The following is a 57,671-nucleotide window of genomic DNA, read 5'->3' as shown; positions in this document are numbered from 1 at the left end:
TGATTTTTGCTTTTTTCATTTGTTTTGTAGTTAAATTATTAATTTAGTTTTAAGTGATAACGATAAAATTTACCTCATAATTTAGTGTCATCCTGAGCGGAGTCGAAGGCTTTATGGTTTGAAGGCTTCGACTCCGCTCAGCCAGACATTATTTGAATTAACTCTTAATGTCTAAATACAAAGCTACAATTCTAATTTTCTGATAAAACGGACATTTCTGACTATTTTAGGGGCATTTGGGACAAGATTATGTTAGTTGTTAGTTGTGATGGACTTACTATACTGCTGTCAATCGTGAGAAACTAAAAATATCTATAAGCAACTCTGAGCATTTGGAATTTGGAGCTTTAAATATTGGAATTTAAAATATAGTTCTTAATCAAAAACAAATCCTCAAAACCCAATCTGTTATAAATAGCTTTTCCCATTGCAGAGGCTTGCAAATGTGCAGTTTCAGCATTTAAATCGACGGAAATATTCATTGCAAATTTCATGATTTCCTCGGCGTAGCCTTTTCTGCGCATTTCGGGAATTACACCCACACCATGAATACCCATGTCATTTCCGGTTTGATAAAGCATAAAAGTTCCAATTGGTTTTTCTTCAAACTTAACCAAATAGAAATGCACGTTTTGATAATCCTGAATTAAAATTTCTTTGCAGATGACGTAACCAAAGGCATTCGGGTAAACATCGGCCCAGATTTTGGCATCTTCTTCGTTAGTAACTTTTTTGAAAGTCAGCTGGTTTTGAAGCGTGAATTTTTGTTTCAGTTTTAAAAACATACCTACTTGCTCGTTTTTGATCTCAAAACTATTTTGTTCTAAAAGTTCATTCGAGTTACTTCCAAAAATATCCCAATACGGAATTACCAAACCTGAATTATTTTTTTCAATTTGAATAATGTTTGTAAGATCTGTTGAGGTAATATCTTGCTTAGACCATAATTTATTGGGCCAGCCTGAATTTTCTATTTTGCAGTATTCGATTGAATCATTTTTGTGGAAGGCAAGGAAAGGAGTTCCAACTGTTTTCCAAAACCCGGTTAGATTGTCAATATTATCTTTGATGAGGTTTATGTTTTTCATTTTTGAATATCGAATTTTAATAATAGAGCCAAGATAAATTTAGCCGTTTTGAAAAACCTTTACATATGTTGATTTATAAATCTTTTTCAAGATTTTTTCGGATTCGGCTTAACTGAGTTGGTGTGATGCCTAAATGTGAAGCTATATGTAGTAACGGAATACGGTCAGCAATGTCAGGATGTTTCTCAAGTAAGTTGACATATCTTTCGGTGGCGTTTTGCATAACTAATGCAACTTCTCTTTGTTCTTTTTCTATAATCCAGTTTTTTTCTAAATGTGCGATATAGAAGTTTTTGAGATCATCGTTTTGGTTAATCAGCTCAATGTATTTTTTATAATTGATATTGATTAAAACACAGTCTTCCAAAGCTTCAAGGGTAAAATTAGAAGGTGTCTGCAGCATCAATGAAACTTTGGAACCGGCAAACACATTTTCGGGAAAGAGGTTTTTGTTGTAGAAATTTCCCTGTTGGTCTGTAATGAATGCTCTCAGAATCCCTTTTGCTATAAAATGCAGGTTTTTAGCAATTTCTCCGTTTTGTAATAGTGTTTCGCCTTTTTTTAATGTTTGGAATTCTGCAATTTTTTCAATCAGTTTCCAGGATTTTTCAGAAATAGGGGAGTAACTTTCAATAGCTAGTTTTAGGTTGTTGAGGTATGTTTGGTTGTTGAAAGGCATTTTTTTTTTAGCTTTTATGGAAGACTAAAAATAGATAAGTTTTTTGTTTGATGCAAGCTGTGTGATAGCTCTCGCAAAGGCGCAATTTTTTTTAAGTCTTTCTTAAGAATAAACTGCAATATTTCTTATAAAAATCGGTATACTAGCCCTGATAGAAGTGAAAATCCTTTTGTGGCGGGGTTCGCCACAAAAGATTGTAGCGGATAGCAGGAAACAGCTCCTAAAAAAAAACGCTATGAAACCAAAAGTCCCACAGCGTTTAAGAATTTTATCAGAATGTATTTTACTCGTAACAAGTATAATCTATCTTGATGGTTTTGGCTTCGTTGTCTTTTGTGAAATTAAAGGTATCAACCAAATTGTAATCATCTAAATGAAATGTTCCCCATAGCTTGTAATTATCATTTTGATCTGCACGTTCAGCTTCGGAGTAATATTTGTCGAAGGTTCTGTCATCCTTTTTCTCTATTTTGGATTTTCTGAATTGAAGAACTTCCTTGTCCTGATAGGAGGTATAGGTATGAATAAACGGAAATTTGTTATTTGCACCGCCACAGTTATGTGTCCATACAACATTATTGATGTAATACGAAATGCAGTTGTTTTCGAATTTTTCTTCCACAAAAGTATTCATGTATGAAAACTTGTCATCAATCATAAGTGTATATGATTTTTGCAGTAGTTTGCCGTTTTCAAGCCAAAATACTCTGGTTTCATTGGCATCTCCAACATTCTCCGTAAATATCATTTTGTTATCATCATAATTGATTGTAGAGGCAGTCTGATCCTCTTTTATGATTTTTATGAGCATGCCGTCTTTGTAGACGAGTTCTTTTTTGCTTTTGTTCTTTCCTTCGCGATCATAATAGGTTATGGATGTTGGGAATCCTTCGTTATTGAAAGAAATACTTTTTAAAGGGATTCGGACTCCTTTCTTTTTAAGGAAATAGGAATCCAGCGTTTTTAATTTTGCAGCTCCCTGCTGAAAAACAGGTATATTGTCTGCTCCAATATCAGGAAAAGGCAAGGAGTAACCGCCTAGAAGCTCTTTCATGACCTCTTTGGATTTTGGAGTAATCTTATTTTTACCTTGTAATGAAGCAACTTCTTTTTTATACTTTTTGGTATTAACAACGTACGATGATTCTTTTTTTGATTTCAACTGGTCCGCTACAAACTCGGTAGCCATTCTTGTTCCTTCCTTAACCTGAACTTTATCATCAATTTTTCCGCTCCAGTAAGCAAAAGCCTGAAAAGATTGCCCGTCTCCGGTAATATCGAGTGTTTGTTTGTTTTCGAAAAGGACGTAAGTGTATTTGGTAATGTTTATGATTTCAAGGTTTTCTTTTGGAAAATTGCGTTTCAATTCTGCTTTTTCAGAATTGTCATCGCTGCCTGCATATACTGTATTTCCTTGTGAAGAATATTCGTTTACATCGACTAAAAAAACATATTTTTTCCCTTTTTGTATTTGTAAAGTATCCGGTATGATCTTTTCAGCTTTTACTTCTATAGTTACTGCCTCTTCCTGAACTGCTGTAGTTTTAGCTTTAGATACGGGCTTTTTTTTACCTTTTTTTTGAGAATATCCCTGAAATGATAGTGTGAGAATGAGAAGGATGCTTAATAAATGTTTCATTTTTAATAAGTTGAATATTTTTTTATTTATAATTTCTTACAAATATAATTATTTTGAATATTAAAAAATAATCATTTTCTTATAATTTAACCAAAATTCACCATTTATTGAAATTGGATTTGTAAAATTTTATATAAAACATTTTCTTGTTTTACCTTCGATGAAAAAAAATGCTATGAAACCAAAAGTCTAACAACGTTTAAAAATTTTATTCGTAATAGGTATAATCTATCTTGATGGTTTTGGCTTCTTTGTCTTCTATAAAATTATAAGTTTCGAGTAAATTAAAGTTATCTAAATAAAACGTCCCCCATAGTTTGTAATTATCATTTTGATCTGGGTGTTTAGCTTCGGAGTAATATTTTTCAAATGTTCGTTCTCCTTTTTTTTCTAATTTGGATTTTACGTAGTGAATAACTTCTCCATTTTGAAAGGATTTAGTAGTATGTTCGTAAGGAAAAAGTGTATTTTGACCACTGCAATCTTTTGACTCTAATGCAGTATTGATATACCGGGATATACAATTATTTTCAATTTTTTCTTCACTATAACTATTCATGTATGAAAATTTATCGTCCCTCATTAAAATATATCTCTTTTCTAAAATTTTGCCATTTTCGAGCCAGAAAATAAATATTGCATCAGTTTCGTTAACAATATCATAAATAATCATTTTATTGTCGTTGTAAGTAATGGGGGTAATTTGGTTTTCTCCATCTATGATTTTTGTAAGTAATCCATCATTGTAGACAAAAGTTCTTTTACTATTAACTTTTCCTTCATCATAATAAGTCGTGGAGGTTGGTAATCCTTCCCTATTAAAAGAAATACTTTTTAAAGGGATTCGGACTCCTTTCTTTTTAAGGAAATAAGAGTCCAGTGTTTTTAATTTTGCATTTTCCATCTGGCAAACAGGCAAATTGTTTGTTTCAATATCTACAAAAGGTAATGATTGACTGTTTAGCCAATGCTTCATAACTTCTTTTGATTCTGAAGTAATTTTGTTTTTGCTTAATAAAGCAGCCACTTCTTTTTTATACTTTCGGGTATTAACAACATACGATGATTCCTTTTTTGATTTCAACTGCTCGGCTACAAATTCGGTTGCCATTCTTGTTCCTTCCTTAACCTGAACTTTATCATCAATTTTTCCGCTCCAGTAAGCAAAAGCCTGAAAAGATTGCCCGTCTCCGGTAATATCGAGTGTTTGTTTGTTTTCGAAAAGGACGTAAGTGTATTTGGTAATGTTTATGATTTCAAGGTTTTCTTTTGGAAAATTGCGTTTCAATTCTGTTTTTTCAGATTCTTCGTCATTGTCTTGATAAACGGTGGTATATCCTTTTGAAGAATTTTCATTAGCATCGATTAAAAAAACATACTTTTTTCCTTTTTGTATGTGTAAGGTGTCCGGTATTATTTTTTCAGCTTTTGCCACCATTTCTGGAGTCAAAACCAAGTCAGGAACTGAAGTAGTTTTAGCTACGGGCTTTTTTTTACCTTTTTTTTGAGAATATCCCTGAAATGATAGTGTGAGAATGAGAAAGATGCTTAATAAATATTTCATTTTAATAAGTTGAATATTTTTTATTTGTAATCTCTTACAAATATAATTCTTTTGAATATTAAAAAATAATCATTTTTCTTATAATTTAATCGGTTATTTGATAATTTGTGAGAAATTTGCTCTTGTGAAATGTATGAAAAACATTCTGTTCCTTATATATCATAAAAAATCAAAAAACGCCATGAAACCAAAATGGTCCCACAGCGTTCTCCTCTCAAAAAATAAATAATTAACGGGTAATGTAACAGGTATTATTTCCAGCCACCGCCAAGAGCGCGGTACAAATCTGTATTGGCTGTAAGTTGTTGTCTTTTTATATCGGCAAGTTCTAGTTCACTTTGTAAAAGATTTGCTTGAGCTGTTAAAACTTCTAAGTATTCTGCCATACCATTTTGGAAAAGCAGGTTAGAGTTCTTAATCGCCTGTTGTAACGTTTTTACTTTCTCTTTCAGAAAAGTTTCCTGTTGCTGTAGTTTTTCCACTTTCACCAAAGCATCCGAAACTTCACTAACGGCAACTAAAACTTGTTGTCTAAAAGCTAAAACCGCTTTTTCTCTTTCTGCAACAGCAATATTATATTGTGTTCTTACTTTTTTGTTGTTCAGGATTGGCTGTGTTAAACCTCCAGCCACAGTTCCGAATAGAGAAGCTGGAATATTGAACCAGCTGCTCGTTTCGAAAGAGTTCAAACCGCCTTGAGCCGTAATTCTGAGAGCTGGGTATAAATCCGCTTTCGTGATACCGACATTTGCGTTTGCTGCTTTAAGTGCCAGTTCAGCACTTTTTACATCTGGTCTTCTGCTTACTAATGAAGACGGAATTCCAATTGAAGGATTGCTTTTAATTTCGATTGAATTTAAAAGAATAGTTCTTTGTTTTGAATTCGGAAAAGAACCAGTCAAAACACTTAAAGCATTTTCCTGAATTGCAATGTTTTGTTCCAATAACGGAATCAATTGCTCTGAGTTTAATTTTTGTGCTTCAGACTGTTGAATTGCTAAAGTAGTGACCTGACCTGCATCATATTTCAATTTAATGATTTTAGTCGTGCTGTCATTTAACTTTAAATTCTGCTGTGCAATTTTTAACTGCGCATCCAGCATCAATAAGTTGTAATATCCTCTTGAAACATTAGCGACAATATTGGTCTGCAAAGCTTTTTTTACTTCTTCAGATTGAAGATATCCTGCGTAAGCTCCTTTCTTTTGGTTTCTGATCTTTCCCCAAATATCAGCCTCCCAAGAAAGTGAAGCTCCAGCAGAATAGTCGTCAATATGTTTTTGCCCCAAAGCTTGATTCAAGTTCATTCCTGTAAAACTATTGTCGGAAGGATTGCTTGTGCTTGCGTTTACAAATAAATTTACCTGAGGAACATTTCCCCATTTTGATTGTGTAAAACGGTATTGCGCAATTTCAATATTTTTTTGTGCAATAAGCAGATCGTTATTTCGGGTAACCGCGCTGTCGATTAACTGAACAATATCTTTCTCTGTAAAGAAGTTTTTCCACTCAATATCGGCAATACTAGTGGTATCACTCGAAACCGATGCACTCCTGAAATTCTCAGGAAATGCATCTTTTGGAGTTTCAATATCCTTAGAGACTTTACAGGATATTAAAGTCGTGATCAGAATGGCGAAGGTCACGATTTTGGTTATATAATTTTTCATTGTCTTTTTATTAGATTTCTTTATCCGTTGGGTGTGATTTTTTTTAAACACATAGAAACATAGTTTTAGAGGGTTTAAAAAAGGCGTTTCACTTGTTTTAAATGCACATAGTTTTGCTATGTGTGGAAACTAGTTTCTTCTAATCTCTTTTTTCAACATAAAATATATTATCTATGTTTCTATGTGTTTATTATTTTCTCAACAGATTATATTTCTGTACAAGTATCTTTTCTGGTTTCAAGATCTCTTGAGAGTCTGTACGATATATATCCGATGCCAAATATGATGGCTACTAAAATGGTTGTGATATAGTTTTCCATATTTTATTTTTCTTCTTCATTATGAATTACAGCAATAGGTTTGCCGCTGAATTTTTCTTGTAAATGCTGGAATACAATAAATAATACTGGAATAATAAATAATCCTAGAATTACTCCTGAAAGCATTCCACCCGCTGCTCCAATACTAATCGAGTGATTTCCCTGAGCCGATGGTCCTTTGGCACTCATCATTGGTACAAGACCAACTACGAAAGCTAGAGAAGTCATGATAATTGGTCGCAGACGTAATTTTGCAGCTTCAATAGAAGCTTTTACCAAGGCTTGTCCTGATTTTCGTTTCTGAACCGCAAATTCCACAATCAAAATGGCATTTTTGGCGAGAAGTCCGATCAGCATGACAAGAGCAACTTGTACGTAAATGTTGTTTTCGATTCCAGTGAAACCAATAGCCACAAATACTCCAAAAATACCTGCAGGGATTGATAAGATTACAGCCAAAGGCAAAATGTAACTTTCGTACTGTGCAGCAAGTAGGAAATAAACGAATATCAAACACAGTAAAAATATAGTTGCAGATTGTCCTCCAGACGAAATCTCCTCACGAGTCTGGCCCGAGAATTCAAACCCGTAACCTGCAGGTAATTGTTGTGCGGCTACTTCTTCAATGGCTTTAATGGCATCTCCGGAACTAAATCCTGGTTTCGGAATGGCATTAATCGAAATTGAATTAAACAAATTGTATCTAGAAGCGGTTTCAGAACCATAAATACGAGATAGTTTTACTAAAGTATTTATAGGCACCATTTCGCCGTTTTTATTTTTAACGAAAACACGATCAATAGCTGTTGGATCGGCTCTGTCGGCGATATCGGCCTGAACTACAACTCGGTAATATTTACCAAAGCGGTTAAAGTCAGATGCCTGTGCGCTACCAAAATAAGCCTGCATGGTTTGTAAAATGTCTTTTACATTTACGCCTAATTGATTAGCTTTTTCGTCATTGATATCCAACTGTAATTGAGGATAATCTGCTTTGAAAGAAGTAAAGGCAACGGCAATTTCTGGACGTTTCATTAATTCGCCGATAAAATTCTGAGAGATTCCACTGAATTTATCCAGTTTTCCTCCCGTTTTATCCTGAAGAACCAAATCCAAAGCCTCAACATTACTAAATCCAGGAACCGTTGGGAAACTGAATACGAAGAAACTTCCTCCCGAAATTGAACCTAGTTTACCGCGAACCTGATTCATAATTTCGTCAATGTTTTTCACTTCTCCGCGATCTTCGTTTGGTTTCAATAAAACAAAAACTACTGCAGAAGATGGACTTGTTGAATTGGTCAATAAGTTGAAACCTGAGATCGCTGTTACGAATCTTGAAGCGTCTAAACCTCTTAAAGTATTCTCAGCTTCGGTCATTACTTTTTGAGTTCCGTCAAGTGAAGTTCCCGATGGAGTGTTTACAGCAATCGCAATAAATCCTTGATCTTCTGTCGGGATAAATCCAGCAGGAGTTGTTTTTACTAATAAAATAGTTGCAGCAGTAATAGCAGCCAATCCACCTAAACTCAACCATTTTTTTCTGATTAAGAATTTAATTCCGCCAACATAACGGTTGGTAAGCGATTCAAAACTGCTGTTAAAAGCACTAAAGAATTTTTCTTTAAATCCTTTTTTCTCGTAAGGTGCATCGTGATCGTGAGCTCCGTGATTATCTTTTAAAAATAATGCAGCAAGAGCTGGACTCAAGGTCAAGGCATTAACAGCCGAAATTACAATTGCAATTGCCATTGTAAAGGCAAACTGACGATAGAAAACCCCTGTTGAGCCTTCCATAAAACCAACCGGCAGGAATACAGCAGCCATTACCAGCGTAATCGAGATAATAGCACCCGTGATTTCGTGCATTGCTTCATGAGTTGCGATTTTTGGAGACAGATGTTTGTGCTCCATTTTCGCATGCACCGCTTCGACTACCACAATGGCATCATCGACCACAATACCAATCGCTAGAATTAAAGCGAAAAGCGTTAAAAGGTTGATCGAGAATCCGAATAACTGCATGAAGAAGAACGTTCCTAAAATTGCTACAGGTACAGCAATAGCCGGGATTAAAGTTGATCTAAAATCCTGAAGGAAAATAAATACCACAATAAAAACCAGAATAAAAGCTTCGACTAAAGTGTGCTCCACTTGTTCGATAGATTGGTCAAGAGAAACTTTTGTACTGTAAAATATATTGTGTTTTATGCCTTTTGGAAAATCTTTAGAAGCCTTTTCCATCATTTTATTGATCGCAATCTGAATGTCATTCGAGTTAGAACCCGCTAACTGAATCACCCCAATTACAATTCCTTTTTTACCATTCAAACGAGTTAAACTGTTGTAAGAGTAAGCTCCCAATTCAACTCTGGCTACATCTTTTAAACGAAGAACAGAACCGTCTGCGTTGGAACGAATAGCAATATTTTGATAATCTTCTGGTTTGGTAAGTTTACCTTTGTATTTAATAACGTATTCAAAAACTTCTTTGCTTCGCTCTCCAAATTTACCTGGAGCCGCTTCCAAACTCTTATCTTGAATCGCGCCCATTACTTCGCTTGGCGTAACATTATGAGTAGCCATTTGTGTTGGGTTTAACCAAACACGCATAGAGTAATCTTTTACACCTCCAAAAATACTGGCAGAACCTACACCCGGAATACGTTTCAATTCGGGAATTATATTGATTTGAGCATAGTTAGCAACAAAAGTCTGATCGTATTTTGCTTCATCTTCGGTATACATACCAATCGCCATGATGAAAGAATTTTGTTGTTTTGCCGTGATAACACCTTGCTGTACCACCTCGGCAGGTAATTGACTTGTCGCTTGTGCCACACGGTTCTGAACGTTTACCGCTGCCTGATCGGCATCTGTTCCCAGTTTAAAGAAAACAGTAATCGCTAATGTACCATCGTTACTGGCTGTAGAACTCATGTACGTCATGTTTTCTACACCATTTATAGATTCTTCCAAAGAAGGTGCCACAGAACGTAAAACCGTTTCTGCGTTAGCTCCAGGATATACCGCCGTAACCAAAACCGATGGAGGCGCAATATCTGGAAACTGTTGTAAAGGCAGTTTAGTTAAACCCAGTACCCCTAAGATCACCAATAGAATGGAGATTACAGTTGCCAGTACCGGTCTTTGTATAAATATTTTGAACATTTTATTTTAAAATTATTTTTTGTTAGTTACTTCGGCAACTTTAGCTGTTTTTTCAGGTTGAATTGCTTGTCCGTCCTGTAATTTGTCAATACCGCTTAACACGATTTGATCACCAGTTTTCACACCGTCTTTGATTAAATAATTCGTACCGTTTTTCCCCACAACGGTAATAGGCATTTTGGTTACTTTGTTGTCTTTTCCAACAGTAAACACAAATACTTTATCCTGCATTTCTACAGTAGCCGATTGTGGCACTAAAATCGCATCGTTGTGATTTAATCCTAAACGGATTCTTCCTGTGTTTCCAGAACGCAATGTTCCGTTTGTATTTGGGAAAGTCGCTCTAAGGGTGATAGCACCTGTAGTTTTATCAAATTGACCGTCTACCATATCAATTTTCCCTGTTTTTGGATAATCAGTATTATCAGCTAAGATCAAGTTAACTGGAGGTAATTTTTTGATTTTATCACCTAAAGAATTCCCAGCATATTTTGATTTAAAGTTGATGAAATCTGTTTCGCTCAAAGAGAAATAAGCAAAAACTTCATGAACATCAGACAAAGTTGTCAAAGCTTCAACATCTGAAGCCGAAACCAAACTTCCTTGTTTTTTAGGCAGTCTTCCGATATAACCGCTTACAGGAGCCGTTACGTTTGTGTATCCTAAATTAATTTTAGCAGAACCTACCATTGCTTTTGCCTGCTCAATATTAGCAGCAGCAATTTTTTGAGAAGCTTTAGCTGTTTTTAACTGATAATCAGAAACTACTTTGTTTTGTACAAGAGGAGTTAGTTTATCAACCTCTAAATTAGCGTTGATTAAAGCCGCTTCAGCTGCATGAAGACTTGCCAAAGCATTGTTTAACTGCTCACGGAACGGACGCTCATTGATTTTAAACAAAGTCTGTCCTTTGTTTACATAAGCACCTTCGTCAACAAAGATTCGGTCAAGATTACCGCTTACCTGTGGACGAATCTCCACGTCAACAGTTCCTTGTATAGAAGCAGGATATTCAGCGTCAGTAGTTGTATTTGCACTTGTAATGGCCAAAACGGGTAAAACCGGTGGAGGCGGAGCCGCTGGACCTTGATTTTTATCGGCACAGCTGCTTAAAACTAATGCCAGAATAAAACTGGTTATAATTACATTTTTCATTTTCATAGTGGTTTTAATTGGTTGAACATTTTCTCGGATTAATTCTTGGGGCATTCTGGCATTCTCGGGATTCATATTTAATTGAATTAAATTATCTAACGTTGTTAAGTAAATGTGCGCAAACTTTCAAACTTTAATCATTTTCAATTCTCTTCTTAAACCAGCATTAAAATATTTAACGGTGTTAAGTAAAAGTCTAAAAAAAGAGCTTTATTACCTCTATTAAATTTTCTAACAGTGTTAAGTGGAAGTTATAAAAAAAAGGATTCTATGTTATCCCGTTTAAATCATTTTACACTGTTAAGTAAAATTGAAAATTTTTTTATTGTATGGATTTGATGATACCACCAATGGCATCCTTCAAAATTTGAGCATTAATTGTTTCTAAAATATCACTTTTGTTAATGATGTTGATGGCGATTAAACCATGAATAACAGAAAAGAAAGTGAAGTACTTTTGTTTTATGATATCTTGACTCGGATTGCTGTCTTTCATTACTTCAGCAATTACCTGAGTGAATAATTTGTAAGGTCCCTCCTGAGCCGAACATCGTTGTGCACAGCAAGTCATTTGAACACCAAACATCAGTTGATACATTTCAGTATTAGTAAAAGCAAAGTCCCAATATGTCATCCACATGGCTTCTAATTGATCTTCGGGTTTTTCAAACTTATCTATTGCAGTCTGTAACTCTTTAGTCAGTTTAATAAAACCTTTGCCTGTCAGTTCTTCTAAAATTGCTTCTTTATTTGAGAAATATTCATAAATAATAGGAGCAGTATATTCGATCTTATCGGCAATTTTACGCATACTCAAACCATTCCAGCCTTCATCTTTTACGATATCATAAGCAGCGCCAAGAATATTATTTCTTGTCTCTTCTTTTTGTCTTAAAATTCGATCTTTGCTAGCCATTTTATTCAAGTATTAAATCGTTTAACACTGTTAGGCAAATGTATGGCGGTTTTTCGTATTACAAAATAAAAATATCATAATATTTTCTTATCGTACCATAGATAGATTGAAAAGACTTGATTTTATTGGGCTTTTGGTTTTTAAATATTTTTTAGGAGCAGAACATTTTTTGTTTTAAGAACGTTTTGTCCCGCTCTGCACTATATCTTTTTTGTTGAACCCCAACAAAAAAGGATGTCGTTTCGATCGGGGCTAAAAGAGAAAGTGTATTTTTTGTAAGAATTTTGTCGAATTTTCAAACTCTGACAAAGTTAGAAGCGAACAATTTTACTATTATTTCACAGGGGATTTTTCTGGATTTTGCGAAGTATGAAAAACAGCATTTAAAAATACAGTCTTCGATAATTCATCAACAATTAAAAACGCAACGTAAGGAAATTTTTTAAAAGGAAGATAGCGATCGATGGTTATTATCGTGAAACTGACAAAGTGGATTTATCTGTAAAGCTTTATAAACCTTTTTGTAATCATTAAGAAAGTTTAATGTAGCTTTCTTACTAGCTTTTAATACATAATATTCAATAGTTTCTTCAATAATTTTTTAAAGCAATTGGAGAAAAAATGACCTTACAATTCATACTTTTTCTTTAAATCAGTATAAATGGATTCGGCATGGGTGTAAAGTTTTTTATCTGAAGTTACTTGTTCATTTAAAATATGCTGCTGTTCTTCGGATAGTTCGTAAGGTTTCACATTTGCAATTTCAAATTTTTTTGTATACGCTGTGATATTAATTGCTTTCATGATTTTTAGAGTTTACTAAAATAGGTAAACAAAATTAAAACAAAAGTCTAATCTTCATGTTAATGATTATACATTATTTTTTATAACGTATTTATGTACGTCAATTTTTCGTAACATTGTCAAAAAAAATGAAAACATCAACTACCATAAAAACCGCAATTGCTGTATTGTTTTTTCAGCAAACAGCATTTTCTCAGGAAACTAAAAAAGAAACCGTTTCAACTGAACCAAAATACACCATCGAAAACTGCGTGAATCATTTTGAGCTGGACAAAGCGACCAAAACAAAAGTAGGGTATCAGTACTGGTTTGCTGATAAAAATTTCACACTCGAAAATACCCTCAAAATGAGTATTGTTGAGCCTGGTAAATCAACACACGCACCGCACCATCATCTGGAAGAAGAATTCTTTTATATTCTGGAAGGTTCTGCATCTTTTTATTTAGATGGTAAAACTGTAGTGGTTGGGCCCAATACAAGTTTATACTGCCCATCCAACGCAGAACATGGCATAAGCAATGCCGGAACTACCAATTTGAAATATTTGGTGATTAAGAAGGATTTGAGGTAACGGTTAATACTTTTCTGTCAGAAGGTCTGAAATACCACGATAAAAATGTAAGTGCTAAAAGTAATGTAGGACCAAAATATTCAATCGCACTGTCGCCAACAGCAAAATGGGAGAAAATTGCTCCGGTCATCGTAAAGAAAAAACCGGCATAAGCCCATTCTTTTAACAACCCTGATTTTGGAAGAAGTACTGCAACAGATCCTAACAATTTCCAAATACCAATAATAGTTAAGAAGTAGGCAGGGTATCCTAAATGCAGACTGGTTTTATCTACTTCTTCTTTCATTTTAACAAGCTGAACGATTCCGGTGGAGACCATTCCTAATACTAACCAAACGGTAGCAATCCAGTAAATAATTTTGTTCCTTTTTGACATTTTGATATTATTTTAGTGATGATATAATTTCCTGAAGTCGGTTATGGGCCATATTGATTCCCTGCGCAAAAGGCATTTGAAGAAGCTGATCCCTGAATTTAGGAGACTTAAATAATTGCAGTATTGTAAGCCTGCTGGTCGTTTCGGTTAACTTTTCAAATTCAAGGTATTCCAGCTGAACAGGGAATGGAGTATTTTCCATTTCAAAAGTCCGTGTGATTTTTTCATTTAAAACATACTCATGAATTACTCCGTTTGCCCTGAAAACGACATTGCCTTCATGTGAAGTTTCAAACTGATAACTACCGTGTTTTTTACTTTCGAGTTTAAGTACTTTAGTTCCCATCCATTGTTCAATCAGTTCCGATTCTGAATAGGCTTTAAACACTAATTCAACAGGAAGGTCAAATTCTCGGGTTATGGTCAATTCCTGTTTACCGTTTTCTGCGATTACCTTTGTTTTTTGTTCCATAGTTATTCTTTTTTATAATTTTTCATGATTTCTTCCAGTTTATTAAACTTATCATCCCACATTTTGCGGAAAGGCTCAAGGAAATCGGCTATTTCTTTCATTTTAGTCGGATTAAAATGATAATAAATTTCTCTTCCCTGCTGCTCTTGTCTCAGTAATTCACATTCCGTTAAAATCTGTAAATGTTTTGAAACCGTTGGTCTTGCAGTATCAAAGTTAGATGCAATAGCTCCGGCTGTCATTGATTGTGTAGTGAGCAGCAATAGTATCGACCTTCTTGTAGGGTCGGCAATGGCCTGAAATACGTCTCGTCTTAAATTCATTATGAAGTTATTTGACTACAAATATAAGTGTAGTTATTTGACTACGCAAATTTTTATGATGTTTTTTAGAAGAACAATACTTTGATGTTTAATGGTTTAATCGTAAAAAAAACAGCCTCAATTAAATTTCTTTAAATGAGGCTGTTTTGGAAGTTATAAAAGTTTTTTACTTTTTGATAAATTTTATAGCATTGCCGCCATTCAATTTCAAGAAGTAGGCTCCGTTAGTTAAACTTTGAATGTTGATTTTTGTATTGCTGTCTATTGTTCCGCTTTTTACTTCCGAACCCGAAACATTATATATTGCATAATTTTCTGTTTTAGTTAAGGCAGAAATCTGAATAAAATCTGATGAAGGGTTTGGGTATAATTTAATAGAATTATTTACTCCATTAAACTTGTCTGTTGACAATGTCAGTGTACTTCCTATCCAGTTTGAAGATGCACCGGTCAAAGCAAAATTATAAAGTGTTCCATTGTTAGAACCCAGTTCGTCAATCAGGCTGGTTTCTGATGTATTGTTTCCGTTGGCAGTTCCCTGGTTGAATTTATAGTAAGAAACTAAACCTGTCTGTGGCAAAGTTAGTCTGACAGATTTATTGGAATTGATTTCAGTTGCTGTTCTGGCGGTATTCCAAATACGTACTTCGGCTATATCTACATTCAAATATCTGCTATCAATATACGCAGCACCTATATATATATTAGGATTTGAATTCAAAACCACAGCACTAGCAACATTTAACTGATTATCCAAAACACCATCAACATAAAGAGCAGCTCCAACATTCTCATCTCTAACCAGGGCAACATGATGCCAGTTTCCATCAAAAAGATTAATATTACCGTTTAAGGTTTGATTAAGGCTTCCATCCCAAAAACTTAATTTATTGTTTAGAACAGAGAAAGCAAAATCATTGGCATTACCTCCAACATCTGAATCCATGATTCCGGCTCCCTGATAAGCTACAGATCCTGTAGGTGAATTGCTCAATAGTTTAATGTTGGCTTCTAATGTAAATGATGCTGTTGTAACATTGTTAATAGCAACAACATCATTAATACCGTCAAAATTTAGAGCGTTAGTTGACTGTGCATTCAGAGCGGCAGACAACAACATAAGTAATGATGCTAAAATGTAATTTTGTTTCATAGATTTAGGCTTTTAATATTTAATATAATTAGGGTATAGTTTACTTTTTTGAACTCTTTATTTATTTATAAAGCATAAAAAAAATACAGATCTATTCAGGTTTATTGTCCGAAAGTCTGATATTAATTAGAATAAAGAATTATGAAAACATATTTTTTTTGTCCGGCGAAAATACAACTTAAAATGTCATATAATCAAGGAAATAAGTGCGAAATCTTAAATATTTTTGCAGTTTTTGTAGTAGTTTTAAGATTATTCTTAGTTTTTGTGTTTTTGCTTAGTGGAAAACAAATAAGCAGGTTGTTTGTTAAATTTGATTAAGTATTTTTATTACGTCTTAGAACTATCTTTTTGAAGTTTTTTGGGAGAAAAGGTTCTTAGTTTTGTTCAAAAACAATTCCGTCTTTAATAATAATCTTGTCTGAAAGAAAGTTTTTGTAATTTTCAAAAGGACTTTTATCCCAGATAAGCAAATTGGCTTTTTTTCCTTTCTCAATCGAACCATATTGATCGTCAAGTTTTAGAGCTATTGCTCCGTTTAGGGTTGAAATCTGGAGGATCTCAGGAATCGTAAATCCATATTCTGATAAAAGTAGTAGTTCTGAAATGAATACTTTGCCACCACTTGGCCAGTCGGTGCCAATTCGAAGTTGCACTCCTTTGTCAAATGATTGTTTTACATAACCCATAAATAGTTTAAAATTCTCTCTGCACCGGGCTAATTGTTCTGGAGATAAAGAAGTATCGGCTTTGGTAGTAAAATAAGTTAATCCGAAGGGTTCTGCCATCAAATGGATTGAGGTCGAAAATGTGGCTTTATTTTTCGAAAGTTTATCAATCAAAGTGTTTAACGCTTCCGGTCTTTTGTCGTGGATATAGCGAAACATTTCCAGTCTTTCTAACTGACGATTTGCTTTTTCTGCACCCGGAGCGTAATATTTTTGCATTTCCAGTTTAAAATCTTTGTCATCATTCTGAACCCTCCAGACACTGTTTACCAAAGTCAAAAGATGTTCGTAATTTCTTAATCCAATATCCAGTGTGGTGTCTATAAACATGATATTTTGGTCAATATGTCCGTAAACATTCATTTTGAGACTGTCGGCAGTTTTAAATGCGGTTTCAAATTCGGGTTTTCTTAGTTTCCAGTACAGCTTTATATGTTTTAGACCTAATTTATGATATTCCAGCACTTTTTTTCTGGCTGCTGAGGGAGAATCTGCAATAACGTGATTGATATAGGGTTTACGGCCTTCGTTTGAAACCAATGCCCCGCCAACAGTACTAATATCTAAATAATTGGGTTGGGGGTTTGAATGCCAGTCAAGTATTGGTTCGAGCCATTTTTCTGAATGTCCCATAATCATGGCATTTGTCACGCCGTAAGGCAAAAAAATGTCCGAAAGTCGTTTTCTATAAAGTGTTAAGGAATCTTTTGGCAAATATTCAGGCAATTTACCATAAGTGCGATAAACATCGGTGGGATGAATGTGAGTATCGACAAATCCCGGGGTTACCAGTTTTCCGCCGACATCAATAGTTTTTACAGCCGAATAGTTTTTTTGTTTGCTGGTTACTTTAACAATAATCCAATCCTTAATCAGAATCGTTTGGTTTGCTAAAGTGGTGCCTTTTTTACTGTCAAACACTTTTGCGTTTTTTACAGCAAGATCAAATTTTCCTTTCTGTCCAAAGGCAAGAAAAGTCATCAAAAAAAACAGGGTAAGCGTAACTAATTTTGTCATCGTAATGATATTTTAAAATTACACATACAACGTCCAGTTACTTTTGAATATGAAATCGGTTATAACATCCGACTGGACTGTACTAATTTATGAAAAAACATTGTTAGACAGTAACTTAATGTAGACTAATTACTTTTGTAATTTTCCATTCGTTGTTTTCCTTTTTCCAAATAATGGTAAACCTACCAATTTTTGAAACACTGTTTGGTTCTTCTTTATTTTGAAATTTATGGAATCCAATTTCTACAGCTCCGTAATCTTTTATAGGATAAACTTCGATACTGCCTTTCACCAGTTCCCGGGTTACTTTTCCGCAGACATTCTTTTTGGTTGCTGAAACGATATCTTCCTTAGAATTCATAAAACCACCTTTATCATGAAAAAACTCTATATTCTCAGAATAAAACGAACTGTATTTTTCAAGATTTACATCACAGGTATTATAAGCACCAAAAAAAGCGCTGTCTAAACTGACAATAGTTTTGTATAAAGCAGGGTCATCAGGTATATAATTTTCTGTGATTCTGTATTTGGTTGTAGTCGAACAGCTTAATAAGATAAATGCTGTGAAAATAAAAAGGATAGAGGCGGATGGTTTCATGTTTTAAGTTTAGGTTACACAAACTAAGTTATGAAAAAAAGACAAACTTTTGTTGCTAATGATCCGCTGTCTAAAATTGATTAAAAAACAACATTTAGATTTTAATATGATCCTGATCTGAGTCGAAACTCTTAGCGTTTCATAAGTTTTCGACTCCGCTCAGGATGGCACTTACTGTTTTAATATAGTCATGTCATAAAACAGCTTCTTCTTTAATGACTTCCAAAAAAGCCAAGCATGGTTTCCAAAGCATTTTCTGAATGCATTCGTTCACCATTTTGAAGAGATTCCCGGGCTATTTCTGAAGCTCTTAAACGCATGTTGTTTTCGTAAACAGTAATCGCTTCATGTATCGTTTTATCTGAAGTCAAAAGTTCGCTTAGTTCCAGAGCATCCCTCATGGCCATATTTACTCCTTCGCCTGCAAACGGAGGCATTACGTGTGCAGCATCGCCTAGCATTGTCACATTTGGCATACTTTTCCAGTTTTGATCTAATGGCATACAGTAAATAGGGCGGGGGATAAACGGCATTGCAGCACCTTCAAACAATTCGTGCCAGATTGTGCTCCATTCCGGATATTCTTTTTTGAACCAGGCTAATAATTGTGATTTATCAGAATAATCCAAACCACTGTTTTCAGCCCATTTTTCATCTGTTCTGAAACTTGCGTAAAAACCAATTTCGTCATCGCCTTTTTGCCCCATTAAAAGATTTTTGCTCTTTCCGAAGGCCATTATTTTTCCGCCACGAAGTAAAGAATTCATTTTTGGAGCTGTTGCCGATGCATTATAAATAGTGCCTTCGAGCATTGTAATTCCGGAATAAAAAGCTTTGATGTCTGTGATATAAGGGCGAATTTTAGAGTTGGCTCCGTCAGCAGCAATAACAAGATCTGCATATTCTGAATTTCCGTTTTTGAAATAAATCAGCCAGCCTTCATCTTTTGGTTCCATCGAAATAAAATGGCTGTTCCAGACAACTGTTTTAGGCTGTAAGGATTCTAATAGTATTTTACGTAAGGCGCCTCTGCTTATTTCCGGACGAAAATGTTCATGTCCAAAATTTTCTTCGGGTTTTCCGTCATGATCGCTGAAGAAAACTTCTGCTTCTTCATTAATAATTTGCATTCGGTCAGCACCAGGCATATAATTTTTTTTGAATTCATCCAGTAAACCGGCTTTGCTGATTGCAGCTAATCCTGAATCCTCATGAAGATCGAGTGGAGAACCCTGAACACGAGCATCTTTATTGAGATCTCTTTCGAATACTTTTACGTTTAATCCTTTTAATTCAAGAAGTCTGGCAAGTGTTAATCCGCCTGGACCACCTCCGATAATGGCAATTTTTTTATTTTCTAAAAGCATAATTTTAAATTTTATGCTGCAAAATTATTTCTTGTGATAGACCAAAAATTGTAAAAAACGGTCATTTTGATTTTTAAACAATTCCTTGGGAGATACGCCCGAAAGCTTTTTTATTTCCTTTATAAAATGTGACTGATCTGTAAAATTGAGTTGTGGAGAAAGTTTTCCGTCTTTAATGTGATGCAACGAAGCCTGAAAACGCAGGATACTGCAATAGGTTTTTAATGAAATTCCTAATTGCTGATTAAAATAGCGATTGATTTGCCTTTCGCTCCAGGATATTTGTTCAGATAAATGTTTGATGTTTATTTCGCCATCTGCAGCAAAAATTAATTCAAAGAGTTTGTGTTTTCGTAAATCAGTTTCTTTTGGCAGAAGTGATTTGATTTTTTGAGAAGCTTTTTGACTGAATGCCTGAAAATTATCAAGGTCGTTTATATTGAAATCCCAAAAATTATTTGGCAGTTCTTTTCCGCTGTCTACCAATTGGGCAATCGAATCATGAAAAATATATTCTAAAGCAAGCGGATTGAAACTTACAGCAAAAAACATTTCAATATTTGTTTTGGGCATTGGCTTGGGTTTTGTTTCCAGTCCCATAAGCATAATCTGAAACTGATTATCTGTTGTTTTGCAGAACAATAAATCAATTTTTCCATTCGGAATAATGACTCCTTCATTAAAACCGGACAAATTATGCAGCGAAGAAAAACAATATACAAAATCTGCAAGCGCTGTATCTGGCTTAATAAGATTATATTCAGGCGGATTGTTCATTTACTTAATTTCAAATTGCTTCACCATCCAGTGACTGGAATGATTTTTAACCAAATCATTTTTAATTTCAGGATTTTTTGTATTCAGATATTTATAAACCTTAAGCGGTACAGAATCCGGGTAGGCCGTTAAAGCAGTATTTATATTGGATAAGGCTTCAGCTGGCTGATTATTTGAGTTAAATGCTTCAGTTTTATAGATGTAAACGATTGCCGGAACTTTGTTGTAGACCGTTTTAAATTCATGCTCCAAATCATTCATCAAATCAACCTGAAATTTTGCATTTGACATTTTTCCTGCTGCTGCTGTCTGCGTAATATGATCCTGATAAATCATAAACATTACCAAAAGATGGTAATTGCTGGCTTTTGGATTTTGATACAGTTTTTCAAATTTTGTTGAAACTTCAGGATTCAACTCACCCAAATCCGATTGCAAAACCTGATTATAAAATTCCTGAAGTAAATCAAAAACAGCTTTGTCCTGAGAGTCAATTTTGGTTTCCTTTTTTAGTTGATCGATGTATTTTTTATATTCTTCCGGTTCTTGTGCTGTTATATTTATTGAAATAAAAAATAAAATGATTAAGCTTAGTTTTTTCATTTTGTCAATTTGAAATTGATGAGTTATTTTATAGTAGAATACACAAATTTATTTTTCAGGATCAGAAAAGTTTTTTACATTAATTTTTGTGCTTATATCATTATATATTTCTGTGTTGGATTCATCTTTAGATGAGTAATAGATTTTCTGGTTATCTTTTGTAGTAATCAGCAAAAGAGGTGTTTTGTCTGAGTTAATTAAAAGTTTTACCTCTTTGTCATTTACAATCGTGAAATCTCCTTTTTTTATTGTTTCAAGGGCAAAACCTTTTATTTTAGAATGAATTTCGGGTAATTTGTTAACTAACTGAATTGATTTTAGATCGGTTAATTTTATTTCAGTTCCGTATTCTCCATCGATTTCTATTTGGTTATTGTTCAATGTAATCTTATTGTCATTCAGAGTTTGCTTAAACTCAAAGGCTATGAATACAAAAAGAAAAAGAAAAGCGAATACTGTAATATAAGTTATGGCTTTTTGTTTAGTTGTTTTTTCTGTTGAGTAATTTTTTCCTTTCCATATAAAGTAAACATAGGCAAGAATAGGGTAGGTTCCCATGAAAATTCCGCTCCAGTCTGCATCCACAAAATAAAAAAGAAGCAAAGCAATCACAAACAGTGAAATACCCAGAAATAGATGAAAGTTTCTGAAAAAAGGAATATAGCATTTAATATCAAATTTTTGTCGTTCCTCTTCAGACATCATATTGTAACCGGACAATAAATATTTGGCATTGTTTTCATTGACAATAAATGCTATTCCGATAAAAAGTATACTTAAAATAAAAATAGGTGTTATCATCTGCTTAAAATTTATATTAAATCGAAGATATCGGTAAAACGAAAATACAAATTATAATGATAGTTTTTTATGCCTAATAATGTTCAGAAACTTTTATTTCGTTTCAATTTCAATTATTTTATTGCCATAATCACCCAAATAGTGTGTCAGGAGCTTTTCATAAATTTTATATCCATCGTCCACATTTGTAAAAATTAGTAATCCTTGTTTTGTTTTAGGAAAAATAAAAGCAATAGTCTGTACGCCATTATCTGCCCCTCCGTGTGAGAGCGCTGTATTGCCATCCTCAAAATTGTAAATTTCAAAACCAAGTCCAAAATGTTTTCCATTTTTAGATGCAACTTGCGGACTCGCCATATCTGTGAAAACTTGTTCAGAAAGACCATCACTGTTTATTACACTTACCAGGAATTTTCCATAATCTTCAATGGTAGTCAATAAATCATCGGCTGCATTTGGTATTTTGTTTTTTAAGGTTTCATAACTCTTTCCATTTTTATCGTAACCAATAACCAGTCTTGATATATCCACATTTTTGTCCCATACGTATCTTGTGTCATACATTTTTAACGGTTCAAAAATAAGTTCGGAAGCTAGTTGCTGTAAAGATTTCTTAAATTTCTTTTCAAGTGCTTTTCTAAGATATTCTAATCCTTCACCGGAATATTGGTATTTTGTTCCGGGATCGAATTGAAAATTAAGTTTTTTATCATCGTTCATCCATCTCCAGTTTGGAAAACCTGTTTGATGGCTTAAAATGAGTCTTGTTGTGAGTTTTTTGTTTCGGGAATCGTTTATAATGTCGGGATCAGTCCAATATTTATAAAGAGGTTCATCTAAATCCCATTTACCTGAGCTAACGAGTTTTAAAGCAACTATTGCTGTTACAGGTTTTGTTAAAGAGGCAACGTTAAAAATAGTATTATAAGGTGCAGAAACACCTTTAGTGATTTCACCAAAAACTTTTATTTGTTTAAGCTTTCCGCTTTCTATTATTCCAATTCCTACAGTTGGGACTTTATTTTCTCTGAGCCATTTTTCAATTGCTTCATCATTGTCAAAAATAGGATTGTTGTCAGTTTCAAGCTGTTTTTGAATGTGTTCGTAGCTAAAAGATTTAGAAAGTTTCCATTCGCCATTTTCTAAAGTCCAAAAATGTGTAAATCGGGCAGAGCTTCCGAATTTTTCTGCCTGATCCTTTTGTTTTTCAAAAAACTGATGTACTCCAGTTTGAATTGCAGCGTAAATTTTACCATTATTATTTTTGTCATGCAGCGCAAAGATTTCGGTACTTTCAGGCAATAGTTCTCTTCGCGCCTGATAATTGGAAGGATTTCCACATAGGCCATTTCGTAAATCTTTAAGAAATTTTTTTCTGTCTGAAATGCCATCTATATCATGAAAAAACTCAAATTTTTCACTTAATAAATTTTCAAATTGTGAAATGTCGCACTTGTTAAAGCCAAGATTAAAAAGTAAACTGTCTTTTGAGATGATTGTTTTATAAAGATCAGATTTTTTGTCAGTCTGTGCGTTACCGTTTATAATAATACTGATTGTAAAAATGAAACTGAAGAAGATTTGCTTTGTCATGATTTTTTTTTGCAAAGATCAAAAAGACTAATCTTTGAAGCCTGAAAATCTCCCCGACAATAACCCGCCAATTGCCTGACAGGATTTATATCATATTGAAATTCAGTTTGTAATGAAGTTTTTTTGTTTTGTCTATTGCAGCTGCATTTCTCAACACAATATACACATTAGAAAGAACCAGTAAAATCATAATTATCAGAGTAAACTGTTTTCCAAGTTTCAAAAAAATGCCAAGGATAAATATAATAGGTGCTGTGATGGTCCACATAATCTGTATTGAAACGATTTGTTTCGTCAGAGGATTTTTCATTTTCATTGTAAACATCAATACAAGCGGAATAATAATATTAAAAAGCGGTATAATGATAAACGGTAATGAAGAAAGGTTGATTAATTTTATTTTTGAATAGTTTAGAGGAATTGATTCTTCTGAAATGTTTTTTTCTTCAGAAATATCTTCGGTCACTGATATTTTATGCAACAGTTCTTTTTCCGTAATATCAAATGTTTTTGCCAAAACCCGAAGTGTGTATCCTTTTGGAGTAATTCCTGATTCAATTCGCTGAATCGTTCTTACCGAAATACCTGATTTCTCAGATAGTTCTTCCTGAGTAAGATTTTGTGATTCCCGGATACTTTTTAATTTTGACATTATGTGATTTTAAAATTACAGTTTGAAACGATAATCATTGCACTAAACAATTTATTTGATAAAGATAGAATTTTTATGAAGGACTATTCGAATTCATTTCGGTACAGAATATTTTAGTTTCATTTATTCGATTTAGATTCTTCCTTTATCGGAATTTTCAATGAAATATTGCTGAATTTCAGGATTATTCATTTTTGTAAAATCAATTACTGTCTTACTTCAGGAATGTTTTGGTGTTGAGATTATGCTGTAATAGCAATATCATATTCCATTCTTTTTGCTGTTGCTTCGGCAATTTGGAGGCCATGAAGTTTTTTAATGATATGAAATGACATGTTGATTCCTGAAGAAATTCCTCCTGCAGTAATTATAGCATCTTCATCAACAAATCTTGTATTTTTAATTACAGTAATAGCAGGATATTCTTTTTCCAGTCTTGGGATGTCCATCCAGTGTGTAGTGGCTTTTTTGTGGTCAAGCAAGCCGGCTTCGGCTAAAAGAAAAGCACCGGTACAGACAGAAGCCAGAATTTGAACTTTTTCATTTTGAGTTTTAATCCACTCCAAAACCTTTTTATTCTTAATCTCAATTTCTTCGGCACCATAACCTCCGGGAATAATCAGAATATCGATATCCGGATTTTGCTCAAAACTTGCATCAGGCTGAACTTTCAATCCATTTCTCGTGGTTATCATTTCTCCGTTCTCGCTGATTGTGATTACTTTAAATAATTTCTCATTGTCTTTTTCTGCTAACGAAAAAACTTCAAATGGTCCGGCAAAGTCAAGAACTTCAACTTCATTAAAAATAAATATTCCAACTTTTAGTTTCATTTTTTTTTTTTTTTTTTTTTTTTTTTAATTTAAGTAGTTGATTATCAATAATAAATACTAGAAGAAAAGATATTGAGTTTGATTTCAATTTCTGATTAATGACTAATTATCTGCTTTCACTGTATAATAGTCATCAAAACTAGTATAGATATGTGTTTCTTCGAGTTGTCCTTTATCATATATTTCAACTTTTGTCCTGTCTCCTGTTTTTTGGTCATAAAACATTATTTCGGTCAATCTTTTTTTGTTGTCAAATAATTCTGTTTTATGATTCCTGCCATCTTTCATATAATGGATTGATTTTAAATTTCCGTTACTTTTATAATAATAACTTTTTACGTTATAAAAATCTCCTCTTTTATAAGTTTGACCTTCGTAAGTATATTCATTAGTGTATTTCCCCTCAGTTACTAATTGTTTTTTATTGTTGTAAATAAAATAATAAGCTTCATTTCTGGGGTTTATCAATTCATAACGCATTTGTAGTTCAGGATTACTGCAAGGACGGCTTATCATTACTTCTTCCTGTCTAAAAACAGATATATCATTTTGCGAAACCCATAAAGTGTCTGTCCCTGATGTATTCTTTTTGTATTTTATTTTTGAAATGATACTATTTTCTTTTTCAGAAGAATGCTTTTCAGTTGTAAAATTACAGCTGATTGCACTAAAAAATAATAATAGAATAAGCGGAATTATTTTTATTTCATTCATTTTTTTGAATAGAGTATTTTTGAATTTCTTCATCGTTTTTAAAACTTTCATCTATAGTAGAAAAGTTTATAATTGCCAGAATTATTTTTAAGACCGCTTGTATTCCATATTATACATATCAAAACCTGCAGCCCAATAATCTTTTTTGATTTCGAAAAGTTCAAAGCCTTGTTTTTCATAAAATTTATACGCTATTTGTGAGGTTCTGACAGTAATTCGCTGAATACTTTCAATTGAATTAAGTTTGTCGATTCTGTGTTTAAGCAGTTTTGTCCCTAAAGACTTTCCCTGATAAGCAGGATGAAATATATCCCAGCTAATTTTCCCGTTTGTTTTGTTGTCAGCAAAGTTGATTCCGCCACAGCCAACAATTTTTTTGTCATAAAGCAAAACATAATAAAGTTCTCTTTCTGTCTCTAAATACCTTTTCAAATCTTCTTCTTCATCTGCAGCAAAGAACTTAGGGATATTCAATTTTATCAAATTTACGACCTCACCCTTATCGTTTGTTTGATACTCTCTTATCGTAATCAGGTTTGTCATTTTACTATGTTTTATTTATCAAGATTGGGAATGTAATCCTTTCGTTACCCCATTTTTTTATTTATGTTTTTGAAACAGCCACTTTGGGATCTCTTCGGTTATTAAAAACGGAATGACAATGTTGTTATGATTTAGGTTACTTAAAGTTGTAAAAATCAATTTTTTGTTTGAAGATAATTTATTAAACAATTCAACACTTCCGAAATAAGGATTCTCATCATCTTTTTCTCCATGAATGAGCCATATATTTTTGCTGTTTAATTTTTTAAGATTTGAAAAATCAGGAACAGCTGCAACAGAAATAGTTGCTGCAAATTTGTCTGGCGCAATATTTAGCAAATTTTGTGCAGTTGAACCACCCATAGAATAACCAATTAAGTAAATTCTTTTTGTATCAATGTCAGGATATTCTTTTTCAACATTTTGAATTAATTCTAATAGGGAAAAAACATCCTGTGAAGGTTTTGAAATTTGAATACCATCACTATTTTTTTCATAATTTGAAGAGCGTGTGTTGAATTGTGGTGCAAGTACATAACATTGATATTTGTTATAAATTTCAGGTCTCAACCAAATTTTTGCAAATGGTTCAAGTTGATTTTCATTATCATTCCCAATTCGGCTAGAGTTGTGGAAAGTAATTACTAAAGGGTATTTTTGGTTAGGATTATCTTTTTTTGGTGTTAAAAGCCTATAAGGAATTTGTGTGTTTTCTTTAGTAAATATTTTTTTTAGAAAGACATCCGTATTTAAGCTATTTACTATTTGCCTATTATTTACAAAAGTTAAACTATCAACTGTTGTATCCCGCAACTCTTTTTTCTGTGCAAAAGCCAAATTTGCAGTTAAAGTCAAAAAAAGTAACGCTATAATTTGTTCTAAATTTCTTTCGTACATACGGATTTTATAAAATTTTGGCTTTAGTAGAAGATTTTTTAAATAATAGCTCTAAAGATAAACAAAATTTGAGTTTACCGATTTCAATTGCATTTTGCCTTCCTCATTTATTTTAAAAATTTATAGCTGTATGCAATTGAATACCGTGTAGTCATTGTGTACTTTTTAATTAAAAGCGAACATTGTGCTCATTGATGCAAACTAAGTCAATTAAATTACAACAAATAAAAAAAATGATATTTATAGCGATCTTTAATTTTCAAGCCAGCTATAGAATCTGATGTTGTTCCAACCGTTAATAGAAATACTGACACCATCATTTTTTTCAATATTTTGAGCAGAATAATCGTTTAAGGTAGCCGCCAGTTTGTTAAATTCCTGAACACTTTTATATTTAAAAAATTTGCTGGGATGATTGACCCAATTTCCGGTAGTTGTTTCAGGATAAGGGATTCTTCCTTCGCCTTCGAAATTAAATTCTGTAAAATCCGGGTTTTGCTTAATCAGGGTATAAAAATCAGTATAAATTTGCGTGTTATTTTTATTAGTTCCGCACACGTAGGCAAATGAATTTGACGGAATCCTAAAAGTTTTGTTGTATAATGAGGTTGTGAAATGTTTTTCAATAAGTCTAATAGCTATTTTTTGAGCATTAATGTCTATGGAATACTTGTCGATTTTATCTCCGTTTATAAACGTAATTTTATCTGTGTTTTCCGATAAGTCGATGTAGGAGATTGCCGGTCCAATTGCAGTAAAACAGCCACTAGGTTCTGCTATTTTATCGAATCGTACGATTAGTTCGTTTCCTTTTGTAAACTGAGTTGTGCTTATACCATAATTAATACACGGAAATTCTTCTTCGGTAATTAGTTTTAATTTTAAAACTGGCGATTGTGAGGCGTCTGTACCGGGATATACTTCCTCAGGCATAAAATTAATAGCCGGGACATTAGAAATTTTGGTAATGTAATTATGATAATCAGAACTATCGTTTTTGTTGTCATCAGAACTGCAGGCATTAATCATAAATCCAATCAGGATCAGGAATGTAATTTTTTTCATAATAGCTGTTTTATTTACATAGATGATTCTTTTACAAAAGGTTGCGTGAAATGGCTGAAGTGTAAAATTGAAATATAAATTTATTGCTTGGCTTTTATTTTATTAGATACGCACTCCCTTCTTAGAAACATTTTTCTTAACCCTGGCAAATGTCTGACTTTCCATATCTCATTTGGTGATTGTTTGCAAGAGTACCAGAGGAAATGAACATAAAACTATAATGATGTTTTAATGTACAGTTTGATTGTTTAATATACTTTTGCAAAATAAACTTACAAATAATTAATAACTATTTTGATTTTTTAGTGATACAAAAGTTCGTAAAAAGTCATTTAACGATTGACTCCTTACAATACACCTTGTAAATAAAAATCACAACTTATGAGAACATTCTTGATTCTAATTGTTTTTTATCTTTTTATCAGTGCAAAAGCTCAACAGACTTTAAAAGATACTATCTACTTTAAGTATGATACTGATTATATCACTATGCATGTTGAGATTCCTAAACATTTGTACATAAAAGATGGAAGTGGTACGAGTTACGGAAACTTTTATTTCACAGAAATAAAAACAATTAAAGCTCCGAATGTAAAGTCAAAAGTAGCCTGTCTGAAAAAATTTATTCGTTCTTCAAAATTTTATGATAAAAAAAGAGCCCCAAAATTAAATGACTATGCTTTATACGAGGAATTTGAGAAATTTATTCCTGTTTTTGTAAAGAAAACTAACGGCATTAAAGAATATATTTTGACAGATCCCAGTTTTGAGATTGAATAATTTAATCCGTCGGGTGAAATTGTTTAAAAAAATTGATTTGATTATGAAAAGTATAAAAATCCCCGCTCCCGCACGAATCCTTTCGTGTGGGCTTTTGAAACCTAAATTTTATCATTTTGTACTCGTTGCAAATAAGGACCAAAGAGGTTTTCATTATTTTTAGGAGCAGAAAAATTGTCCTTATAATAGCTTTTGGTCCCGCTGTCCTTCCAATCTTTTATTTTTTAAAGGAAAAAATAAAAGGATTTTCCCTCCCATCGGGGCTAAATAAGAAGTTTAGTTTTTTATGGTGATATAGTAATATTTAGAATGCTTTTTGAGGTATAAGAAAATCTGGTTTTCAAAAGCCCACACGAAAGGATTCGTGCGGGAGCGGGGGGAATTCTATGTTTGATGAACACTCCGGAAAGCCTCAAATAATTTTGGCAGTAATTGCTTATTTTTCTATGTTTGTTTTTTAAACGAGCTTGAGGTTTAAATATGGAAAATAAAGCAACCGCAAACTACAGGATTATAATGCTATTGATGTAATTATAATTATTATTCAACTAATTTATTTATAAATAATTCAATTCTCAAAATGAAAAAACTGCTATTGCTTACTTATTTGTTTTTATCAATTTCGGCACAATCTCAGGAAGTATCACCATACTATCCGGCAAAGCATGTTGTAGATAACCCTGCTACTTTTACAAGTCAAATAACTTATTTTGATATGAATTACATTACAAATAATATCAGTGAGTTTCTTACTTATAGAATGAATATGGTGGTAACAAAAAGCGATGATAGTAAATTGCTTTATGATGGTGGATCTTACTCAATAACCTACACTGATAGATTAGCGCAGTCAGGATATAAAACCCTTGTTTTTAATTACAGCATTGGAAAAGTTGACGATATTTATACAATTAAATCTTTGAAAATTACAGGGGCAGAAGACCGTCTTATTCCTTTCTTTGTTAATTTTTGGCAAACAACTAAAAACTTTACAGCTCCTGCAGGCAATTCAGATGTATCACTTTTGACAGGTCAGGATGTTGCAAAATTTTATTTTAACAAAGGCAAACCTTATATAACTGTTACAAATAATACCTTTAAATCAATAGAGGAATTTACAGAATATTTTCATAAACTAAAAGGTTAGAAACCCAAAGCCACTGTAAAAAGTGGTTTTTTTATGGCTTCAAATCATGTTTGAAAATAGGAATAAATAAAGCCTCAAACTACAGGATCATAATCCTATTGGTCTAATTATAATTATCATTCAACTAATTTTTATTTATAAATAATTCAATTCTCAAAATGAAAAAACTACTATTATTTACTTATTTGTTTTTATCAATTTCGGCACAATCTCAGGATTTTGCAAAAGACACTCTTTTAGTTAATGGCACACAATCCGCCTCAATTATTAGAATCAAAAATCATAAAATATTTATAGCCCAAAATCAAGAAATGCAAAAATCATATATAAAACAAAAGGATGGTTCTTTTGTCTCTAATGGAGTTCCATATGTAGAAATCTATATAGATAAAAAAGCACATACTATTGGTAGTACAACAGAATATGTTGATATCATGTTTGATAAATTAAATACTGGTTCTGGTAGCAGTAATGAAATAATTGCATTAGATAATACCCGAATATTAATACACTATAGAAAAATAGAAAAAGAAAAAAAGGAACAAATGGTTGTATTTTATCCCCTTGCAGATAGATTTTTAAATTTCAGTTTTGTTTTTTATTACACAGATGATAAAAATAGATCTAGTAAGGAAAATACCGTTTATTCTATTATCAAAGATGGTATTTTGGTTTTAGAAGATTATTTTTTATATCGTAAAATTTAAACCCACACAGTGGACTTTTTTTATGTAGAAAAAATTTATATTTTTTCTCTATGACACGCAATGAAAGACTTACCGAAAGAAACAACCAAGTGAGAAAGCTTTTTTATGATCTACAGGTAAAAAATCCGAAGTGGCGTATTGATGCTATCATTGAATAAGTTGCCGACAGGTTCTTTTTATCTAACAGAACTATTGAGGCTATCATTAAATTCGAAGGGGTCTACAATGATGATGCTAAGACAGCAGAATCTGTACAGCCAACATTATTTCAATTTTTATAAAACGTATAATAAATTTTTATTTGCATAGTCAGACTTACGGGTAGGGCAAAGTAGGCGTTTAGTAGCAATACTAAACGCCTGTTTGATTTATAACAATTAGGTTTCCCCGCTCCCGCACGAATCCTTTCGTGTGGACTTTTGAAACCTAAATTTTATCATTTTGTACTCGTTGAAAATAAGCACCAAAGAGGTTTCCATTATTTTTAGGAGCAGAAAAATTGTCCTTATAATAGCTTTTAGTCCCGTTGTCCTTCCAATCTTTTATTTTTTAAAGGAAAAAATAAAAGGATTTTCCCTCCCATCGGGGCTAGATTAGAAATTTATTTTTTTATGATGATATATAGTTGTATTTAGAATGTTTTTTGAGGTATAAGAAAATCTGGTTTTCAAAAGCCCACACGAAAGGACTCATGTGGGAGTAGGGCTTAATCCGAACCACCAAAATGCAAGAATAATATTTGGTTGCCCAGGTCAAATAAAAAGTCGTTACAATATCCTTCATAATACCCTTCATATTCTTCTTCCTTGGGATGCCAATCTATTTCAACTCGATAAAGTCGTGGCTGTTCACCAACAATGTTTTCTAAACAGTCCAAAAACTTATCCTGTAATAAATGGTCAATATAAAAATCGTCATCTAAACGGATTTTTTCAATCAATTTTTCTGCTCCCTGTTTATAATGCCCACGCTCATCGAAAAGAATTTGTCTATTTGTTTTAATAAAGGTTTCAGCTATTATCTGGTCAAAATAATGACGTAGTTCTTTTTTGAGCACATCCCGCCAATTGGTTACTACGGGTTCTGTTTTAACAAGCCATTTATTTTTATTAAAATGCTTTCTGATTGTATCCTGAAAATCAGAATTAACTTTTCTAATAAGTTCTACAGTGTACGATTTTCCATCATTGTGAAATGTATTTATATACGAAATGCTATCAATAAAGCCTCTAATATAATTCAAATTGTCTCTATAGTCTTCCATTTGTTTCAGTTTTGGGTAAATGATGAACAACGTACCGCCGACTTTAAACAGTGGCAATTTTATTACTGATGTTGACAAATATATCGAAAAGTTTAAAGGGAAAAAGTAAAATAGGAGTAAAGACTTTAAAGTGCTGATAGTTCCGTCCGATAGCGCAGAATTACTTCGTCAGTTCGCTATCGCTCGTGTGTATTATGTGCCGTAAAGTAAAGCAAGAAAAATTGCCTTTTAAATTTTTAAAAATCTCAAAACAAATCTAACAATACTACATCTAAATCATTTTCTAAACCTGCATAATTTCGTGCTGAACTAAAATAATAATCTTCAGGTAAAGTCACAATTTTGTCTTTCACAGGATTGTTGTGAATATAATTATTTTTTGCTTAATAAAAAGCCCACACGAAAGGATTCGTGCGGGAGCGGGGGGGATAATTTTTATAATTATTACTCCATAATAATGTAAATCCTTAATTATTTTATGTATTTTGAATAAAATAACAAGCCACTTTTGAAGTCGGTTCAAAGAATACAAACAAATCTCCATCTCCCCAAAAGTTTAGTTCTTCATAATAACGTTTATACGAATCATTTTTGGGCTCTACATTTGTTCTTTTAGTCGTAACTCCACCAATCAGCTGGCAAAGAAACTTCATTCTTTTTCCTGATTTCGGACACATTGGAATGTCTGGATATTGTAGCCAGTTTGGTATTCCTGAATGTCCTTCCCCTGAGAATTCTATACTTTCAACAAACGAAAATTTTACTTCATGAAAGACAATTTCTGAGTTTTGATTTAAGTCACTATAAGATGTATCGGCTTTTTCAACTTCTTCTCTATTAATTAGAGAAGGTCTGTCAGGGTTTGAGTAGTCCAAAAAAACATTTCCAATATTCAAATAAATTGGACAAATCAAATGAATGTTAAATGGTAACCAATTAAAATTTTTGTCCTGATTGTTAATATAGCCCAAATATTGAAATGGAACTACACAATTGTTCTCAGGAAGCAGGAAACCGTTTGGTAGTTCGCCTCCAAGTTGGTGAAGTCCATTTTCGTTGTCAATTATTTCCAGAATTCTATTTTCTTTAAATTCTTTGTACTCAAGACCAATTTCATCTGTTTCAAGTTCATGTTCTTTTCTGTTTCCTTCTTCATACTCATAAGCTTTTATTAGTTTATTATTTTCAAAAACTAATTCCATTCCAAAATAAAGTTTCTCAACAGTAAGTTTATTAGTTATTTGTGTAGCTATAAAATTTTCACATTGTTGGTTTCCATTCAAGCGGACTTCGCTACCTGCAAGGAAAATACTTTTAGTTATTTTATTTTGTTTTTTAAATAAATTTTTAAACACTGTTTTGAGTTTTTGGAATGTTGTTATTAGATGGTGTATTGTATTTTCACGAACGAAACACTCATACTAGTAAAGAGGAATCCTAATTTCTATTTATCCTTATTTGAAATCAAAAGATCACAAATATCAACATCCAAAAAAACGGCAATTTTTTGTAACTCTTTAAGATGTGGTTGGGATTTGTTAATACACCAATTTGAAACAGTATGTTCGTTCTTTTCAAGTTGAGCCGCCAATTCCTTTTGGCTTACACCTTTTCGTACTAACACCTCTTTTATTTTGTTAATTTTCTCGTCCATAAATCAAAAATAGTTAATGTAATTCAGTAATGCACTAATGAAAGTATAGATTTCATTAATGAAATAATAAATTGTTATTTTGTTTTGCATTAATGTAATTTTGTTTTACATTTATCTTGTCGTTAGATAATAATAAAAATATAATTATGAATACTCGATATACAAAAGCAGATTTAGAAAGGATTGTAATGGTTCAACTGGAAAATTTGAACGCAATGCATGATCTCTTAAGTATTATGAAAGTTCAGAATGAATTATTGCATAATGCCAATAAAAAATTGAAAGAAGAAACAGCCGATTTCAAGACAAAACAATACCAACATTCAACAAGAGGACGTAAATGAGAATTAATCCTGATTTTACTTTTGGCTATGGTTGCGTATATCTGCGCAATTGGGTAAATGATGCACAATGTCCCACCACGTTGCTCCCGCACGAATCCTTTCGAGTGGACTTTTGAAACCTAATTTTATGGATTGTTTTCATGCTTAAAGTTAATAATTTATATATTTACAGAATAATCTTATTTTTTTATCAATGAGCAGAAATTACAAATTTCATAATCCTGAAGGCCTCTATTTTATAAGTTTTGCAGTAGTAGGTTGGTTAGATGTGTTTACCCGAAATGAATATAAAGATTTGTTTATTGAAAGCACTCGTTATTGTCAGAAAAACAAAGGATTAGAAATTCATGCATGGTGTATTATGAGTAATCACGTGCATTTGGTTTTTCGTAGTATAAAGGGGCAAAATCCTGAATTATTAGTGGGTGATTTAAAAAGGTTTACCAGTAATTCAATAGTAAAAAGTATACAGGAAAATCCAAAAGAGAGCCGGAAAGAATTTCTATTGGATTTTTTCAGAAAAGAAGCCCAAAAGAGTTCAAATGTAAAACATTACCAATTTTGGCGTCATGATAACAAACCAATAGAGTTGTGGAGTAATAAAGTGATTCAGCAAAAAATAGATTATGTTCATAATAATCCGGTTGAAGCGGGCTTAGTATATAAACCTGAAGATTATGTGTACAGTAGTGCTATAGATTATTCAGGACAAAAAGGTCTTATTGATGATATAGTTTTATTTAGAATGTTTGAGGTATAAGAAAATCTGGTTTTCAAAAGCCCACACGAAAGGATTCGTGCGGGAGCGAGGGGGTATGATACCCTTATCTTTTTACATTGATCCATTAAAAAGGCTCAACTAAACTGTTGAGCCTTTTATTTCGTATGAAGTAATACTTTCAAATTACTTCTATTTTCTATTTGTTAATAAGCTTTTCCAGCTTAGCCATCATCTCTTCTTTTTCTTTCAGCATACGTTCGTAAAGAGCAATTTTTTCATTATTAAGCTTTTTAATTTCCTCTAATGCTTCTATCCACTTCTCAGATGTATTGATTGTTGAATTTATTTGAAATAATTGTCCTGTAGCATTATCATTGACAGTTGTTACTGTATTTGCGATAATATTTACTGCTTGCTCCTCATCAAAATTCTGGAATGCTTCAACAGGAATTTTTAATGCATTTGAAATTTGTCTGAGCATATCATCTTCAATTACATCTTTTTGCTCCAACAAAGAAATTTTCTTCTGATTCCAGTCGTTACCCAAATCAAAAGCCAATGCTTCCTGTTTGATGCCCAACATTTCCCTGAATCGTTTTACATTTCTTCCCTGATGTATTTTTTGTTCCATAATATCAATTTTCTGAAGGCTCAAAGCCATTTGCATTAAAAAGTCTTAATTTCAAAGGTAAAAAAATATTCAGTATAATATTAATCTTTCGTTTCCTCTTTTAGAATAGAATGGAATTCTGCTCAATTGGGGTTCAAAAGCCACACGAAAGGATTCGTGCGGGAGCGGGGATGTCTTTTTCTGTTATTTGCTTAAATTTTTCAAATTTCAAAATAATTACGATATATAATTGATTTAAATATGTAAATTTGAAGAATATAATCAATATTGGTAAAAATGATAGTAGAATTTAGTGTCAAGAACTTTAGATCTATATCTGATTTGCAGACAATTAGTTTTGTTTCGACAAATCTAAAGAGTTCAAAAGAGAATGAGGACGTTGATAGTAACAATATTGTTCCATATGGAGATATGAAGTTATTAAAAACAGTAGGGATTTATGGTGCTAATGCAAGTGGAAAAAGTAATGTTATAAAAGCACTTGAATTCTTTTGTGAAGCTATTTCAGATTTGCCTAGTCCAGAATCAAGATTAGCAAGATTAGCACAACCATTTTTTTATCAAAATGATTATGAAGATACAGAATCATTTTTTCAAATTGTTCTAATTGTTGAAGGTAAAAAATATAGATACGGTTTTACAGTTAAAAAGAATTATGAAGCAAAAAATAACCTAAATGCGAGTAGGGAAATTATAACTAGTGAATGGTTATTTGGGCCTAAAAACGTCAATCAAGGGAGATATTTTTCTAGGAAAAACTTAGAAGTTGATAAAGTAAATTTGCCAGGCAACGAGAGTATTGCTCCTTTAGAATATGAACATACACTTTTTTTAATTCATGCTGCATCTTATAATAAAGACATTTGTGCAAATATTAGAAACAACATAAAAGGTTATATTACCTCAAAATTTGGTACAAGAAGTGATTTCTATAGATTTCATTCCATAAGACAAATTGAAATTGATGAATTAAAGCCAAGATTTATTGAATTTTTGAAATCTTTCGGGTTGAATTACGAAGATATTTATTTTAAAAAAGATGATGATTCGAAGGAAATTAATATTTTTCCACTTGATAAATTGTTTTTAACGAAAAAGGCATGTCATGATTTAGATAAAATTGTGACTCTTAATATGCAGGATAATGAATCGGACGGAACAAAAAAGTTGTTTGATATTGCTGGTCTTTTGTTGCATGCTTTTAACATTGAAATAAGCGGATTAATTATTTTAGATGAAATAGATAGCAATTTTCATCCATCCTTATTAACCAAATTAATTAGTTTGTTTAATGATCCTGAAATAAATAAATCAAATGTTCAACTTTTATTTACTAGTCATGATACAAACTTGTTAAGTCCATCTTTAATGAGAAGGGATCAGTTTTATTTTGCTGAAAAAGAAGAGAATGAAGGGACAAGATTATATTCATTAGCAGAATTAAAAGGCATTAGAAATGATGCTGATTTTGCTAAACAATATTTAGCTGGATTTTACGGGGGTGTACCTGTTCTATCTAATTTTTTAGATGATAAAAATATAAATGATGATGGAACCTTGGGAAATTAAAACGGATGATACTAGAAAGGTAAATTCCAAAAAGCTCTTTATTATATTTTGTGAAGATGGTGCAGTTGAACCAGCCTATTTTGAACTGTTTAAAAAAGAAGATATACAAATTTCTGCTTTTGGAAATACTAAACAACATCATGCACAAGTTGATTATGCAACTGAATATTTTAGAAAGAATGATTTAATTGAGGTTGATGAACATGGTCTTGAAATATTGAAAATTGATGAAGGAGCACAAGTATGGTGTGTTTTTGATAGAGATAAAGAGCCAAATGATCAAAAAGATACAGCTTTTAATGATTCAATAGTGACAGCTAATTCTAAAGGTATTAAAACAGCTTGGAGCAATGATGATTTTGAACTTTGGATATTGCTACATTTTGAAGATGTGAATCCAGCAAGTCAAGAGTATGCAAATAGAGTAAAATATTATGAACGGTTAACAGAAATTTTAAAAAATAAACTTCCCGAAGAAGCATCTTTTCAAAATCCGAAGTTTGATTATTATACTTCAATGAAATCAAAGGCTAAATTTTTGAGATATACTTATCAATTAATGAAAGGAAATGTTGGTAACGCAATCGAAAGAGCTAAATTACTAGAGAAATATCATTCAACTCCACCTAAACCGACCCATTTGCATTGTCCATGCACAAAAGTACACCATTTAGTAATAGAATTATTAAGTTGAAACTGTCGCTCTGTTTTAAGATATCGCCTAACTTGTATATATGTATGAAATCATCATACATAGCCACCTATTTTTGGTTAGATATTTATGACTGCTGTCATACTTCGTTTTAATTTTTAAATGTAATAAAAAATAATGTTTCAAAAATAATTTCTTTTGAAGCATTGTTTTACTGAAAACCGTAAACCTCTTTTTGAAAATCTAAATCCTAGCCCTGATAGCAGTGAAAATCCTTTTGTGCCGGGGTTCGGCACAAAAGATTGTAACGTATAGCAGGAACCAGCTCCTAAACAAAAAAAAGTGCCATAAAACCTAAGTCTTACAACACTTTCAAACAAATCAATAATTAATTAAAGCGTACAGGTTATTCGTTTATGATATCGCCTTCTTTGGTTTCTTCGCTGGCGATTTTTATCAGTTTATCTTTCGGGTTCAGGTCTCCGAATATTTCAATTTTATCGTCGATTTCTCTTCCTTTTTTTACGTCAACTCTTGTGGCTTTGTGATTGACCACTTTGATGACAAACATCCCTTCGGCGGCGTTCACCAAAGCCGATTTTGGTACTACAAACGTACTGTCTTTCGCGTTAAGCGGCAATAAAACTTCGGCCACCATTCCCGGTAATAAATTGCCTTTGGTGTTGTGTACATCCATTTCGACTCTTTCAGAACGTAGTTTCAAATCTAATGCTCCAGACATTCTCGTGATCGTAGCTTTAAAAGTGTCCGGCAATGATTTTACGTTAAAACTCATTTCGTCGCCGTTATGTAAATAGCCTGTGTACAATTCCGGAACTGAAACCGCCAGACGCAGTTTGTTTTGCTGCTGAATCGTCAGTAAAGGCAAATCTGAACCTTTTCCGGCAGGACCAACAAAGGTTCCTAAATTCACGTTTCTTGCTGCCACGACACCGTCAAAAGGCGCACGGATTTCAAGATAACTTCTCATGATTTTTACCTCTTTATGAGCCGCAACAGCTGCCTGATATTGTGCGTAATCCGAATTTTTCTTTCCACTTGCCATTTCCAGATCGTTTTTAGAAATCGTTCCTTCAACCTTGCTCGTTTCGTACAAACGGTTGTAGGTACTTTTACTGGTGGCGTAAATCGCTTCCATAGATTTCAGTCTGGATTCGGCTGCTGCCAGTTGCGAACTGATTTCCGGTGCTTCCAGAACGATCAAAAGCTGTCCTTTGGTTACTTTTGAACCAATATCTACTTTCAGCGTTTTTACGAAACTGCTTACTTTGGCATACAAATCTACCTGCTGAAAACCGGTTAATTCGGCCGGTAAACGTAATTCGGTAGTCAGTTTTTCTTTTGCGAGAAGAAAGGTTTCTGTTTTCGGTTCTATTTCTGCTGTAACAACTTCTTCCTTTTTAGAATTACAGCTGTTCAGGAAAAATAATGCTGCAAAAAACAGCGGGCTGTATTTTATAATTTTAGTGTTCATTTTTTGGTTTTATATAATGAATATGTTTTAAGCTTTTGGGTGAAAGTGAATAAAATTTAATTTAACACATAGAATCATAGCTCTTCTTTACGGGTAAAGGCGTTTCACTTGTTTCAATGCACATAGCTATGTGTGAAAACTAGTTTTTTCTTTTCCCTTTTTTATTTATAACTTAAATCTATTGCTTCTATGTGTTAAAAAATAATTACACCCAACGGGTTATGACTTTCGACTTTATGACTTTCCAACTTTCGGTTTATTTAATGATGAAATATAATGAATGCTTTCTTCGTCTTCAGGATCGAGGGAAACAGATTGTGTTGTGGTATGTTCCTGTGCCCAGGCGAAAATCAACGGTAAAATCAATAACACAGCAAAGGTCGAAAACAACAGCCCACCAATTACGGCTCTACCCAATGGAGAAACCTGATCGCCTCCTTCGCCGTGACCAATCGCCATTGGCAGCATTCCGGCAATCATCGCCACCGAAGTCATGATAATCGGACGAAGACGCAGTGCCGCAGCTTCACGGGCCGACTCTAAAGCGTTTCCGTTTATTTTTCGCAATTGTTCGGCATTGGTAACCAGTAAAACGGCATTCGCAATAGAAACTCCAACGGACATGATGATGCCCATATACGATTGTAAATTCAGGGTTGAACCTGTGATGGTCAGCATTAACAACGCTCCCAAAACTACCGCCGGAACTGTGGTTAAAATCACCAATGACACTTTGAATGACTGAAAATTAGCGGCCAACATTAAGAAGATTACAAAAATAGCAACCAACAACCCTACCTGCAAACTGCTTAATGTTTCCTCCAATACCTTACTCAGTCCAATAGGCGTGACAAATAAGCCACGTGGTAGTTCGCCTAATGAACTGATTGTAGCCTTAACATCTTTCGCTGCCGTCCCCAAATCGGTCTGATTGATGTTTGCTGTAACTGTAATGTATGGCATAGCCCCTAAATTGTCATTTTCACCGCTCACATAGCCGGGTGTAATTTTTGCAACGTCGCTCAAAACAGGACGAAGCGAGTTTTTCAATACCGGAATTTCTCCAATATCGGTTTTGCTTTTCATTTGATTTAATGGAACCTGAACCTGAACGTTTACAGATAAACCGGTTCGTTCGTCAATCCACGTATTTTTTTCGGTATATCGTGAAGATGATGTCGAAGCAATCAGTGAACGTGAAATATCATTCATGTCAACGCCTAATTCGGCAGCACGGGTTCTGTCAATATTGATGTTCATCGCCGGATAATGAATCGGCTGACCGATCTGCACATCACGGAAATAGTCTATTTTCTGTAATTTTTCAACGATTTGATTCGCATAGGTTTCATTTCGTTTTTTGTCTTTACCCGCAATTCGGATTTCGATTGGAGTAGGAGAGCCCTGACTCAAAACCTTGTCCGTTAATTCGATTGGTTCAAAAGTGAGTTTTACATCAGGAAGAATTTTTTTAATTCTTGCCCTGAATTCATCTTTAAAATCATCCATATCGGTATGATACTCTTTTAAACTCACCTGAAAAACAGCTTCATGCGAACCCGCCATGAACAAATAAATTGGGTTAATCGAGAACAGTGATGGGTGCTGACCTACATATACAGAAGATATTCCGATATGTTCGTTGCCGACCATTTTCTTCAGTTCTTTCAGTACCAAAATGGCTTTTTCTTCGGTACGTTCCAGACGGGTCCCGTCGGGAGCACGCATTCTCAGCTGAAACTGACTTGAATTTACTTTCGGGAAAACGTCTTTTCCGATGAACGAAATAAACAGAACGGCAAGCGTCGTAGCTAAAATCAAATACGTTAAAGCAGCAGCTTTTTTGTATGGAAATAAGCGTTCAAGTGTTCGCATAAAACGCATTCTGAAACGTTCAAAAGCACTGATTTTTCCGTTGTTATCTGTATCCGTTCTTTCAACATAATCTTTTTTCTGAGTAATTAGTTGTTTCTCAGATTCCGGTGTTAACCCACAAGCGTTGAATTCGGCTTCATCGTCTGTAATATCAGGCGTATGTTCGTGTTTTGGATGTGCTTTCATCAGCCAGTTCGCCATAACCGGCACAAAGGTTTGCGACAATAAAAACGAAATAATCATCGAGAATCCAATCGCCAATGCCAACGGCAGGAATAAAGCTCCCGGAATTCCGACCATCGTAAATGCCGGCGCAAAAACCGCCAGAATACAAAGCAGAATCAATAATTTAGGTAAAGCAATTTCCTGACAGGCGTCCCAAATGGCGAGTGCTTTTGGTTTGCCCATATCGAGATGCTGGTGAATATTTTCTATTGTTACGGTACTTTCATCTACCAGAATTCCAATTGCCAGCGCCAGTCCGCTTAGGGACATTAAGTTGATCGTCTGCCCGAATAATTTCAGAAATAAAACCCCTGAAATAATCGAAATTGGAATCGTTAAAATTACAATCAAAGCCGCACGACGGTCACCAAGGAAAAGTAAAACCATTAAACCTGTTAAAACAGCTCCGATAATTCCCTCGGTAATCAAACTTTTAACCGAGTTAATTACATAAACCGACTGGTCAAATTCGTATGATAATTGTACATCTTCAGGAAGTGTGCTCTGAATTTTAGGCAGTTCGGCTTTTAATTTCTGAACCACATCCCAGGTCGAAGCGTCTCCAGCCTTTGCAATACTGATGTAAACTGAACGTTTTCCGTTTACCAAAGCATATCCGTTGGTCACATCGGCACCGTCTTTTACCGTGGCAACATCGCCTAATTTCAGGTTTTGAACCCCGCCTTTAAACAACGGAATCTGCTCAAAATCCTTAATTTCTTTAATCGTATTATTGGTTGGCGAAATGTAGTTGATGTCACCAATTCTCACGTTTCCTGATGGTGCCGTCTGATTGTTGATACGAATCGCTTCTACAATCTGATCTGGTGTCATATTGTGTGAGCGCAGTAAATCAGGATCCACGTTAACCTCTACCGTTCTTGGGCTTCCGCCAAAGGGAGCCGGAGATAACAGACCCGGAATCGAAGTAAATGACGCACGCACATATACGTTGGCCAAATCCTGCAATTCGTTGTTTGAACGTATTTTACTGCTCAAAACCAATTGCCCAATTGGTAGTGACGAAGCATCAAAACGAATGATAAACGGAGGCTGTGTCCCCGGAGGAAATGCCGCCTGAATCCTGTTCGATAATGAACTTAATTCGGCAGCTGCCTGTGCCATGTTAGTATTTTCGTAATAGGTTAACTTCATAATCATTAACCCCTGAATATTCTTGGTTTCAACCGATTTTACCCCATTGGCAAAAGGAAGAATGTTGACGTAATTTTTAGCAAAATAAGCTTCCATCTGATCCGGTGTGTACCCTCCAAACGGATGTGCAATGTAAATCACAGGCAGGTTCATTTTCGGAAGAATATCTACCTTGATGTCTTTGATGGCACCAATTCCGAAGAAAAATAAACCTGCTACCAATACCAATATAGAGATGGGTTTGCGGAGTGCAAAACGTATTAAATTCATTAGGCGCTATAATTAAAATTCATTTATAAATAAGTCAAAATTGCCCGTTGCGGCTACTTTTAGCAAATACGACTGCCATACATTATTATTGACAATGTCACGATCTATTTCGGCTCGGTTCAGCGTGTAAATTGTCTGGGTAAGATCGGTCAGATCTGTTAATCCGTTTTTGTATAAAGTCGATTTTTGCAGATATGCTCTCTGTGCCGCATTGACCTGAATTGGCGCTTCGGCATAATTCTCCAGCGTGATTTTTATTTTATCTTCTGCAAAATTAAGCTGTGACTTCAATTCTCTGTCGGCCTGATTGTATTCTTCCTGCAAGGCCTGAGAAACGAATTTTTGTGCGTTCACTTGTTTACTGCTTCTTAACGGTGTCGTCAAATTCCATGTAATTCCAATTCCCAATAAATAATTGGTACGATCCGGATTGACGCCATCCCAATAATTTCGGTTAAAAGCTGTCTGGTCTGTTGCATAAGACGAATCAAAGCCTGAGGCGCGGGTTTGTAAAACACCAAATGCACTCATTGTAGGATAATAAAAACGTTTGTACAATTTGACCTGCTGATTGCTGTAATCAATTTTGGTTTTATACAATTGCAATAGCGGGTGAAGGCTATCTGTTGCACTGCTTTGCTGTACAAGTTCTTTTGGAATCTGCGTCACAAAAATCGTATCAGTAACAAAATCCTGAGGTGCCACACCCATTAAATCGACCAGTTTATTGTTTTGTTCCTTAACGAAATTTTTAGCGAGATTCAGTGCCATTTTGGCTTTTGAAACTTCAGCTGTAGCCAATGTCGAATCCACTCCGGCCAGTAATCCGTTTTTGACTCTGGCTGCGGCGGTTCTTTTGAAAACTTCGGCACGGTTTAAATTCTTTTGTTGTGAAATGAGTAATCTTTGGCTTGCCAATAAATTGAGATAAGCGGCTGAGATTTTAATTTCCAGCTGGAATTTTTCCTGATTCAGATCCTTTTCTTTGGTCTGAACATCAATTTTGGACAAATTGATTTTTTCCTGCGTTTTTCCAAAAGTGAAAAAATCCCAGTTCATGTTGACCAGATAAAGAGCTCCAAAGGCTGAATTCCAGTTCTGTTCCGGAAGCGGCAATCCCGAAGAAGCTACTCCCAGACCTCCAAAACCATACAAAGGCCCGTTTTGTCCGTTTACGGTTCCGTAATCCTGCTGCGCTGATAAATTAAGATTCGGCAGGTAATCGCGACGGGATTGTTTAAGGCTCTCCTGCGAAGCATTGGTGTAGTTGTTTTTTGCTCTGACTGAACCGTAATTTTCAAGCCCGGTTTTTATGGCGTCCTTTAAAGACAGGGTTTGAGAATGACTGTTTAGGGCAAAAATCAGGAAAAATAATAAGGTAATTTTTTTGAAATACATAAACCCAAAATGTGAAATTATAGCCCAAATTTATTTCTCTTCTATTGATAAAAGTCATGTTAAGTGATGTAGTGCACTAATAAATGACGAATTCAATTTGTCATTTTTTGGAAATAGTATTTGAATAATTGTTCGTACTTTGTAAACTATTTAAGTGCAGAAAATGAATAAAAAAATAAGTAACATGATGGAAAACAAATGGTGGCAGGAAATTGCTGTTGTTCTTTTTTCATTCACGGTTTATACCCTAAAAAATGACTGGATGCTGTTTAGTTCCTTCATTTCAATTCTAATGGGGATTTTCTTCTACTGTATTTTGTACATGCACGCCCAGTTTAATCGGTTTTTTATTCTTCCGGTTTTGTTCAAAGGCAAAAGACCTTTGACGTATGTATTTCTGACTCTTGTTGCCGTATTTCTTTTTTCGCTTGTTTTATATCAGATTACATCATTAAGTATGTTTGCTAATTGTCATCTGTATCAGAATTCGCATCAGCGCAGTTATGTATACCAATTAGCCAGTGTATTAGGAACTTTGGTTTGTATTTTGAGTCCGATCATTGTTTTTAAATTTTACAGAATCAATAAAAAACAGACAGATGAAACGCTGTTGTTCAATCAAATGCAGCTTAATTCGCTGAAAGGACAACTGAACCCGCATTTTTTATTCAACACCTTCAATACGCTTTACGGAATCAGTTTAGAATTTCCGGAAAGAACACCTGATCTGATTATGAAAGTCTCACAATTAATGCGTTATCAGCTCGAAAGCAATAACAAACAATGTGTTTCTCTTGAAGCGGAACTGGAGTTTATAAACAGTTATATTCAACTGGAAAAAGAGCGTGTTGCCTATCGCTGTGATATTACTTACGATTGTAAAATTGACAACGAGAATGCATATAAAGTTTCGCCAATGCTGTTGATTGCCTTTATAGAAAATGCATTTAAACACGGAACCTGCGCTATCGAAAAATGTTTTGTACGTATTATAATTACAGTCGAAAACGGATTGCTGCATCTGCATGTCGTCAATTCCATTCCGAAGAAAACCGATGTGGTTTCTACTAAAATTGGTTTAAAAAATACAATCGAGAGACTGAACCTGATTTATGGAAAAGAATATAAATTAGACATTCAGGAGGATAAAAATACCTATATCGTAGATTTGAAAATACAACTGAAAAAGTTTGTATAATGAAGGAGACCAAAAAATGCATTATCGTTGATGATGAGCCGGCAGCGCATTATGTTCTGGCCAATTATATCAAACAGAATCCACAGCTGGAACTTGTTTTTCAGGGCTATAATGGCGTTGAGGCAATGGATTATCTCCGTGAAAACAAAGTAGATCTGATGTTTTTGGATATCAATATGCCAGAAATTTCAGGAATGGAACTGCTCAAGATTATTCCAACGCATCCCAAAACGATTTTAACGACTGCTTATTCTGAATTTGCTCTCGAAAGTTATGATTACGGTGTGATTGATTATTTGTTGAAACCTATTTATTTTCCAAGGTTTTTAAAAGCCATCGATCGTTTTTTTGCAACAGAAAATGTAAAAACAAAAGAAGAAGAAGTAATTGTGAATTCTGTTAGTGTAAAAGTAGACGGCTATTTTATTGATATCGAATTGGACCAGCTTTTGTTTGCACAAAGTTTTGGTAATTACGTAAAATTGCACACGTTAAAGAGAACTTATTTAGGCTCAATTACTACTACAGAATTAGAAAAATGCCTTCCGGAAAAGAGTTTTATGCGTATTCATAAATCCTATATCGTGGCTTTGGATAAAATTGACGCAGCCGAAAAAGATTTTGTTGTGATAAAAAATGAAAGAATTCCGATTGGGATAACTTACAGAAGGGAACTGACAGACCGGATGAAAAATAAAAACAATCTATAAAAGTTCAGAAATAAGCGCTTACTAATTCAGTTATTTCAAAAAAGAAGCCTGCTCAGATTTATTTCCGGCAGGCTTTTTTGATTATATTTTAGGAATTTGAATTAAGTTATAACTAATTTTTGTCTCCAGACAGAGAGATTTACTCCTTTAAAAATAAGCCATAAGCTTAAGGCTAATTCTGCGACAAGACACGGCATCAATAATGCAATACTGGAAAGCTTCGGAAAAAGAATTAAAGCAAAACTGTTTGTTAAATAGCAGAATCCTGCAATTGACATGAGCACTCCAAATACTTTTGGGAAATAACCTGATTTGTAAATTAAGTAACCTTCTATAAGACATACAAATCCAAAAAATATTAAACCGACTCCAAATCCAAAATCATGTAATTTTATTGAAAGATAAGACAACGCATGCAATTGATCAGGACTAAAGGATTTTAAATAATCAGCATCTCCAAGAAAAAATAAGGCAGCTAAAAGATTTAATTTGTTAGCCACTAAAACGGCTGTCTGAATTAGATTAAAAGACAAATTAAGAAGGGCAAGTTTTTTGTTTACAGGTCTAAGCAAAAAATAGAGGATTACCATTACAGGCAGATCGCAAACCTGCATAATCAAATCGGCGGTAATGCCAATTTTCCATAAAAAATCAGAATGGATGATGTTATTTGCAGTAGCGGTTGCATCTCCATAAACAACTAATTTATTTCGGACAAAGGTTTCAGCAAAAGCACCGGCTATGATAATAAGGAGATATAGCAAACCAGCAAGTCTGGCATAAGGTTGTGGAGAAGTTTCAAATTTTTTATTGTCTCTCATGATCTATGATTAGGTTTTAAAATTAGACGACCCGTACAGAAAAAGGTTACCTGTTTTATAAAGCGAAATCATAATTATTTTAAATTTAAACTGAAAATTTTAGAAAAACTTCATCTTTAATTCATTTATAAGTAGTAAATTTATTACTGCTTTTTTGAACTTATTAATTCTTTAATGATAAAAAAATGAGAAGAATATCTTTAATTTTTGCGCTGTTCAGTTTTAGTTTTTTAATGGCACAGGAAGGAACGAATATGAAAAAAACAGTAATTCCTCCGGAAGTGGTAAGAGTTGCTTTTGAAAAAGAATACCCGGGTAAGACATCGGTCTGGTCTGAAGAATATGTGGGTGATGATGATGATGAACTTCGTTATGAAGCCAAATACAATGTAAACAATGCTACAAAAGCACTGGCAATTTATGATAACTTAGGAAATATGAAAGCGTATGAATTACAGATTCCGTTAAGCAAACTGCCAGCCAAAGCACAGGCATATCTGAAAAAAAACTATTCTTCAAAAACGATAAAAGAAATTGCAGTAGTGGTGGATGATAAAAACAAAACTACTTATGAAGTGGGGGTTGAAAAAGATTCAAAGTTTTACGATGTTATTTTTGATAAGAACGGAGGGTTCGATGTCAGTATCGAAAAAAATTGAAATTTGCTTACTTACTAATTCAGATATTTAAACGACAAACCCGATAAGTTTTTGCTTATCGGGTTTTGTTTTAAAGAAGTTTAGTGTTGATTTAAACACTCTTCGACTTTAGTCAGTGAAGACTAGGAACATAGTTTTTGTAACTAGCGTTTCACTTATTTAAAAAACGCATAGCTATGTGTTGAGAAATCAGTTTCTCTTTTTAAACTTTTCAAAAAGAAAAATCTATGTTTCTATGTGTTGAAAAAAACAAATAGAATGCAACTGATTGATTTTTAATATTATAAAAATATTCCTCCTGCAACCTCAATACGCTGCCCGTTAACCCAACGGGATTCTTCAGAACATAAAAAGGCAACAACTCCGCCAATATCATCAGGAAGACCTACTCTTCCTAAAGCAGTTAAGCCAGCGATAGTTTTATTTAATTCATCATTATCGCGTACAGCTCCGCCTCCAAAATCGGTTTCAATTGCGCCCGGAGCGACGATGTTGACTCTGATTTTTCTTTCGCCCAGTTCTCTTGCCTGATATTTTGTCAAAGTTTCGATAGCGCCTTTCATGGCTCCATAAGCAGAGTAGCCCGGGAATGAAAATCTGGCCAGACCGCTTGAGATATTTACAATTCCACCGCCATCATTTAGTATTGGCAATGCTTTTTGAGTTAAAAAGAAAGGGCCTTTAAAATGAATATTCGTCAGCAAATCAAATTCGGCCTCAGTAGTTTCTGCAAATGAATTATGAATTCCGATTCCGGCATTGTTTACTAAAAAGTCGAATTTATCCGTTTTAAAAATGTTTTTTAATGAAGAAGAAACCTGTTCTAAAAAAGAATCAAAAGTACCGGACTCCGCAACATTTAACTGAATTGCAGCTGCTCTCTGACCTAAATTTTCAATTTCTTTTACTACTTCTTCGGCTTCGTCTTTTTTGCTGTTGTAGGTAATAATAACATCGATTCCTTTTTTAGCAATTGCGATTGCCATATTTTTTCCTAAACCTCTGCTTCCGCCTGTTACTAAGGCGATTTTTGTATTTACTGCCATTTGATTTATGTTTTAAATTGATAAATCAAAGGTAGGAGTGAAGCATTGTTCGGAATTTGTAAATATCAAACCGATGTTTGCGAAATTCAAATATCAATGACAATGTCAATAGCAATAACAATGTCAATTTCAAAAATCAATTTTAAACTTTAAACCTGAAACCTGAAACTTCAAAATTAACTTCTAAAAGCTAACGGTGTCAAAGAGGTTTGTTTTTTAAAGAAATTCGAGAAATGTGCCAGTTCTTCAAATCCTAAGCAATAAGCAATTTCAGAAATATTCCAGTTGGTTTGTCTTAAAAGAATTTTGGCTTCACTGGTTAACCTGCTGCTGATTAACTCAGTTGTGGTTTTTCCGCTGTTTTCCTTTAAAACCTTGTTTAAATGATTCACGTGAACGGAGAGTCTTTCGGCAAAATCTTTGGCAGTCCTTAATTCTAAACGCTGATGTGGTGATTCAATCGGGAACTGTCTTTCTAATAACTCAGCAAATAAAGAAGAAACTCTGGCTGCTGAATTGTGTTTGGAGTACAAGGCTGTTACAGGCTGTAATTTTTGTCCAAAATGAATTAACTCTGCTACATAATTTCGGATTAGATCGTATTTGTAAGTGTAATCAGAATTGATTTCATGCTGTATTTTGCTGAAAATGAATTCAACTTCTGTAATTTGTTCATCTGAAAGCTGAAAAATAGGAAAACCGTCCGGAGCAAAAATAGGAAGTTCGTTTAAAATAATTCCGCTCTTATTTAGGAACTCATCAGTAAATACACAGAATTGTCCTGTCTGATTTGTGTCCTGCGGAATGTAATTATAAGGGATTTTGGGTGTAGCAAATAGAAGTGCCTGTTTATCAATTTCAATTATTTTATCTGCATATTCGGCTCTGTTTTTTCCTTTTATAAGGCTAATTTTGTAATACGCTCTTCGGTTGTAAGGCATAGTACACTTTCCCAAAAGCTCTTTAATATTAAAAACATTAAACTGACAGATTTCTTTTTGAATGCAGTTATCTAACAGCGAATTTGATTCGTTATTGGTTAATTCTGCAATTTCTTTATAAAATGGTTCCAGGGATTTCATATGTGTTTGATTTGTAAAATTCAAATATACGGAAACAAATTATGAATTGTGAATTGTAAAAGGTGAGATGTGAGTTGTGAAACGTAAAACTAATGGCTACTTGCTTTCTAACCTCTGACATTTTACAAAATTAAAACAAACTTCCCTGAACAAATTCAGGCTGTGTATTTCCGTTAAATGTAAAAGTATCAATTACAAAAAACTGCTTTTTGACAGGATCGAGTTCCCGGAGCACTATTTCTTTACACAAAAAATCAATTTCAATTGTGGTAAAAAGCTGTGACGCTATTTTGAGGTTTTCGGCCGTGAGTTTCCTGCCAATGGACAGGTGAGGGTCGTCACTTTTTTTGAGTTTTAAAGATTTCAGGGTTTCCTGAATCTTCTTCATGACAGGTTTCAGATTATTTTTTGAAGTTTCATTTGGAGCAATAAAAAAGGCACCGCTATTTTCATAAAAGGAAAAATGATTCAGATACACGGGGAAAGGCGTAAAACCATCACAGGTTTTAAAAAGCTTTTGTTTGAAAGTATCGATTTGTGAATCGTCAATTGTGAATTCGCAGATTGTAATATGAGCGGTAGAGTTACAGCTGTTGTACCAGTTGATTTTACTTTTCAGATATTCCTTCATTGTTTTGACTGAATCAATAACATCCTGCGAAGGATAAATCGCAACCGAATACTTTTTCTCCATTTTTAGGATTTAGATTAATACAAATTTAAAGCTGCAATTCGTATAAGAAAATTTATTTATGCCATTTGAACTTTCGCCAAAAGCCATTTTTTTGATCATAAGAATAATCATAGTTAAGTTGTTTTTTGCGTTTTGAATATTCATCATAAGAGATAACTTTTATATCTTCAGGATATACAACTTCTGCTATTTTAATTAGATTATATTGATCTTTATTTTCTTTGTTTTTATTTTTTACTAATATTATATTTTCGTTGCCAGCTACTTCAAGCAAGTCATAAAGTAGTACTAAACTGCCATTTTCATGTTCTATACAGATATATTTAGATGGTAATATATCACTTTCCATTAAATAAAAGTTACGGTCTAAGCTTTCTTTAAATGTATAATCTTTATAAAAACATTGTGTAAACAAGGTAAAAATAAAGATTATTAAGAATGCTTTTTGTATTGTACGAATAAAAGTTTTTTTCTTCATCAATATATCATTTCATACAAATTTAAAACTTATTGAATAAGGATTACTTTGAATTATTTAGAAAATAAACTTCTGTGAGTAAAGTCTTTATTTTAAAGTTTAGTAAGTATAGCACATTATATTTTTCCTTTGAGGTACAATCGGTGAAGAATTTCTGATTTTAAAAGACCGCTCCCGCCTCCAAAATGTTCTATGATTTCAACTTCCGGATGGGCTTCTGTGCAAAATGCTGCAAATTCTTTTTCGACATGATCTTCAATTGCAGAGCTCAGTAAAACAAAATCGGGTTTGTTTGCTATGAAATAGTCCTGAGCCATTTTTTCATCATTAAAACCAACTGCATTCCAGTTTTCATTTGCATTAACTAACCGAATTAGAATTTCGAGAATAGGCTGGTTTTTACCCAGTATCAAAAAATTGTATTTTTTCATGATGCCATATTTTACATTACAAAAATAGTTTTAAAAAGCTAAAAATGACTTAATCCAGATTAAGAAACACAATTTAATAGAGATAAAAAAATAATGTTTTGAGTTAATCCGATTCCTGTTAAAATGGGAAATTTGATATACAGATAAATTCAGTATTAATTTAAAAATCAACTATTATGTTACGCTGGACAATCATTTTTATTATTCTCGCCATAGTGGCCGGAATATTAGGTTTTGGCGGTATTGCTGCCGGAGCCGCAAGTATAGCAAAAGTCTTATTCTTTATATTTATTGTATTGTTTTTGTTGTCATTAATTAGCGGCAGAAGAAATATTTAGATAAAAAAATAAAAAAAGAAAGGAAAAACGACACATTTATTCTGGTAAATGTGTCGTTTGCAATTTTAAAACATAAAATTATGGGAACTAAAAGTGGTGCTTATCAGGATGTTTACATCAAAAGAGAAGATGAAATGGTAAGCTTAAAAAATGATGTGACAGATTTTTGTGAAAAATATATAAAACCTGTTCATCCTGAAAATTGGGACTGGTCTGTTCGTGATTTTGAAAATCCTGAAAATGATCCGACCGTTGATGAGGCAAGAGTAATTGGCAGGCTTGTTTTTAAAGATTTGAGTGATAAAAAAACGACCGATGTTGACCTTTCTACAATGAACAATGTCGAATCGATAAAAGCCTATCTGAATCCGAAAAGTAAACATGAAGTTTTTAATATGGAAGAATTTGCTTTTGCCCTGAAAGTTGAACTAGAACATGGAAGGATTAAGGACGTCAATGTAACCAACAACCATCCTTTTTTGACAGCGATGATTGCGCTCGCACACATGACTGAAAGCCTGACCTATTATAAAAGATTAAAGGTCATGGAAGCTGAAGGCGAAATTTATGAAATTATGCGTAAGATTGAAATGGCCAAACCTGCAGATAAAGCCAAATTGTATAAAGAACTTATTAAAGCTGAAGAAGAACTCACAGAAGCAAGAGCGGGATTGGCTGAACGCCTCGAAAAAATGGACGATATTCCTGTACTGGAAAAAATTGGGGATTAAGATTTTATTAAAACGATAAAAAAACCGTTACAAATCTAACGGTTTTTTTATGCTTTAATCTGTAGAAACTTAGAATTTTCTCGGATCGTTATCAGGATAATCTTCCTCATTGTCTTCCTCCTGAATATCGTCTTCTTTGTATTCATAATCATCATCTTCCTCGTCGTCATCCTGATCGATGTCTTCTAAATCTTCTTCGGTTTCATTAAAAGTATTTTCGAAAGAATCGGAAGGATTGTCAAACTCATCATTAACGATTTTTTCATCACCGTCAAGATCAATTTCATCCAATTCGTCATCGTCTTCAAGATCTCTGTCAGAGTGAAAATCATCATTTAAATCGTCGATATCATCTTCATCATTGGTGATTTTTTCCTGATCAGGATTTGGTTTATTTGGGTCATAGCCGTTTCGAACCGTAAATCCCTGTTCGGCGATTTCTCTGTTGGTTTGTTTTTGCTCATTATTTTCGTACAGTTCCTCATTCATAAGGATATTTTTGTCTGTATTGTTTTGATCTATAGTGCTCATAATAGTAGTTTTTTAATGTTGCTAATTACTCGCTTATGATTAGTCATTTCTTTGTTCCAACTCATCATAGTCTAAGTTCTCATCGTTTTGTATGCCTTCTTCTTTCTGTTCCGTTTTTTCAGGTTTGTAATAATTATCATCTTTCTGATGTTTTTTAACATATTCTTCTTCACTAATGCTTCCGTCATTCGGAATGTTTTCACTTCTAAGAATCTGATCCTTTTTTAAAAGTTTATTGACAGCGTTTTCGATTAAAAAAGCTGCATCTAGATCTAAATAACCACCCTGGTATTTTCTCTGAAAGTAAAAAACTGCATTTTCATTGTATCTGTATGTTGTAGTATCGGGTCTCATAATATTTTCTTTAAAATTATTGATATTACAAAACTAACTACGATACGCAGCAAATGTCTTACAAAATTTACAAGTCTATTTTCATAATATACAGGTGTTTATGTTGAAACTTTTGATTTGAATACTATAATCTAAAATAAATATGTGAGGTTAATTTTGAAACAATTAATCATATTAAAAATTACAATTATGAAAACTACTGATAGTAAAAAAGCAGCTGCTAATAAACAGAGTATGCAAAAAAGTACAGAGGTAAAACCCAAAAAAGATGCAGCAACAGGCCTGAAAGAATTATTTGAAGATAGTCTGAAAGATATTTACTGGGCAGAAAAAGCATTGACAAAAGCACTTCCAACAATGGCCAGAAACGCAACATCGGCAGATTTGATTGAAGCCATAAATTCGCACCTGACCGAAACAGAAGAACACATTACTCGTCTGGAAAAAGTTTTTGAACTGGTTGGCAAAAAAGCTTCAGCAAAAAAATGTGATGCTATGGAAGGTCTTATTGAAGAAGGAAAAGGAATTCTGGAGGAAACAGAAAAAGGGGTGGTGCGTGACGCCGGAATCATTGCAGCAAGTCAAAAAATCGAGCATTACGAAATTGCGACTTACGGAACCCTGAGACAATTTGCAGAAACCTTAGGTTTAACAGAAGCTGCAAATTTATTAGAGCAAACGCTTGACGAAGAAAAAGGAGCCGATAAAAAACTTACCGAAGTTGCTGTAAATGCCGTAAATCTTGAAGCCGCAGAAGCAGATTAAGTTTTTTTTTTGAAAAAAATCAAAAGCACGGTTTCGGCTGTGCTTTTTGGTTTAATTAAATCAGGATATATGCCAGATGAACCATCAATAGTGATATTACAAAGAAGAAATTAACCAATTTTAGGTGCAAGCTGTTTCGGCATTAATGATCACTTTTAAAAATTTTCAGTGGTGGGAGTTTCGATTTTATTTATCCAAAGTTTTATAACGTAAAACAGATGTCCAATTTCTTCTCTTTTAATAATATAAGCCGGCATTAAATAAACAATATTTCCAATTGGCCGAAGCCAGGCTCCATTTTGGAGTGCAAATTTTCCAAATCCGTCTAAATATTTTTTGTTTGAAAATTCAAGGGCAACAATACCACCAATTTTACGAATATTTAAAATATGCGGAGATGAAATATCGTTTAATTCCTCTTCAATGAAACTTTCAATTTCAGTAATTTTATCCAAATAGTTTTCTCTCTCAAAGATTTCAATGCCTTTTAAGGCGATGCTGCATGCGAGGGCATTCCCCATAAAGGTAGGGCCGTGCATTAAAGCAATTTCATAATTATCTCCAAGAAAAGCATCATACACTTTACTGGTCGCCAGAGTTGCAGCGTGGCCTATATAACCGGCAGTCATAGCTTTACCCAATACCATTATGTCAGGTGTTATACCTGCATGTTCACACGCAAACATCTTACCGGTACGTCCAAAACCTGTAGCTACTTCGTCGGCTATCAGCAATATTCCATACCTCTGGGTCAATTCCCGGGCCGCCAATAAATAATTGGGAGAGTATATATTAAAACCTCCGGCACATTGAACGATTGGTTCTAAAATGAAACAGGCAATTTCCTGATGCTGATTTCGAAATACATTTTCCATTTGGTCGATCGCCAATTGTAAATCAGCGCTTTTAGGATAGTAGCCTCCAACAGGTATTTCCAATTCGATTTGCGGATTTAATATTTCCGAAAAAGCATTATTAAAATCAGAATCACTGCTGACTTCCATAGCTTTGAATGTGTCGCCATGATAACCATCCTTCAGATAAACAATTTTGTTTTTTGAACTAATGCCAAGATTTTTCCAATATTGTATTGCGATTTTCAGGGCAATTTCAACACCAATTGAGCCGCTATCAGAGAAAAACACATAATTTAGATCCTTTGGTGTAATTCTGACAAGCTCTTTTGCAAGGTTCAAAGCCGGATCATGTGAAATTCCGCCAAGCATGAAATGTGAAAATTTATTCAGCTGGTCCAGGGCTGCCTGGTTAATTTCCTCATTATTGTAACCGTGAATGGCTGACCACCATGATGAAATACCATCGATAAGTGTTTTCCCTTCTGATAAATACATTTCTACTCCTTTAGCTCCATTCAATTTTGGAACTTCTTTCATTTTGTTCATTTGAGTATAGGGAAACCACAGCATACAATAAATTTTGTGGCAAATTTAGTTTATTTTAATGTATAATGAAGGAATACGGAATGTTTTGGAGTTTCCTAAAATGCTGAGAAATTAATTGTGTTGTAAATCACAGGCTATACATTCAGATTATTATAAGAATTATTTTATGAGCTAAAAAAAATATTTTTTGAGTTAACGCATCTTTTTTTTAAGAATGAAATTTGTTTACATATTAAAGATTGTAAAAGCTTTAAAAATAGCCACATAAATAATACTGTCATGAAAAAGGAACTTGCTAAAAACGAATTGGAATATATAGACGAATATCGAAAAAACGGATACTACCGTAATTTTTTATTTAAAGATGGCGCATTGGTAGAAACAGAATCCAAATACCCGTATCAGCCTGACGAAATTTTTATTGTTGCCCATCATCGTTATGAAGGAATGAGCAATCCGGAAGACATGTCGATTTTATATGTTATTGAAACTGCAGATGATAAAAAAGGAACCTATTTGTTAGGATATGGTCCAACGGCTGATTTGGAAGCTGCAGAATTTTTTAAAGATATACCCGAAAAAAATTATTCGGTGAATTCAGATGTTCATAAACTCACCTGAAAAAGACTCACTTAAATGGTTACATAAGATAAGTTTAGGATTTTTTTATTTTGCTGAAAAGACAGCTGTTTCATGAATTTGAAACGGCTGTTTTTGTTTTTAAATTTTACTGTAAAATATTAATTATGAAACTACTGCGTAAAATTGTATAACAAAAAATATTCATTCTATGGCGAAATTTGAGTAGTTCAAAAAAGGAAACAAGATAGCAGGTTTATCAGAGTTTAAAATTTTGAACAATTTATTTTAAGAACGTTTTAAATGTTATCAAATGAAGAAACTTTACTTGAATACGGGAAATATGAATACTATTTTTAATGACCTTAAAGATAGCCTCGATGGATCGTTGACGCTTGAAAGCAGTCAGTATAAATTAAAGATCAGGTCTAAAAATGCAGATGGTATCATACGCGGGATAACAGTTAGTCCTCATATTTCGTTTGTAGAATTTGATCTTGTATTTTATAAAGATATCCAGCTAAGCCTCGAATCAGATGGAGGTTCGAATGTGTTGTTTGTCTATTGCTCTAAAGGAAATTTTGGACACAGTTTCGGAATTAGCGGTAAAAGAAAAACAGTAAAAGAAGACCATAACAGCATCATAAGAAATGCCTCAAACATCAATAGTATTTTTTATTTTGAAGGTTTTAAACCTGTTCGTTTTTCAATTTTAAGCTATAATACTAAAGCAGAAAATGAGGGGCTTTTCTCGGCTATAAACAAAGTGTTCAGTAGTAATACCGGAAATTATAAGCGCATTGGCAGACAGAACTTTAAAATAGCTAAAAAAATAAATGAGTTTAACACAATCCCACAAAAGGGAATCGTTAGAAATTTACTGAGAAACCGCATTTTGGAAGAAATTTTAGATATAGAGCTGGACCAGCATACATACGGATATCTGAAAGACATACAGCCAATCATGACACTGGCAAATAAACAGCTGGAAGAACTGAGAAAAGTTTCAAGGCTAAATTTTTCAATGCTATTATCTGAAGCAGGACAGACGGAACGAAATTATCTATTAAAAATGTTTAGAGAAAAATATCATCTGGTATTCAACAGGCTTTATAACCAAAAACTAGTTAGCTAACAAGCACTATATATTGAAAAAAACAGCTTTTAACGAGGCTGTTTTTTTTATTCTTTTTCATAATTAAGAAGGAAATAAACCATTATGAGGTTCAGTATTAATGAAATGCTGTTGGTGATAATAATAGGGATATCATTTTTTAAAATGCCGTAGATAACCCAAACCGCAACACCAAAAGTAAGAACACCAAAAGTGAGCAGCGAAATTTGTTTTACTTTTTTAGTTTTCCATACTTTTATGATTTGCGGAACAACCGAAACTGTAACACAAATTCCGGCGAAAAGACCAATCAGATCAATGTAATTCATGTTTTTTCAATTTAATTATCCACCTACAAGTTCCCCTCCGTTGATATGAATAAATTGTCCTGTAATATAACTGCTGTCATCAGAAGCTAAAAATACATAAGCAGGTCCAACTTCTGACGGCTGTCCGGCTCTTCCCATCGGATTGTCTCTGCCAAAGTCTGAAATTTCATCAAAGGTCGAAACAATAAGAGGTGTCCAGATCGGGCCTGGTGCAACGCCATTTACCCTAATTTTCCTTTTTGCCAGCATGGTTGATAATGATCTGGTAAAACTTAAAATTGCTCCTTTTGTACTCGAATAATCAAGTAAATGCTCACTTCCGCGATAAGCGGTAACAGAACTTGTATTGATGATGCTGTCTCCTTCTTTCATAAAAGGCAAAGCTGCTTTGGTAACATAAAAGAAAGGGTAAATATTGGTTTCAAATG

The 57,671-nt window shown here is 33.5% G+C and carries 61 protein-coding genes (2 of these 61 cut by a window edge); 16 read left to right on the top strand and 45 right to left on the bottom strand.

Annotated features, from left to right (window positions below):
• The 10 genes from GWR14_RS19585 to GWR14_RS23740 form a co-directional block, all read right to left on the bottom strand.
• Window positions 1-19, bottom strand: partial view of a DoxX family protein gene (locus tag GWR14_RS19585; protein ID WP_163410836.1) — the 5' end (the start) only. Its footprint begins 362 nt before the window's first position; only the first 19 of its 381 coding nucleotides appear in the window; its start codon is at window positions 17-19; the stop codon falls past the left edge of the window.
• Window positions 20-347: 328 nt separating this feature from the next.
• Complete coding sequence (locus GWR14_RS19580; RefSeq protein WP_163410835.1) at window positions 348-1,088, bottom strand: GNAT family N-acetyltransferase; 741 nt, start codon at window positions 1,086-1,088, stop codon at window positions 348-350.
• Between the two features lie 73 nt (window positions 1,089-1,161).
• The gene (locus GWR14_RS19575; RefSeq protein ID WP_163410834.1) at window positions 1,162-1,767 is read right to left on the bottom strand and encodes a Crp/Fnr family transcriptional regulator; all 606 of its coding nucleotides are present in this window, start codon (window positions 1,765-1,767) and stop codon (window positions 1,162-1,164) included.
• 283 nt (window positions 1,768-2,050) lie between these two features.
• A complete protein-coding gene (locus tag GWR14_RS19570) occupies window positions 2,051-3,406 on the bottom strand; it encodes a hypothetical protein (RefSeq protein WP_163410833.1) in 1,356 nt (451 codons plus the stop codon).
• Window positions 3,407-3,614: 208 nt separating this feature from the next.
• Window positions 3,615-4,970: a hypothetical protein gene (locus tag GWR14_RS19565; RefSeq protein ID WP_163410832.1), complete on the bottom strand. Its 1,356-nt coding sequence runs from the start codon at window positions 4,968-4,970 to the stop codon at window positions 3,615-3,617.
• Window positions 4,971-5,221: 251 nt separating this feature from the next.
• Complete coding sequence (locus GWR14_RS19560) at window positions 5,222-6,640, bottom strand: TolC family protein (protein ID WP_163410831.1); 1,419 nt, start codon at window positions 6,638-6,640, stop codon at window positions 5,222-5,224.
• A gap of 323 nt (window positions 6,641-6,963) precedes the next feature.
• Entirely contained in the window at window positions 6,964-10,131 is a 3,168-nt protein-coding gene (locus GWR14_RS19555; protein WP_163410830.1) for an efflux RND transporter permease subunit, read from the bottom strand.
• A 12-nt stretch (window positions 10,132-10,143) separates the two neighbouring features.
• Window positions 10,144-11,361: an efflux RND transporter periplasmic adaptor subunit gene (locus GWR14_RS19550; protein WP_163410829.1), complete on the bottom strand. Its 1,218-nt coding sequence runs from the start codon at window positions 11,359-11,361 to the stop codon at window positions 10,144-10,146.
• Window positions 11,362-11,608: 247 nt separating this feature from the next.
• Window positions 11,609-12,202, bottom strand: coding sequence for a TetR/AcrR family transcriptional regulator (locus GWR14_RS19545; RefSeq protein ID WP_163410828.1), 594 nt, complete (start codon window positions 12,200-12,202; stop codon window positions 11,609-11,611).
• A gap of 627 nt (window positions 12,203-12,829) precedes the next feature.
• On the bottom strand, window positions 12,830-13,006 hold the full coding sequence (locus tag GWR14_RS23740; protein ID WP_187356546.1) for a hypothetical protein: 177 nt from the start codon (window positions 13,004-13,006) through the stop codon (window positions 12,830-12,832).
• A 128-nt stretch (window positions 13,007-13,134) separates the two neighbouring features.
• Between GWR14_RS23740 and GWR14_RS19540 the strand changes: the two genes are divergently transcribed.
• Window positions 13,135-13,578, top strand: coding sequence for a cupin domain-containing protein (locus GWR14_RS19540; protein ID WP_163410827.1), 444 nt, complete (start codon window positions 13,135-13,137; stop codon window positions 13,576-13,578).
• Here the strand turns inward: GWR14_RS19540 and GWR14_RS19535 are convergent.
• From GWR14_RS19535 to GWR14_RS19455, 17 genes are all read right to left on the bottom strand, one after another.
• Window positions 13,559-13,954 (bottom strand): DoxX family protein, encoded by a 396-nt coding sequence (locus tag GWR14_RS19535; protein WP_163410826.1) that lies wholly within the window; start codon window positions 13,952-13,954, stop codon window positions 13,559-13,561. The two genes, GWR14_RS19540 and GWR14_RS19535, sit on opposite strands and share 20 nt — an antisense overlap.
• A 7-nt stretch (window positions 13,955-13,961) precedes the next feature.
• Window positions 13,962-14,426: an SRPBCC family protein gene (locus tag GWR14_RS19530; protein WP_163410825.1), complete on the bottom strand. Its 465-nt coding sequence runs from the start codon at window positions 14,424-14,426 to the stop codon at window positions 13,962-13,964.
• A 2-nt stretch (window positions 14,427-14,428) separates the two neighbouring features.
• A complete protein-coding gene (locus tag GWR14_RS19525) occupies window positions 14,429-14,749 on the bottom strand; it encodes an ArsR/SmtB family transcription factor (RefSeq protein ID WP_163410824.1) in 321 nt (106 codons plus the stop codon).
• A gap of 166 nt (window positions 14,750-14,915) precedes the next feature.
• Entirely contained in the window at window positions 14,916-15,902 is a 987-nt protein-coding gene (locus GWR14_RS19520) for a LamG-like jellyroll fold domain-containing protein (protein WP_163410823.1), read from the bottom strand.
• A gap of 377 nt (window positions 15,903-16,279) precedes the next feature.
• Window positions 16,280-17,647 carry an amidohydrolase family protein gene (locus tag GWR14_RS19515; RefSeq protein ID WP_163410822.1) on the bottom strand — a complete coding sequence of 456 codons (1,368 nt, stop codon included), beginning with the start codon at window positions 17,645-17,647 and terminating at the stop codon, window positions 16,280-16,282.
• Window positions 17,648-17,762: 115 nt separating this feature from the next.
• Window positions 17,763-18,248, bottom strand: a complete 486-nt coding sequence (locus GWR14_RS19510) for a nuclear transport factor 2 family protein (protein WP_163410821.1) — start codon at window positions 18,246-18,248, stop codon at window positions 17,763-17,765.
• Between the two features lie 212 nt (window positions 18,249-18,460).
• Window positions 18,461-19,615 carry an FAD-dependent oxidoreductase gene (locus GWR14_RS19505; protein ID WP_163410820.1) on the bottom strand — a complete coding sequence of 385 codons (1,155 nt, stop codon included), beginning with the start codon at window positions 19,613-19,615 and terminating at the stop codon, window positions 18,461-18,463.
• 24 nt (window positions 19,616-19,639) lie between these two features.
• Entirely contained in the window at window positions 19,640-20,392 is a 753-nt protein-coding gene (locus tag GWR14_RS19500; RefSeq protein ID WP_163410819.1) for a helix-turn-helix domain-containing protein, read from the bottom strand.
• Window positions 20,393-20,995 (bottom strand): hypothetical protein, encoded by a 603-nt coding sequence (locus GWR14_RS19495; RefSeq protein WP_163410818.1) that lies wholly within the window; start codon window positions 20,993-20,995, stop codon window positions 20,393-20,395.
• 48 nt (window positions 20,996-21,043) lie between these two features.
• Complete coding sequence (locus GWR14_RS19490) at window positions 21,044-21,796, bottom strand: DUF3784 domain-containing protein (protein WP_163410817.1); 753 nt, start codon at window positions 21,794-21,796, stop codon at window positions 21,044-21,046.
• 93 nt (window positions 21,797-21,889) lie between these two features.
• Window positions 21,890-23,389 (bottom strand): serine hydrolase, encoded by a 1,500-nt coding sequence (locus GWR14_RS19485; protein ID WP_163410816.1) that lies wholly within the window; start codon window positions 23,387-23,389, stop codon window positions 21,890-21,892.
• Window positions 23,390-23,474: 85 nt separating this feature from the next.
• Entirely contained in the window at window positions 23,475-24,041 is a 567-nt protein-coding gene (locus GWR14_RS19480; RefSeq protein ID WP_163410815.1) for a helix-turn-helix domain-containing protein, read from the bottom strand.
• Window positions 24,042-24,283: 242 nt separating this feature from the next.
• Window positions 24,284-24,874 carry a DJ-1/PfpI family protein gene (locus GWR14_RS19475; protein ID WP_163410814.1) on the bottom strand — a complete coding sequence of 197 codons (591 nt, stop codon included), beginning with the start codon at window positions 24,872-24,874 and terminating at the stop codon, window positions 24,284-24,286.
• Window positions 24,875-24,976: 102 nt separating this feature from the next.
• Window positions 24,977-25,588, bottom strand: coding sequence for a hypothetical protein (locus GWR14_RS19470; protein ID WP_163410813.1), 612 nt, complete (start codon window positions 25,586-25,588; stop codon window positions 24,977-24,979).
• 87 nt (window positions 25,589-25,675) lie between these two features.
• The gene (locus GWR14_RS19465) at window positions 25,676-26,131 is read right to left on the bottom strand and encodes a GNAT family N-acetyltransferase (protein ID WP_163410812.1); all 456 of its coding nucleotides are present in this window, start codon (window positions 26,129-26,131) and stop codon (window positions 25,676-25,678) included.
• A 57-nt stretch (window positions 26,132-26,188) separates the two neighbouring features.
• Window positions 26,189-26,986 carry a carboxylesterase family protein gene (locus GWR14_RS19460; protein WP_246236354.1) on the bottom strand — a complete coding sequence of 266 codons (798 nt, stop codon included), beginning with the start codon at window positions 26,984-26,986 and terminating at the stop codon, window positions 26,189-26,191.
• A 294-nt stretch (window positions 26,987-27,280) separates the two neighbouring features.
• Entirely contained in the window at window positions 27,281-28,093 is an 813-nt protein-coding gene (locus GWR14_RS19455) for a hypothetical protein (RefSeq protein ID WP_163410810.1), read from the bottom strand.
• 381 nt (window positions 28,094-28,474) lie between these two features.
• On the opposite strand from GWR14_RS19455, the gene GWR14_RS19450 reads away from it, so the two are divergent.
• The 3 genes from GWR14_RS19450 (at window position 28,475) to GWR14_RS19440 (ending at window position 30,727) form a co-directional block, all read left to right on the top strand.
• Complete coding sequence (locus GWR14_RS19450; RefSeq protein ID WP_163410809.1) at window positions 28,475-28,873, top strand: hypothetical protein; 399 nt, start codon at window positions 28,475-28,477, stop codon at window positions 28,871-28,873.
• A 580-nt stretch (window positions 28,874-29,453) separates the two neighbouring features.
• Complete coding sequence (locus GWR14_RS19445; RefSeq protein WP_163410808.1) at window positions 29,454-30,020, top strand: hypothetical protein; 567 nt, start codon at window positions 29,454-29,456, stop codon at window positions 30,018-30,020.
• 158 nt (window positions 30,021-30,178) lie between these two features.
• Window positions 30,179-30,727 (top strand): hypothetical protein, encoded by a 549-nt coding sequence (locus GWR14_RS19440; protein ID WP_163410807.1) that lies wholly within the window; start codon window positions 30,179-30,181, stop codon window positions 30,725-30,727.
• 706 nt (window positions 30,728-31,433) lie between these two features.
• On the opposite strand, the gene GWR14_RS19435 is transcribed toward GWR14_RS19440, so the two are convergent.
• From GWR14_RS19435 to GWR14_RS19420, 3 genes are all read right to left on the bottom strand, one after another.
• Window positions 31,434-31,991, bottom strand: a complete 558-nt coding sequence (locus tag GWR14_RS19435; protein ID WP_163410806.1) for a hypothetical protein — start codon at window positions 31,989-31,991, stop codon at window positions 31,434-31,436.
• Between the two features lie 476 nt (window positions 31,992-32,467).
• Complete coding sequence (locus tag GWR14_RS19425; RefSeq protein ID WP_163410805.1) at window positions 32,468-33,346, bottom strand: hypothetical protein; 879 nt, start codon at window positions 33,344-33,346, stop codon at window positions 32,468-32,470.
• An 89-nt stretch (window positions 33,347-33,435) separates the two neighbouring features.
• A complete protein-coding gene (locus GWR14_RS19420) occupies window positions 33,436-33,645 on the bottom strand; it encodes a helix-turn-helix transcriptional regulator (RefSeq protein ID WP_163410804.1) in 210 nt (69 codons plus the stop codon).
• A 146-nt stretch (window positions 33,646-33,791) separates the two neighbouring features.
• On the opposite strand from GWR14_RS19420, the gene GWR14_RS19415 reads away from it, so the two are divergent.
• Both GWR14_RS19415 and GWR14_RS19410 read left to right on the top strand, forming a co-directional pair.
• Complete coding sequence (locus GWR14_RS19415) at window positions 33,792-33,989, top strand: hypothetical protein (RefSeq protein WP_163410803.1); 198 nt, start codon at window positions 33,792-33,794, stop codon at window positions 33,987-33,989.
• Window positions 33,990-34,182: 193 nt separating this feature from the next.
• On the top strand, window positions 34,183-34,749 hold the full coding sequence (locus GWR14_RS19410; RefSeq protein WP_163410802.1) for an REP-associated tyrosine transposase: 567 nt from the start codon (window positions 34,183-34,185) through the stop codon (window positions 34,747-34,749).
• Window positions 34,750-34,906: 157 nt separating this feature from the next.
• Here the strand turns inward: GWR14_RS19410 and GWR14_RS19405 are convergent, their stop codons facing one another.
• The gene (locus GWR14_RS19405) at window positions 34,907-35,341 is read right to left on the bottom strand and encodes a helix-turn-helix domain-containing protein (RefSeq protein ID WP_163410801.1); all 435 of its coding nucleotides are present in this window, start codon (window positions 35,339-35,341) and stop codon (window positions 34,907-34,909) included.
• 276 nt (window positions 35,342-35,617) lie between these two features.
• On the opposite strand from GWR14_RS19405, the gene GWR14_RS19400 reads away from it, so the two are divergent.
• Entirely contained in the window at window positions 35,618-36,910 is a 1,293-nt protein-coding gene (locus GWR14_RS19400) for an AAA family ATPase (protein ID WP_163410800.1), read from the top strand.
• Window positions 36,891-37,604: an RloB family protein gene (locus GWR14_RS19395; RefSeq protein WP_163410799.1), complete on the top strand. Its 714-nt coding sequence runs from the start codon at window positions 36,891-36,893 to the stop codon at window positions 37,602-37,604. The genes GWR14_RS19400 and GWR14_RS19395 overlap by 20 nt, the downstream gene beginning before the upstream one ends.
• Before the next feature lie 364 nt (window positions 37,605-37,968).
• Here the strand turns inward: GWR14_RS19395 and GWR14_RS19390 are convergent, their stop codons facing one another.
• The 3 genes from GWR14_RS19390 to GWR14_RS19380 all read right to left on the bottom strand — a co-directional run bounded on the left by GWR14_RS19390 (window position 37,969) and on the right by GWR14_RS19380 (window position 43,980).
• Window positions 37,969-39,057, bottom strand: coding sequence for an efflux RND transporter periplasmic adaptor subunit (locus GWR14_RS19390; RefSeq protein WP_163410798.1), 1,089 nt, complete (start codon window positions 39,055-39,057; stop codon window positions 37,969-37,971).
• Window positions 39,058-39,291: 234 nt separating this feature from the next.
• Entirely contained in the window at window positions 39,292-42,582 is a 3,291-nt protein-coding gene (locus GWR14_RS19385) for an efflux RND transporter permease subunit (RefSeq protein ID WP_163410797.1), read from the bottom strand.
• A gap of 12 nt (window positions 42,583-42,594) precedes the next feature.
• On the bottom strand, window positions 42,595-43,980 hold the full coding sequence (locus GWR14_RS19380) for a TolC family protein (protein WP_163410796.1): 1,386 nt from the start codon (window positions 43,978-43,980) through the stop codon (window positions 42,595-42,597).
• Between the two features lie 163 nt (window positions 43,981-44,143).
• Here GWR14_RS19380 and GWR14_RS19375 point away from each other — a divergent pair, with 163 nt between their 5' ends.
• Together GWR14_RS19375 and GWR14_RS19370 are read left to right on the top strand one after the other, a co-directional pair.
• A complete protein-coding gene (locus tag GWR14_RS19375) occupies window positions 44,144-45,178 on the top strand; it encodes a sensor histidine kinase (RefSeq protein WP_163410795.1) in 1,035 nt (344 codons plus the stop codon).
• Window positions 45,178-45,888, top strand: coding sequence for a LytR/AlgR family response regulator transcription factor (locus GWR14_RS19370; protein WP_163410794.1), 711 nt, complete (start codon window positions 45,178-45,180; stop codon window positions 45,886-45,888). Before GWR14_RS19375 ends, GWR14_RS19370 begins: the two co-directional genes overlap by 1 nt.
• 101 nt (window positions 45,889-45,989) lie before the next feature.
• Here GWR14_RS19370 and GWR14_RS19365 read toward each other — a convergent pair whose 3' ends face one another.
• Window positions 45,990-46,709, bottom strand: coding sequence for a DUF4386 domain-containing protein (locus GWR14_RS19365; RefSeq protein WP_163410793.1), 720 nt, complete (start codon window positions 46,707-46,709; stop codon window positions 45,990-45,992).
• A 185-nt stretch (window positions 46,710-46,894) separates the two neighbouring features.
• Between GWR14_RS19365 and GWR14_RS19360 the strand changes: the two genes are divergently transcribed.
• Window positions 46,895-47,368 (top strand): PepSY-like domain-containing protein, encoded by a 474-nt coding sequence (locus tag GWR14_RS19360; protein ID WP_163410792.1) that lies wholly within the window; start codon window positions 46,895-46,897, stop codon window positions 47,366-47,368.
• A gap of 281 nt (window positions 47,369-47,649) precedes the next feature.
• On the opposite strand, the gene GWR14_RS19355 is transcribed toward GWR14_RS19360, so the two are convergent.
• The 5 genes from GWR14_RS19355 to GWR14_RS19335 form a co-directional block, all read right to left on the bottom strand.
• The gene (locus GWR14_RS19355) at window positions 47,650-48,414 is read right to left on the bottom strand and encodes an SDR family NAD(P)-dependent oxidoreductase (RefSeq protein ID WP_163410791.1); all 765 of its coding nucleotides are present in this window, start codon (window positions 48,412-48,414) and stop codon (window positions 47,650-47,652) included.
• A 176-nt stretch (window positions 48,415-48,590) separates the two neighbouring features.
• Complete coding sequence (locus tag GWR14_RS19350) at window positions 48,591-49,496, bottom strand: helix-turn-helix domain-containing protein (RefSeq protein ID WP_163410790.1); 906 nt, start codon at window positions 49,494-49,496, stop codon at window positions 48,591-48,593.
• A gap of 130 nt (window positions 49,497-49,626) precedes the next feature.
• Entirely contained in the window at window positions 49,627-50,190 is a 564-nt protein-coding gene (locus GWR14_RS19345) for a 2'-5' RNA ligase family protein (protein WP_163410789.1), read from the bottom strand.
• Window positions 50,191-50,242: 52 nt separating this feature from the next.
• Window positions 50,243-50,668 (bottom strand): hypothetical protein, encoded by a 426-nt coding sequence (locus GWR14_RS19340; protein ID WP_163410788.1) that lies wholly within the window; start codon window positions 50,666-50,668, stop codon window positions 50,243-50,245.
• A gap of 116 nt (window positions 50,669-50,784) precedes the next feature.
• Window positions 50,785-51,099 (bottom strand): hypothetical protein, encoded by a 315-nt coding sequence (locus tag GWR14_RS19335; protein ID WP_163410787.1) that lies wholly within the window; start codon window positions 51,097-51,099, stop codon window positions 50,785-50,787.
• Between the two features lie 176 nt (window positions 51,100-51,275).
• Between GWR14_RS19335 and GWR14_RS19330 the strand changes: the two genes are divergently transcribed.
• Window positions 51,276-51,437: a DUF1328 domain-containing protein gene (locus tag GWR14_RS19330; protein ID WP_163410786.1), complete on the top strand. Its 162-nt coding sequence runs from the start codon at window positions 51,276-51,278 to the stop codon at window positions 51,435-51,437.
• Between the two features lie 80 nt (window positions 51,438-51,517).
• Window positions 51,518-52,168, top strand: coding sequence for a DUF5661 family protein (locus GWR14_RS19325; RefSeq protein ID WP_163410785.1), 651 nt, complete (start codon window positions 51,518-51,520; stop codon window positions 52,166-52,168).
• 69 nt (window positions 52,169-52,237) lie between these two features.
• Here GWR14_RS19325 and GWR14_RS19320 read toward each other — a convergent pair whose 3' ends face one another.
• Complete coding sequence (locus GWR14_RS19320; protein WP_163410784.1) at window positions 52,238-52,699, bottom strand: hypothetical protein; 462 nt, start codon at window positions 52,697-52,699, stop codon at window positions 52,238-52,240.
• Window positions 52,700-52,738: 39 nt separating this feature from the next.
• Window positions 52,739-53,053, bottom strand: a complete 315-nt coding sequence (locus GWR14_RS19315) for a hypothetical protein (RefSeq protein ID WP_163410783.1) — start codon at window positions 53,051-53,053, stop codon at window positions 52,739-52,741.
• A gap of 189 nt (window positions 53,054-53,242) precedes the next feature.
• Here GWR14_RS19315 and GWR14_RS19310 point away from each other — a divergent pair, with 189 nt between their 5' ends.
• Entirely contained in the window at window positions 53,243-53,818 is a 576-nt protein-coding gene (locus GWR14_RS19310) for a YciE/YciF ferroxidase family protein (protein WP_163410782.1), read from the top strand.
• Window positions 53,819-53,973: 155 nt separating this feature from the next.
• Here GWR14_RS19310 and bioA read toward each other — a convergent pair whose 3' ends face one another.
• Complete coding sequence (bioA, locus tag GWR14_RS19305; RefSeq protein WP_163410781.1) at window positions 53,974-55,245, bottom strand: adenosylmethionine--8-amino-7-oxononanoate transaminase; 1,272 nt, start codon at window positions 55,243-55,245, stop codon at window positions 53,974-53,976.
• Window positions 55,246-55,500: 255 nt separating this feature from the next.
• Between bioA and GWR14_RS19300 the strand changes: the two genes are divergently transcribed.
• Together GWR14_RS19300 and GWR14_RS19295 are read left to right on the top strand one after the other, a co-directional pair.
• Window positions 55,501-55,842: a hypothetical protein gene (locus tag GWR14_RS19300; protein WP_163410780.1), complete on the top strand. Its 342-nt coding sequence runs from the start codon at window positions 55,501-55,503 to the stop codon at window positions 55,840-55,842.
• Between the two features lie 271 nt (window positions 55,843-56,113).
• A complete protein-coding gene (locus GWR14_RS19295) occupies window positions 56,114-56,935 on the top strand; it encodes a hypothetical protein (protein ID WP_163410779.1) in 822 nt (273 codons plus the stop codon).
• A gap of 47 nt (window positions 56,936-56,982) precedes the next feature.
• Here GWR14_RS19295 and GWR14_RS19290 read toward each other — a convergent pair whose 3' ends face one another.
• A complete protein-coding gene (locus GWR14_RS19290) occupies window positions 56,983-57,243 on the bottom strand; it encodes a SemiSWEET family sugar transporter (RefSeq protein WP_163410778.1) in 261 nt (86 codons plus the stop codon).
• Between the two features lie 15 nt (window positions 57,244-57,258).
• A protein-coding gene (locus GWR14_RS19285) for an SDR family oxidoreductase (protein ID WP_163410777.1) crosses the window boundary here: on the bottom strand, window positions 57,259-57,671 show its 3' end. It continues 433 nt past the right edge of the window; 413 of the gene's 846 nt are visible here — the last part of the coding sequence; its start codon lies off the right edge, out of view; the stop codon is at window positions 57,259-57,261.

The sequence above is a fragment of the Flavobacterium ajazii genome (assembly GCF_010614725.1).
GTDB classification, from domain to species: Bacteria; Bacteroidota; Bacteroidia; order Flavobacteriales; family Flavobacteriaceae; genus Flavobacterium; species Flavobacterium ajazii.
This window is presented reverse-complemented; position numbering and strand designations above follow the sequence as displayed.

Bases quoted from the DNA above. Each gene is read 5' to 3' on its own strand.
- GWR14_RS19580 (WP_163410835.1), bottom strand. From the start codon at position 1,088: ATGAAAAACATAAACCTCATCAAAGATAATATTGACAATCTAACCGGG.
- GWR14_RS19575 (WP_163410834.1), bottom strand. From the start codon at position 1,767: ATGCCTTTCAACAACCAAACATACCTCAACAACCTAAAACTAGCTATT.
- GWR14_RS19570 (WP_163410833.1), bottom strand. From the start codon at position 3,406: ATGAAACATTTATTAAGCATCCTTCTCATTCTCACACTATCATTTCAG.
- GWR14_RS19565 (WP_163410832.1), bottom strand. From the start codon at position 4,970: ATGAAATATTTATTAAGCATCTTTCTCATTCTCACACTATCATTTCAG.
- GWR14_RS19560 (WP_163410831.1), bottom strand. From the start codon at position 6,640: ATGAAAAATTATATAACCAAAATCGTGACCTTCGCCATTCTGATCACG.
- GWR14_RS19555 (WP_163410830.1), bottom strand. From the start codon at position 10,131: ATGTTCAAAATATTTATACAAAGACCGGTACTGGCAACTGTAATCTCC.
- GWR14_RS19550 (WP_163410829.1), bottom strand. From the start codon at position 11,361: ATGAATCCCGAGAATGCCAGAATGCCCCAAGAATTAATCCGAGAAAAT.
- GWR14_RS19545 (WP_163410828.1), bottom strand. From the start codon at position 12,202: ATGGCTAGCAAAGATCGAATTTTAAGACAAAAAGAAGAGACAAGAAAT.
- GWR14_RS23740 (WP_187356546.1), bottom strand. From the start codon at position 13,006: ATGAAAGCAATTAATATCACAGCGTATACAAAAAAATTTGAAATTGCA.
- GWR14_RS19540 (WP_163410827.1), top strand. From the start codon at position 13,135: ATGAAAACATCAACTACCATAAAAACCGCAATTGCTGTATTGTTTTTT.
- GWR14_RS19535 (WP_163410826.1), bottom strand. From the start codon at position 13,954: ATGTCAAAAAGGAACAAAATTATTTACTGGATTGCTACCGTTTGGTTA.
- GWR14_RS19530 (WP_163410825.1), bottom strand. From the start codon at position 14,426: ATGGAACAAAAAACAAAGGTAATCGCAGAAAACGGTAAACAGGAATTG.
- GWR14_RS19525 (WP_163410824.1), bottom strand. From the start codon at position 14,749: ATGAATTTAAGACGAGACGTATTTCAGGCCATTGCCGACCCTACAAGA.
- GWR14_RS19520 (WP_163410823.1), bottom strand. From the start codon at position 15,902: ATGAAACAAAATTACATTTTAGCATCATTACTTATGTTGTTGTCTGCC.
- GWR14_RS19515 (WP_163410822.1), bottom strand. From the start codon at position 17,647: ATGACAAAATTAGTTACGCTTACCCTGTTTTTTTTGATGACTTTTCTT.
- GWR14_RS19510 (WP_163410821.1), bottom strand. From the start codon at position 18,248: ATGAAACCATCCGCCTCTATCCTTTTTATTTTCACAGCATTTATCTTA.
- GWR14_RS19505 (WP_163410820.1), bottom strand. From the start codon at position 19,615: ATGCTTTTAGAAAATAAAAAAATTGCCATTATCGGAGGTGGTCCAGGC.
- GWR14_RS19500 (WP_163410819.1), bottom strand. From the start codon at position 20,392: ATGAACAATCCGCCTGAATATAATCTTATTAAGCCAGATACAGCGCTT.
- GWR14_RS19495 (WP_163410818.1), bottom strand. From the start codon at position 20,995: ATGAAAAAACTAAGCTTAATCATTTTATTTTTTATTTCAATAAATATA.
- GWR14_RS19490 (WP_163410817.1), bottom strand. From the start codon at position 21,796: ATGATAACACCTATTTTTATTTTAAGTATACTTTTTATCGGAATAGCA.
- GWR14_RS19485 (WP_163410816.1), bottom strand. From the start codon at position 23,389: ATGACAAAGCAAATCTTCTTCAGTTTCATTTTTACAATCAGTATTATT.
- GWR14_RS19480 (WP_163410815.1), bottom strand. From the start codon at position 24,041: ATGTCAAAATTAAAAAGTATCCGGGAATCACAAAATCTTACTCAGGAA.
- GWR14_RS19475 (WP_163410814.1), bottom strand. From the start codon at position 24,874: ATGAAACTAAAAGTTGGAATATTTATTTTTAATGAAGTTGAAGTTCTT.
- GWR14_RS19470 (WP_163410813.1), bottom strand. From the start codon at position 25,588: ATGAATGAAATAAAAATAATTCCGCTTATTCTATTATTATTTTTTAGT.
- GWR14_RS19465 (WP_163410812.1), bottom strand. From the start codon at position 26,131: ATGACAAACCTGATTACGATAAGAGAGTATCAAACAAACGATAAGGGT.
- GWR14_RS19455 (WP_163410810.1), bottom strand. From the start codon at position 28,093: ATGAAAAAAATTACATTCCTGATCCTGATTGGATTTATGATTAATGCC.
- GWR14_RS19450 (WP_163410809.1), top strand. From the start codon at position 28,475: ATGAGAACATTCTTGATTCTAATTGTTTTTTATCTTTTTATCAGTGCA.
- GWR14_RS19445 (WP_163410808.1), top strand. From the start codon at position 29,454: ATGAAAAAACTGCTATTGCTTACTTATTTGTTTTTATCAATTTCGGCA.
- GWR14_RS19440 (WP_163410807.1), top strand. From the start codon at position 30,179: ATGAAAAAACTACTATTATTTACTTATTTGTTTTTATCAATTTCGGCA.
- GWR14_RS19435 (WP_163410806.1), bottom strand. From the start codon at position 31,991: ATGGAAGACTATAGAGACAATTTGAATTATATTAGAGGCTTTATTGAT.
- GWR14_RS19420 (WP_163410804.1), bottom strand. From the start codon at position 33,645: ATGGACGAGAAAATTAACAAAATAAAAGAGGTGTTAGTACGAAAAGGT.
- GWR14_RS19415 (WP_163410803.1), top strand. From the start codon at position 33,792: ATGAATACTCGATATACAAAAGCAGATTTAGAAAGGATTGTAATGGTT.
- GWR14_RS19410 (WP_163410802.1), top strand. From the start codon at position 34,183: ATGAGCAGAAATTACAAATTTCATAATCCTGAAGGCCTCTATTTTATA.
- GWR14_RS19405 (WP_163410801.1), bottom strand. From the start codon at position 35,341: ATGGAACAAAAAATACATCAGGGAAGAAATGTAAAACGATTCAGGGAA.
- GWR14_RS19400 (WP_163410800.1), top strand. From the start codon at position 35,618: ATGATAGTAGAATTTAGTGTCAAGAACTTTAGATCTATATCTGATTTG.
- GWR14_RS19395 (WP_163410799.1), top strand. From the start codon at position 36,891: ATGGAACCTTGGGAAATTAAAACGGATGATACTAGAAAGGTAAATTCC.
- GWR14_RS19390 (WP_163410798.1), bottom strand. From the start codon at position 39,057: ATGAACACTAAAATTATAAAATACAGCCCGCTGTTTTTTGCAGCATTA.
- GWR14_RS19385 (WP_163410797.1), bottom strand. From the start codon at position 42,582: ATGAATTTAATACGTTTTGCACTCCGCAAACCCATCTCTATATTGGTA.
- GWR14_RS19380 (WP_163410796.1), bottom strand. From the start codon at position 43,980: ATGTATTTCAAAAAAATTACCTTATTATTTTTCCTGATTTTTGCCCTA.
- GWR14_RS19375 (WP_163410795.1), top strand. From the start codon at position 44,144: ATGAATAAAAAAATAAGTAACATGATGGAAAACAAATGGTGGCAGGAA.
- GWR14_RS19370 (WP_163410794.1), top strand. From the start codon at position 45,178: ATGAAGGAGACCAAAAAATGCATTATCGTTGATGATGAGCCGGCAGCG.
- GWR14_RS19365 (WP_163410793.1), bottom strand. From the start codon at position 46,709: ATGAGAGACAATAAAAAATTTGAAACTTCTCCACAACCTTATGCCAGA.
- GWR14_RS19360 (WP_163410792.1), top strand. From the start codon at position 46,895: ATGAGAAGAATATCTTTAATTTTTGCGCTGTTCAGTTTTAGTTTTTTA.
- GWR14_RS19355 (WP_163410791.1), bottom strand. From the start codon at position 48,414: ATGGCAGTAAATACAAAAATCGCCTTAGTAACAGGCGGAAGCAGAGGT.
- GWR14_RS19350 (WP_163410790.1), bottom strand. From the start codon at position 49,496: ATGAAATCCCTGGAACCATTTTATAAAGAAATTGCAGAATTAACCAAT.
- GWR14_RS19345 (WP_163410789.1), bottom strand. From the start codon at position 50,190: ATGGAGAAAAAGTATTCGGTTGCGATTTATCCTTCGCAGGATGTTATT.
- GWR14_RS19340 (WP_163410788.1), bottom strand. From the start codon at position 50,668: ATGAAGAAAAAAACTTTTATTCGTACAATACAAAAAGCATTCTTAATA.
- GWR14_RS19335 (WP_163410787.1), bottom strand. From the start codon at position 51,099: ATGAAAAAATACAATTTTTTGATACTGGGTAAAAACCAGCCTATTCTC.
- GWR14_RS19330 (WP_163410786.1), top strand. From the start codon at position 51,276: ATGTTACGCTGGACAATCATTTTTATTATTCTCGCCATAGTGGCCGGA.
- GWR14_RS19325 (WP_163410785.1), top strand. From the start codon at position 51,518: ATGGGAACTAAAAGTGGTGCTTATCAGGATGTTTACATCAAAAGAGAA.
- GWR14_RS19320 (WP_163410784.1), bottom strand. From the start codon at position 52,699: ATGAGCACTATAGATCAAAACAATACAGACAAAAATATCCTTATGAAT.
- GWR14_RS19315 (WP_163410783.1), bottom strand. From the start codon at position 53,053: ATGAGACCCGATACTACAACATACAGATACAATGAAAATGCAGTTTTT.
- GWR14_RS19310 (WP_163410782.1), top strand. From the start codon at position 53,243: ATGAAAACTACTGATAGTAAAAAAGCAGCTGCTAATAAACAGAGTATG.
- bioA (WP_163410781.1), bottom strand. From the start codon at position 55,245: ATGCTGTGGTTTCCCTATACTCAAATGAACAAAATGAAAGAAGTTCCA.
- GWR14_RS19300 (WP_163410780.1), top strand. From the start codon at position 55,501: ATGAAAAAGGAACTTGCTAAAAACGAATTGGAATATATAGACGAATAT.
- GWR14_RS19295 (WP_163410779.1), top strand. From the start codon at position 56,114: ATGAAGAAACTTTACTTGAATACGGGAAATATGAATACTATTTTTAAT.
- GWR14_RS19290 (WP_163410778.1), bottom strand. From the start codon at position 57,243: ATGAATTACATTGATCTGATTGGTCTTTTCGCCGGAATTTGTGTTACA.